The 54956-nt window shown below is 58.1% G+C and carries 59 protein-coding genes, 1 tRNA gene and 1 pseudogene (1 of these 61 running past the window's edge); 27 read left to right on the top strand and 34 right to left on the bottom strand.

Annotation, left to right across the window (positions count from 1 at the left end; genetic code table 11):
* Window positions 1-861 carry the 3' portion of a tyrosine-type recombinase/integrase gene (locus GHN92_RS04825; protein ID WP_153379475.1) on the top strand. Its footprint begins 318 nt before the window's first position, so the window shows 861 of its 1179 coding nt (coding positions 319-1179); the start codon falls outside the window, past its left edge; it ends in the stop codon at window positions 859-861.
* 69 nt (window positions 862-930) lie between these two features.
* Here GHN92_RS04825 and GHN92_RS04820 read toward each other — a convergent pair.
* The 9 genes from GHN92_RS04820 to thrS form a co-directional block, all read right to left on the bottom strand.
* Window positions 931-1007 (bottom strand) — tRNA-Pro (locus GHN92_RS04820).
* Between the two features lie 79 nt (window positions 1008-1086).
* Window positions 1087-1443: a MerR family transcriptional regulator gene (locus GHN92_RS04815; RefSeq protein WP_095001969.1), complete on the bottom strand. Its 357-nt coding sequence runs from the start codon at window positions 1441-1443 to the stop codon at window positions 1087-1089.
* Window positions 1424-1726 (bottom strand): integration host factor subunit alpha, encoded by a 303-nt coding sequence (gene ihfA, locus GHN92_RS04810; RefSeq protein ID WP_002553164.1) that lies wholly within the window; start codon window positions 1724-1726, stop codon window positions 1424-1426. Before ihfA ends, GHN92_RS04815 begins: the two co-directional genes overlap by 20 nt.
* A gap of 3 nt (window positions 1727-1729) precedes the next feature.
* Entirely contained in the window at window positions 1730-4108 is a 2379-nt protein-coding gene (pheT, locus tag GHN92_RS04805) for a phenylalanine--tRNA ligase subunit beta (protein WP_095001970.1), read from the bottom strand.
* Window positions 4109-4134: 26 nt separating this feature from the next.
* The gene (pheS, locus tag GHN92_RS04800; protein ID WP_095001971.1) at window positions 4135-5151 is read right to left on the bottom strand and encodes a phenylalanine--tRNA ligase subunit alpha; all 1017 of its coding nucleotides are present in this window, start codon (window positions 5149-5151) and stop codon (window positions 4135-4137) included.
* 109 nt (window positions 5152-5260) lie between these two features.
* Window positions 5261-5617, bottom strand: a complete 357-nt coding sequence (rplT, locus tag GHN92_RS04795) for a 50S ribosomal protein L20 (RefSeq protein WP_003442184.1) — start codon at window positions 5615-5617, stop codon at window positions 5261-5263.
* 29 nt (window positions 5618-5646) lie between these two features.
* The gene (gene rpmI, locus GHN92_RS04790) at window positions 5647-5841 is read right to left on the bottom strand and encodes a 50S ribosomal protein L35 (RefSeq protein WP_002553160.1); all 195 of its coding nucleotides are present in this window, start codon (window positions 5839-5841) and stop codon (window positions 5647-5649) included.
* Between the two features lie 60 nt (window positions 5842-5901).
* Window positions 5902-6453: a translation initiation factor IF-3 gene (gene infC, locus GHN92_RS04785; protein ID WP_169916631.1), complete on the bottom strand. Its 552-nt coding sequence runs from the start codon at window positions 6451-6453 to the stop codon at window positions 5902-5904.
* Window positions 6453-8375 carry a threonine--tRNA ligase gene (gene thrS, locus GHN92_RS04780; RefSeq protein ID WP_095001972.1) on the bottom strand — a complete coding sequence of 641 codons (1923 nt, stop codon included), beginning with the start codon at window positions 8373-8375 and terminating at the stop codon, window positions 6453-6455. Before thrS ends, infC begins: the two co-directional genes overlap by 1 nt.
* Window positions 8376-8737: 362 nt before the next feature.
* Here thrS and GHN92_RS04775 point away from each other — a divergent pair, with 362 nt between their 5' ends.
* Both GHN92_RS04775 and GHN92_RS04770 read left to right on the top strand, forming a co-directional pair.
* Window positions 8738-9040, top strand: coding sequence for a hypothetical protein (locus GHN92_RS04775; RefSeq protein WP_095001973.1), 303 nt, complete (start codon window positions 8738-8740; stop codon window positions 9038-9040).
* A gap of 294 nt (window positions 9041-9334) precedes the next feature.
* Entirely contained in the window at window positions 9335-9547 is a 213-nt protein-coding gene (locus GHN92_RS04770) for a cold-shock protein (RefSeq protein WP_003179963.1), read from the top strand.
* A 70-nt stretch (window positions 9548-9617) separates the two neighbouring features.
* Here GHN92_RS04770 and GHN92_RS04765 read toward each other — a convergent pair whose 3' ends face one another.
* Both GHN92_RS04765 and GHN92_RS04760 read right to left on the bottom strand, forming a co-directional pair.
* On the bottom strand, window positions 9618-9926 hold the full coding sequence (locus GHN92_RS04765) for an I78 family peptidase inhibitor (protein WP_095001974.1): 309 nt from the start codon (window positions 9924-9926) through the stop codon (window positions 9618-9620).
* A gap of 159 nt (window positions 9927-10085) precedes the next feature.
* Entirely contained in the window at window positions 10086-10391 is a 306-nt protein-coding gene (locus tag GHN92_RS04760) for a hypothetical protein (protein WP_095001975.1), read from the bottom strand.
* 158 nt (window positions 10392-10549) lie between these two features.
* Here GHN92_RS04760 and GHN92_RS04755 point away from each other — a divergent pair, with 158 nt between their 5' ends.
* Entirely contained in the window at window positions 10550-10750 is a 201-nt protein-coding gene (locus GHN92_RS04755) for a hypothetical protein (protein ID WP_095001976.1), read from the top strand.
* A gap of 17 nt (window positions 10751-10767) precedes the next feature.
* Here the strand turns inward: GHN92_RS04755 and GHN92_RS04750 are convergent, their stop codons facing one another.
* From GHN92_RS04750 to GHN92_RS04720, 7 genes are read right to left on the bottom strand one after another with little or no spacing between them, the layout of a single operon-like run.
* On the bottom strand, window positions 10768-11796 hold the full coding sequence (locus tag GHN92_RS04750; protein ID WP_095023610.1) for a nucleoside hydrolase: 1029 nt from the start codon (window positions 11794-11796) through the stop codon (window positions 10768-10770).
* Window positions 11797-11816: 20 nt separating this feature from the next.
* Window positions 11817-12221, bottom strand: coding sequence for a D-ribose pyranase (rbsD, locus tag GHN92_RS04745; RefSeq protein WP_095001978.1), 405 nt, complete (start codon window positions 12219-12221; stop codon window positions 11817-11819).
* Window positions 12218-13138 carry a ribokinase gene (gene rbsK, locus GHN92_RS04740; RefSeq protein ID WP_095018576.1) on the bottom strand — a complete coding sequence of 307 codons (921 nt, stop codon included), beginning with the start codon at window positions 13136-13138 and terminating at the stop codon, window positions 12218-12220. The genes rbsD and rbsK overlap by 4 nt, the downstream gene beginning before the upstream one ends.
* Window positions 13139-13148: 10 nt before the next feature.
* Window positions 13149-14183, bottom strand: a complete 1035-nt coding sequence (locus GHN92_RS04735) for a LacI family DNA-binding transcriptional regulator (RefSeq protein WP_153379473.1) — start codon at window positions 14181-14183, stop codon at window positions 13149-13151.
* 3 nt (window positions 14184-14186) lie between these two features.
* Window positions 14187-15164, bottom strand: coding sequence for an ABC transporter permease (locus GHN92_RS04730; RefSeq protein WP_153379471.1), 978 nt, complete (start codon window positions 15162-15164; stop codon window positions 14187-14189).
* Window positions 15161-16717, bottom strand: a complete 1557-nt coding sequence (locus tag GHN92_RS04725; RefSeq protein ID WP_095018574.1) for a sugar ABC transporter ATP-binding protein — start codon at window positions 16715-16717, stop codon at window positions 15161-15163. The genes GHN92_RS04730 and GHN92_RS04725 overlap by 4 nt, the downstream gene beginning before the upstream one ends.
* A gap of 55 nt (window positions 16718-16772) precedes the next feature.
* Entirely contained in the window at window positions 16773-17726 is a 954-nt protein-coding gene (locus tag GHN92_RS04720) for a sugar ABC transporter substrate-binding protein (protein ID WP_095001983.1), read from the bottom strand.
* Between the two features lie 438 nt (window positions 17727-18164).
* On the opposite strand from GHN92_RS04720, the gene GHN92_RS04715 reads away from it, so the two are divergent.
* From GHN92_RS04715 to lpxO, 8 genes are all read left to right on the top strand, one after another.
* A complete protein-coding gene (locus GHN92_RS04715; protein WP_153379469.1) occupies window positions 18165-19244 on the top strand; it encodes an asparaginase in 1080 nt (359 codons plus the stop codon).
* A 173-nt stretch (window positions 19245-19417) separates the two neighbouring features.
* Entirely contained in the window at window positions 19418-19669 is a 252-nt protein-coding gene (locus GHN92_RS04710; protein WP_095001985.1) for a DUF1654 domain-containing protein, read from the top strand.
* Window positions 19670-19673: 4 nt separating this feature from the next.
* The gene (locus GHN92_RS04705; protein ID WP_095020767.1) at window positions 19674-20363 is read left to right on the top strand and encodes an endonuclease; all 690 of its coding nucleotides are present in this window, start codon (window positions 19674-19676) and stop codon (window positions 20361-20363) included.
* Window positions 20364-20519: 156 nt separating this feature from the next.
* Complete coding sequence (locus GHN92_RS04700; RefSeq protein WP_095018572.1) at window positions 20520-21233, top strand: GntR family transcriptional regulator; 714 nt, start codon at window positions 20520-20522, stop codon at window positions 21231-21233.
* On the top strand, window positions 21230-22234 hold the full coding sequence (locus GHN92_RS04695) for an ADP-ribosylglycohydrolase family protein (protein ID WP_153379467.1): 1005 nt from the start codon (window positions 21230-21232) through the stop codon (window positions 22232-22234). Before GHN92_RS04700 ends, GHN92_RS04695 begins: the two co-directional genes overlap by 4 nt.
* A gap of 97 nt (window positions 22235-22331) precedes the next feature.
* On the top strand, window positions 22332-23795 hold the full coding sequence (locus tag GHN92_RS04690) for a cytosine permease (protein ID WP_095001989.1): 1464 nt from the start codon (window positions 22332-22334) through the stop codon (window positions 23793-23795).
* Window positions 23788-24717 carry a PfkB family carbohydrate kinase gene (locus tag GHN92_RS04685; RefSeq protein ID WP_095020769.1) on the top strand — a complete coding sequence of 310 codons (930 nt, stop codon included), beginning with the start codon at window positions 23788-23790 and terminating at the stop codon, window positions 24715-24717. The genes GHN92_RS04690 and GHN92_RS04685 overlap by 8 nt, the downstream gene beginning before the upstream one ends.
* 234 nt (window positions 24718-24951) lie before the next feature.
* Window positions 24952-25851 carry a lipid A hydroxylase LpxO gene (lpxO, locus tag GHN92_RS04680; RefSeq protein ID WP_095001991.1) on the top strand — a complete coding sequence of 300 codons (900 nt, stop codon included), beginning with the start codon at window positions 24952-24954 and terminating at the stop codon, window positions 25849-25851.
* 102 nt (window positions 25852-25953) lie between these two features.
* On the opposite strand, the gene copD is transcribed toward lpxO, so the two are convergent.
* Both copD and copC read right to left on the bottom strand, forming a co-directional pair.
* On the bottom strand, window positions 25954-26802 hold the full coding sequence (gene copD / locus GHN92_RS04675; protein WP_095018569.1) for a copper homeostasis membrane protein CopD: 849 nt from the start codon (window positions 26800-26802) through the stop codon (window positions 25954-25956).
* Window positions 26803-26806: 4 nt separating this feature from the next.
* Window positions 26807-27181 carry a copper homeostasis periplasmic binding protein CopC gene (copC, locus tag GHN92_RS04670; protein WP_153379465.1) on the bottom strand — a complete coding sequence of 125 codons (375 nt, stop codon included), beginning with the start codon at window positions 27179-27181 and terminating at the stop codon, window positions 26807-26809.
* Window positions 27182-27290: 109 nt separating this feature from the next.
* Here copC and GHN92_RS04665 point away from each other — a divergent pair, with 109 nt between their 5' ends.
* Entirely contained in the window at window positions 27291-27836 is a 546-nt protein-coding gene (locus tag GHN92_RS04665) for a histidine phosphatase family protein (RefSeq protein ID WP_153379463.1), read from the top strand.
* Window position 27837: 1 nt separating this feature from the next.
* Here the strand turns inward: GHN92_RS04665 and bkdR are convergent, their stop codons facing one another.
* Entirely contained in the window at window positions 27838-28326 is a 489-nt protein-coding gene (gene bkdR / locus GHN92_RS04660; RefSeq protein WP_016781430.1) for a Bkd operon transcriptional regulator BkdR, read from the bottom strand.
* Between the two features lie 205 nt (window positions 28327-28531).
* Here bkdR and GHN92_RS04655 point away from each other — a divergent pair, with 205 nt between their 5' ends.
* The 7 genes from GHN92_RS04655 to GHN92_RS04625 all read left to right on the top strand — a co-directional run bounded on the left by GHN92_RS04655 (window position 28532) and on the right by GHN92_RS04625 (window position 35769).
* Window positions 28532-29764 (top strand): 3-methyl-2-oxobutanoate dehydrogenase (2-methylpropanoyl-transferring) subunit alpha, encoded by a 1233-nt coding sequence (locus GHN92_RS04655; protein WP_153379461.1) that lies wholly within the window; start codon window positions 28532-28534, stop codon window positions 29762-29764.
* A gap of 4 nt (window positions 29765-29768) precedes the next feature.
* Window positions 29769-30824, top strand: a complete 1056-nt coding sequence (locus tag GHN92_RS04650; RefSeq protein WP_016781432.1) for an alpha-ketoacid dehydrogenase subunit beta — start codon at window positions 29769-29771, stop codon at window positions 30822-30824.
* The gene (locus tag GHN92_RS04645; RefSeq protein ID WP_095023602.1) at window positions 30825-32105 is read left to right on the top strand and encodes a dihydrolipoamide acetyltransferase family protein; all 1281 of its coding nucleotides are present in this window, start codon (window positions 30825-30827) and stop codon (window positions 32103-32105) included.
* A gap of 2 nt (window positions 32106-32107) precedes the next feature.
* Complete coding sequence (gene lpdA / locus GHN92_RS04640; protein ID WP_095001997.1) at window positions 32108-33496, top strand: dihydrolipoyl dehydrogenase; 1389 nt, start codon at window positions 32108-32110, stop codon at window positions 33494-33496.
* Window positions 33497-33679: 183 nt separating this feature from the next.
* Window positions 33680-35065, top strand: coding sequence for a nucleobase:cation symporter-2 family protein (locus GHN92_RS04635; protein WP_153379459.1), 1386 nt, complete (start codon window positions 33680-33682; stop codon window positions 35063-35065).
* 142 nt (window positions 35066-35207) lie between these two features.
* Window positions 35208-35471, top strand: coding sequence for a helix-turn-helix domain-containing protein (locus GHN92_RS04630; protein WP_095018565.1), 264 nt, complete (start codon window positions 35208-35210; stop codon window positions 35469-35471).
* Window positions 35434-35769 carry a DUF6388 family protein gene (locus GHN92_RS04625; protein ID WP_095002000.1) on the top strand — a complete coding sequence of 112 codons (336 nt, stop codon included), beginning with the start codon at window positions 35434-35436 and terminating at the stop codon, window positions 35767-35769. The genes GHN92_RS04630 and GHN92_RS04625 overlap by 38 nt, the downstream gene beginning before the upstream one ends.
* Window positions 35770-35783: 14 nt before the next feature.
* Here GHN92_RS04625 and GHN92_RS04620 read toward each other — a convergent pair whose 3' ends face one another.
* Genes GHN92_RS04620 through GHN92_RS04600 form a run of 5 tightly spaced genes read right to left on the bottom strand, consistent with a single transcriptional unit; the run spans window position 35784 to window position 40506 of the window.
* Window positions 35784-36371, bottom strand: coding sequence for an ATP-binding cassette domain-containing protein (locus GHN92_RS04620; RefSeq protein WP_095002001.1), 588 nt, complete (start codon window positions 36369-36371; stop codon window positions 35784-35786).
* A complete protein-coding gene (locus GHN92_RS04615; protein WP_095002002.1) occupies window positions 36364-37155 on the bottom strand; it encodes an ATP-binding cassette domain-containing protein in 792 nt (263 codons plus the stop codon). The genes GHN92_RS04620 and GHN92_RS04615 overlap by 8 nt, the downstream gene beginning before the upstream one ends.
* Complete coding sequence (locus GHN92_RS04610) at window positions 37155-37961, bottom strand: ABC transporter permease (RefSeq protein WP_095002003.1); 807 nt, start codon at window positions 37959-37961, stop codon at window positions 37155-37157. The genes GHN92_RS04615 and GHN92_RS04610 overlap by 1 nt, the downstream gene beginning before the upstream one ends.
* The gene (locus GHN92_RS04605; RefSeq protein WP_232527677.1) at window positions 37958-38929 is read right to left on the bottom strand and encodes an ABC transporter permease; all 972 of its coding nucleotides are present in this window, start codon (window positions 38927-38929) and stop codon (window positions 37958-37960) included. The genes GHN92_RS04610 and GHN92_RS04605 overlap by 4 nt, the downstream gene beginning before the upstream one ends.
* Complete coding sequence (locus tag GHN92_RS04600; protein WP_150628895.1) at window positions 38926-40506, bottom strand: ABC transporter substrate-binding protein; 1581 nt, start codon at window positions 40504-40506, stop codon at window positions 38926-38928. Before GHN92_RS04600 ends, GHN92_RS04605 begins: the two co-directional genes overlap by 4 nt.
* A gap of 241 nt (window positions 40507-40747) precedes the next feature.
* Here GHN92_RS04600 and GHN92_RS04595 point away from each other — a divergent pair, with 241 nt between their 5' ends.
* On the top strand, window positions 40748-41239 hold the full coding sequence (locus tag GHN92_RS04595) for a hypothetical protein (protein ID WP_095002005.1): 492 nt from the start codon (window positions 40748-40750) through the stop codon (window positions 41237-41239).
* Window positions 41240-41302: 63 nt separating this feature from the next.
* Here the strand turns inward: GHN92_RS04595 and GHN92_RS04590 are convergent, their stop codons facing one another.
* Entirely contained in the window at window positions 41303-42199 is an 897-nt protein-coding gene (locus tag GHN92_RS04590) for a DMT family transporter (protein ID WP_133144982.1), read from the bottom strand.
* A 130-nt stretch (window positions 42200-42329) separates the two neighbouring features.
* On the opposite strand from GHN92_RS04590, the gene GHN92_RS04585 reads away from it, so the two are divergent.
* Complete coding sequence (locus GHN92_RS04585) at window positions 42330-42767, top strand: Lrp/AsnC family transcriptional regulator (protein ID WP_095002007.1); 438 nt, start codon at window positions 42330-42332, stop codon at window positions 42765-42767.
* Window positions 42768-42779: 12 nt separating this feature from the next.
* On the opposite strand, the gene GHN92_RS04580 is transcribed toward GHN92_RS04585, so the two are convergent.
* Window positions 42780-44111, bottom strand: coding sequence for a PLP-dependent aminotransferase family protein (locus tag GHN92_RS04580; protein ID WP_095019512.1), 1332 nt, complete (start codon window positions 44109-44111; stop codon window positions 42780-42782).
* A 98-nt stretch (window positions 44112-44209) separates the two neighbouring features.
* On the opposite strand from GHN92_RS04580, the gene GHN92_RS04575 reads away from it, so the two are divergent.
* The gene (locus GHN92_RS04575) at window positions 44210-45106 is read left to right on the top strand and encodes a DMT family transporter (protein ID WP_153379455.1); all 897 of its coding nucleotides are present in this window, start codon (window positions 44210-44212) and stop codon (window positions 45104-45106) included.
* A 125-nt stretch (window positions 45107-45231) separates the two neighbouring features.
* Entirely contained in the window at window positions 45232-46569 is a 1338-nt protein-coding gene (locus tag GHN92_RS04570) for an MFS transporter (RefSeq protein WP_095002010.1), read from the top strand.
* Window positions 46570-46623: 54 nt separating this feature from the next.
* Here GHN92_RS04570 and GHN92_RS04565 read toward each other — a convergent pair whose 3' ends face one another.
* Window positions 46624-47979, bottom strand: a complete 1356-nt coding sequence (locus tag GHN92_RS04565) for a cell wall metabolism sensor histidine kinase WalK (RefSeq protein ID WP_095027264.1) — start codon at window positions 47977-47979, stop codon at window positions 46624-46626.
* Window positions 47976-48686: a response regulator gene (locus GHN92_RS04560; RefSeq protein ID WP_095002098.1), complete on the bottom strand. Its 711-nt coding sequence runs from the start codon at window positions 48684-48686 to the stop codon at window positions 47976-47978. The genes GHN92_RS04565 and GHN92_RS04560 overlap by 4 nt, the downstream gene beginning before the upstream one ends.
* Before the next feature lie 171 nt (window positions 48687-48857).
* Here GHN92_RS04560 and GHN92_RS04555 point away from each other — a divergent pair, with 171 nt between their 5' ends.
* A complete protein-coding gene (locus tag GHN92_RS04555; protein WP_095002012.1) occupies window positions 48858-49115 on the top strand; it encodes a hypothetical protein in 258 nt (85 codons plus the stop codon).
* A 66-nt stretch (window positions 49116-49181) separates the two neighbouring features.
* Entirely contained in the window at window positions 49182-49745 is a 564-nt protein-coding gene (locus GHN92_RS04550) for a cysteine hydrolase family protein (RefSeq protein WP_153379448.1), read from the top strand.
* A 39-nt stretch (window positions 49746-49784) separates the two neighbouring features.
* Here GHN92_RS04550 and GHN92_RS04545 read toward each other — a convergent pair whose 3' ends face one another.
* Complete coding sequence (locus GHN92_RS04545) at window positions 49785-50873, bottom strand: hypothetical protein (protein WP_095002014.1); 1089 nt, start codon at window positions 50871-50873, stop codon at window positions 49785-49787.
* Window positions 50874-51483: 610 nt separating this feature from the next.
* Between GHN92_RS04545 and GHN92_RS04540 the strand changes: the two genes are divergently transcribed.
* Window positions 51484-51876 (top strand): cupin domain-containing protein, encoded by a 393-nt coding sequence (locus GHN92_RS04540; protein ID WP_095025816.1) that lies wholly within the window; start codon window positions 51484-51486, stop codon window positions 51874-51876.
* A gap of 153 nt (window positions 51877-52029) precedes the next feature.
* Here the strand turns inward: GHN92_RS04540 and GHN92_RS04535 are convergent, their stop codons facing one another.
* The 3 genes and pseudogenes from GHN92_RS04535 to GHN92_RS04525 all read right to left on the bottom strand — a co-directional run.
* Entirely contained in the window at window positions 52030-52389 is a 360-nt protein-coding gene (locus GHN92_RS04535; protein WP_095019516.1) for a hypothetical protein, read from the bottom strand.
* Window positions 52390-52666: 277 nt separating this feature from the next.
* A complete protein-coding gene (locus tag GHN92_RS04530) occupies window positions 52667-54268 on the bottom strand; it encodes an ABC transporter substrate-binding protein (protein ID WP_095002017.1) in 1602 nt (533 codons plus the stop codon).
* Between the two features lie 163 nt (window positions 54269-54431).
* A pseudogene (locus GHN92_RS04525) lies at window positions 54432-54887 on the bottom strand (IS5-like element ISPa41 family transposase); the annotation flags it as partial.
* Window positions 54888-54956: the final 69 nt, after the last annotated feature.

Below are 54956 nucleotides of genomic sequence, written 5' to 3'. Positions count from 1 at the left end.
ACGCTGGCGCAGTACATCAAGGACAGGCAAACGCCGGGCCTGACAAAGACCGGCAGGGTTAAACCCGGCGTATCAAACAGGACGGTCAACATTGCCCTGCAACGAGTCGTCAGGGTGCTGAACTTGTGTGCAAGGAAATGGCGGGACGCTGAGAAAAGGCCCTGGCTTGAGTCAGTGCCGATGATCAGCATGCTGGACGAGAAGACAGATAGCCGGAAGCCCTACCCTCTGTCTTGGGAAGAGCAATCAGTGTTGTTTGCTGAGCTGCCAGCTCACTTGCAGCACATGGCCATGTTCAAGGTGAACACAGGGTGTCGCGAGCAAGAGGTCTGCAAGCTGCGTTGGGATTGGGAGATTTGCGTGCCCGAGTTGGATACCAGCGTGTTTCTGATTCCAGCAGGCTTTGGCGGGAGACGGGAAACCTCAGGCGTGAAAAACGGCGAGGATCGTCTTGTCGTTCTGAACGGGGTGGCCAAGTCAGTTATCGAGAAGCAACGCGGCCTGAGTAAGGAATGGGTTTTCCCTTATGACGGTACCGGGATGCATCGGATGAACGATTCGGCCTGGAAGAAAGCGCGGGTACGCGCAGCGAAGATATGGCAGGAGAAATACCTGCGCCCTGCTTTGCCGGGTTTCGCATCGATCCGGGTTCACGACCTGAAGCACACCTTTGGCAGAAGGCTACGTGCAGCAGGCGTGACACTGGAAGATCGAAAGGCATTGCTTGGGCATAAGAACGGAAGCATTACGAGCCACTATTCTACCGCAGAGCTTGGGCAACTGATCGAAGCGGCAAACAAAGCATCGTCAACTGATTCGCGGGGGCCCGCACTGACGATCTTGAGGAGGAAAACTGGATGATCCCCCGCAAAAGTCCCTGAGCATGAAAAAGCCCAACTCGCGAAAGTTGGGCTAAGTCATTGAAAAATATGGTCGGGACGGAGTGATTCGAACACTCGACCCCTAGCACCCCATGCTAGTGCGCTACCGGACTGCGCTACGCCCCGACTAGGCGTTACAACTTGCTAGAACGTTGAGAAATATACCTTAAGCTTTTGAAATACGAAAGTATTTTAAATGCCTCGGTTATTTCTTCAGTACCAGCAAGACATCCTCCAATTCGGAGATCGTTTGGCGGATCAGCTGCTTGTATTGCGTGGTGTCATCTTTGGCTTCATCACCGGAAAGCCGCAAGCGCGCACCTCCAATGGTGAAACCCTGGTCATAAAGCAGCGCACGAATCTGCCGGATCATCAGCACATCCTGACGCTGATAATACCGGCGGTTTCCGCGACGTTTTACGGGGTTGAGCTGAGGGAATTCTTGCTCCCAGTAGCGCAGCACATGCGGCTTTACACCGCACAGCTCGCTGACTTCGCCTATGGCGAAGTAGCGTTTGCCAGGGATCGGCGGGAGCTCGTCGTTATGACTTGGTTCCAGCATAAGCCTCTACTCGGGCCTTCAACTTCTGCCCTGGACGAAAAGTGACTACACGGCGAGCCGTGATCGGGATTTCTTCTCCCGTTTTCGGATTGCGGCCAGGCCGCTGTCGCTTGTCACGCAGATCAAAATTGCCAAAACCTGACAGTTTGACCTGCTCGTTGTCTTCAAGAGCGTGCCTGATTTCTTCAAAAAACAGCTCGACCAATTCTTTGGCCTCGCGTTTATTCAGGCCCAACTCTTCGTAAAGACGTTCCGCCATCTCAGCTTTTGTCAGAGCCCCCATACGTCACTTCCTTAGCGTGGCGTTCAACCTTTGTTCAAGCGAGGTGAGGATATTTTGCGTTGCGGCGTTCACCTCATCGTCATTAAGAGTGCGCGATGGATGCTGCCAGGTCAAGCCAACTGCAAGGCTTTTTCTATGCGGATCAATGCCTTTACCCTGGTAAACATCAAATAACCTTAGGTCTGTCAGCCATTCGCCTGCATTTTCACGAATTACATCCAGCACAGCACTGGCTGCAACGTCACGATCGGCCAACAACGCCAGGTCACGACGCACTTCAGGAAAGCGCGATAACTCATGGAATTTCGGCATTTTACCTGCCGCCACTTCTGCCAGAACCAGTTCAAAAACAAACACTGGACGGTCAAGACCAAGGTTTTTTGAAAGCTCAGGGTGGATGGCACCGACATAGCCAACTTCGCGACCGTCACGCTCGATACGTGCAGTCTGGCCCGGATGCAGAGCAGGATGTTTGCCCGGCACGAAGGTAAACGCGTCCAGGGCACCGGCAAAACCCAGCACCGCTTCTACATCAGCCTTGACGTCGAAGAAGTCGACAACATCACGACCTTGAGCCCAGCCTTCAGGCAGACGACTGCCGCAAACAACACCCGCCAGCATCGGCTCTTGTTTCAGACCCTCAAGCTGGCCAACAAAACGCAGGCCGCTTTCAAACAGGCGAACGCGATCTTGCTGACGGTTCAGGTTGTGCTGCAACGACTTGACCAGGCCGGGCCACAACGAGGCACGCATGGCAGCCATGTCGTTGGAAATCGGATTGGCCAGCAACAGCGGTTCAACACCCGGGCTAAACAGTTCGAACTGTTTCGGGTCGATAAAGCTGTAGGTGATTGCTTCCTGATAACCACGAGCGACCAGCAAACGACGCAACTCCGGCAGGTCGCTACGCGCCTCTGCTTTGGCTTGCGGTGCCAGACGGGCCTGCGGGTAACGGACCGGCAGGCGGTTGTAGCCGTACAGGCGCGCCAGTTCTTCGATCAGGTCAACTTCCAGGCTGATATCGAAGCGATGGCTTGGCACTTCTACGCGCCATTGCCCTGCCCCTTCAGCGGTTATGGTCAGGCCCAGGGCGCTGAGCAGACGCTCAACTTCCGCCGCGTCCATTTCCATGCCGAGCATCTGGCTGATACGCGCTGCACGCAAGGTGATCGGTGCAATCGACGGCAGATACTGCTCGCTGACGGTTTCAACGATCGGGCCAGCTTCGCCGCCAGTGATTTCCAGCAGCAGACCAGTGGCGCGCTCCATGGCTTCACGGGCCAGTTTCCAGTCCACGCCACGCTCGTAGCGGTGCGAAGCGTCGGTGTGCAGGCCGTAGGAGCGGGCCTTGCCAGCAACGGCGATCTGATCAAAGAAAGCGCTTTCAAGGAATATGTCGCGGGTCTTGTCGGTCACACCGCTGTGCTCGCCACCCATTACGCCGGCAATGGCCAAAGCGCGGGTATGGTCTGCAATCACCAGCGTGTCGCTGCGCAAGGTGACTTCCTGGCCGTCGAGCAGTACCAGCTTCTCGCCTTCTTCAGCCATGCGTACACGAATGCCGCCATTGATCTCGGCAAGGTCGAACGCGTGCAACGGCTGACCCAGTTCCAGCATGACATAGTTGGTAATGTCGACAGCGGCATCGATGCTGCGCACGTCAGCGCGACGCAGGCGCTCAACCATCCACAGCGGCGTTGGCCGGGACAGGTCAACATTGCGGATCACACGGCCCAGGTAGCGCGGGCAAGCAGCAGGTGCCAGCACTTCAACCGGACGCACTTCCTCGTGTACCGCAGCAACTGGCGCAACCACCGGGCGAGTCACCTGGGCGTTATACAGAGCGCCCACTTCACGCGCCAGACCTGCCAGCGACAGGCAGTCGCCACGGTTCGGCGTAAGGTCGACTTCAATGCTGGCGTCTTCAAGACCCAGATAGACGCGGATGTCCTCGCCCACCGGTGCATCGGCCGGCAACTCCATCAGGCCGTCATTGCCCTCGCCCACTTGCAGTTCTGCTTGCGAGCACAGCATGCCGTTGGACTCAACGCCACGCAGCTTGGCCTTTTTGATTTTGAAGTCACCCGGCAGTTCGGCACCGATCATGGCGAACGGGATTTTCAAGCCAGGGCGCACGTTGGGCGCACCACACACTACCTGAAAAGTCTCGGCACCATTGCTGACCTGGCAAACACGAAGCTTGTCAGCATCAGGGTGTTGCTCGGTGCTCAGCACCTCGCCCACAACCACGCCACTGAATACACCGGCGGCCGGCGTAACGCTGTCGACCTCAAGACCGGCCATCGACAGACGAGCAACCAGCTCGTCGCGACCTACCTGCGGGTTTACCCAACCACGCAGCCATTGTTCACTGAATTTCATCCTGCTCTCCTAAGAATTCGTTACGACTAGCGAAATTGCGCGAGGAACCGCAAGTCGTTGTCGAAGAACAGACGCAAGTCGTTCACGCCGTAACGCAGCATGGCCAGACGCTCAACGCCCATGCCGAAGGCAAAGCCCGAGAACTCTTCCGGGTCGATCCCGGACATGCGCAGCACGTTCGGATGAACCATGCCGCAGCCCATGACTTCCAGCCATCCAGTCTGCTTGCAGACACGACAGCCTTTACCGCTGCACATCACGCATTCCATATCCACTTCAGCGGAAGGCTCGGTGAACGGGAAGTAGGACGGGCGGAAACGCACGGCCAGTTCTTTTTCGAAGAACACCCGCAGGAACTCTTCGATGGTCCCTTTCAGGTCAGCGAAGTTGATATCGCGATCGATCAGCAGGCCTTCGACCTGGTGAAACATCGGCGAATGGGTGATATCCGAGTCGCTACGGTACACACGGCCCGGGCAGACAATGCGGATCGGCGGCTGCTTGGATTCCATGGTGCGGACCTGTACCGGCGAGGTATGGGTGCGCAACAACATGTTGGCATTGAAATAGAAGGTGTCATGCATCGACCGGGCCGGGTGATGGCCTGGGATGTTGAGCGCTTCGAAGTTGTGATAGTCGTCTTCAACCTCAGGGCCTTCGGCGATGCCGTAGCCAATATGGGTAAAGAACTGTTCGATACGTTCCAGAGTCCGGGTCACCGGATGCAGACCGCCAGAGGTCTGGCCACGGCCAGGCAGGGTCACGTCAATGGACTCGGCAGACAGTTTGGCGGCCAGTTCGGCCTCTTCAAACAACGCCTTGCGCGCATTGAGAACCTCTGTGACACGCTCCTTGGCAACGTTGATGAGGGCACCGACTTGCGGACGCTCTTCTGCTGGCAAATTGCCCAGGGTCTTCATCACCTGAGTCAATTCACCCTTTTTGCCAAGGTATTGAACCCGGATTTGCTCCAGGGCATTGATATCTTCAGCGCTTTGCACAGCCTCTAGTGCTTGAGAGACCAGCGCATCCAGGTTTTCCATGTACAGACTCCAGATACAAAATAGGGGAAGAGCTTGAAGGCTCTTCCCCTATTTATGACGTTTAGCACCCGGGCTTACACAGGCAAGCCCAAGTGACTGTCGGGGGTACTTAAGCCAGAGTGGCTTTAGCTTTCTCGACAATCGCAGCAAACGCCGCTTTTTCGTTCACTGCCAGATCAGACAGAACCTTACGGTCGATCTCGATGGAAGCTTTTTTCAGGCCGGCGATGAAACGGCTGTAAGACAGACCGTTGATACGAGCACCAGCGTTGATACGAGCGATCCACAGAGCGCGGAACTGACGTTTTTTCTGACGACGGTCACGGTAGGCGTATTGGCCTGCCTTGATTACCGCTTGCTTGGCAACACGGAATACGCGTGAGCGTGCGCCGTAGTAGCCTTTAGCCAGTTTCAGAATTTTTTTGTGACGTTTACGGGCGACAACGCCACGCTTTACACGAGCCATGAGTTACTTCCTCTAGTCTTAACCAAAAATTAACGAAGGCGCAGCATGCGCTCGACTTTTGCCACGTCAGACGGATGCAGCAAGCTGCTACCGCGCAGTTGACGCTTACGCTTGGTCGACATTTTGGTCAGGATGTGGCTCTTGAAAGCGTGCTTGTGCTTGATACCGTTAGCAGTTTTCAGAAACCGCTTAGCAGCACCACTTTTAGTCTTCATCTTTGGCATGTTCGGATACTCCGCATTCAGTTGATAAACATAATCAGAAGGCCTGCCGTGCCCAATTGATTACTTCTTCTTTTTCGGGGCGATGACCATGATCAGCTGGCGTCCTTCCATCTTAGGATGCTGTTCGACGGTACCGTATTCCGCAAGGTCAGCTTCAACCCGCTTCAACAGTTCCATACCCAGCTCCTGGTGGGCCATCTCACGGCCGCGGAATCGTAACGATACCTTGGCCCTGTCCCCATCACTCAGGAAACGTACCAGGTTGCGCAGTTTTACCTGGTAATCCCCTTCCTCCGTCCCTGGACGAAACTTGATTTCTTTAACCTGAATCTGTTTCTGGTTTTTCTTTGCAGCAGCAACCTGTTTCTTCTTTTCGAAGATAGATTTGCCGTAGTCCATCAGCTTGCAAACTGGGGGTACTGCATCAGCGGAAATTTCCACCAAGTCCAGTTTGGCCTCTTCAGCTTTAAGAAGCGCGTCTTCAATTGACACAATCCCAAGCTGCTCGCCTTCAGCCCCAATTAACCGAACCTCGCGTGCCGAGATATTCTCGTTGATCGGGGCTTTCGGTGCAGCTCGTTTATCTTGTCTCATTTCACGCTTAATAATAATTACTCCGAATCATGGCGACCACGCCGGGAAACCGCTTGTGCGAGGAATTCAGCGAATTGCGCGACGGGCATCGAGCCCAGGTCAGCACCTTCACGTGTACGCACAGCGACAGTCTGCATCTCGACTTCCCGATCTCCGATAACCAAGAGATAAGGAACCTTGAGCAAAGTATGCTCGCGGATTTTAAAGCCGATCTTTTCATTTCTCAAGTCAGACTTGGCACGAAATCCGCTCTGATTGAGAGTTTTTTCAACTTCAGCAGCAAAATCTGCCTGTTTGTCAGTGATATTCATGATCACTGCCTGGGTTGGAGCCAGCCAAGCAGGGAATGCGCCTTCGTAATGTTCGATCAGGATACCGACAAAACGTTCGAACGATCCAAGGATCGCGCGGTGCAGCATAACCGGGTGCTTACGGCTGTTGTCTTCGGACACATATTCTGCGCCAAGACGGATCGGCAGGTTGAAATCGAGCTGCAGGGTACCACATTGCCAGACACGACCCAGACAATCTTTCAGAGAAAATTCAATCTTGGGACCGTAGAAGGCACCTTCGCCCGGTTGCAAATCGTACGCCAGGCCAGCGCTATCAAGGGCTGAAGCCAATGCGCTTTCGGCGCGATCCCACAGCTCATCCGAACCCACACGCTTTTCAGGACGCGTCGACAGCTTGAGCTCAATGTCCTTGAAACCGAAGTCAGCGTAGACATCCAGCGTCAGCTTGATAAAAGCTGCCGACTCGGCCTGCATCTGCTCTTCAGTACAGAAGATGTGGGCATCGTCCTGGGTAAAGCCACGCACACGCATGATGCCGTGCAGGGCGCCCGACGGCTCGTTACGGTGACAGGCACCGAATTCGGCCAGACGCAGCGGCAGCTCGCGGTAGCTTTTCAGGCCCTGGTTGAACACTTGCACATGGCAAGGGCAGTTCATCGGCTTGATCGCGTAGTCGCGGCTTTCAGACTGGGTAGTGAACATGTTCTCGGCGTAGTTGGCCCAGTGCCCGGACTTTTCCCAGAGGCTGCGATCAACGACCTGAGGAGTCTTGATCTCCAGGTAGCCATTGTCGCGCTGTACTTTGCGCATGTACTGCTCAAGTACCTGGTACAGGGTCCAGCCATTCGGGTGCCAGAACACCATGCCCGGGGCTTCTTCCTGGGTGTGGAACAAGCCAAGGCGCTTGCCGATTTTACGGTGATCGCGCTTTTCGGCTTCTTCGATACGCAGGACGTAGGCCGCCAGCTGCTTTTTGTCAGCCCAGGCCGTGCCATAGATACGCTGCAACTGCTCGTTCTTGGCATCGCCACGCCAGTAGGCGCCCGACAGCTTGGTCAGCTTGAACGATTTGAGGAAACGCGTGTTCGGCACGTGAGGACCGCGGCACATGTCGACGTATTCTTCATGGAAGTACAAGCCCATGGCCTGCTCGTCCGGCATGTCTTCGATCAGGCGCAGCTTGTAGTCTTCACCACGGGCAGCAAACAGTTCGATCACTTCGGCACGCGGCGTCACTTTCTTGATGACGTCGTAGTCTTTTTCGATCAGTTGCTGCATGCGCTGTTCGATAGCAGCCATGTCATCCGGGGTGAACGGACGCTCATAGGCGATATCGTAGTAAAAGCCTTCGTCGATGACCGGCCCGATGACCATTTTGGCCGTCGGGAACAGCTGCTTCACCGCATGACCGACCAAGTGGGCGCAAGAGTGACGAATGATCTCCAGCCCCTCTTCATCCTTGGGCGTGATGATTTGCAAGGTGGCATCGTTTTCAATCAGATCACAGGCATCCACGAGCTTGCCGTTGACCTTGCCGGCCACGGTGGCTTTAGCCAGGCCGGCGCCAATTGAAGCGGCAACCTCGGCTACAGAAACTGGATGATCGAAAGAGCGTTGACTGCCGTCGGGAAGAGTAATAGTTGGCATGGCGCCTCCTCTCCTAGTGGTGACCCCTACCAAAGGTCACGTGGGTTGGGATGAGCCAGTACGCGATTCGGTGGTATGCCTGCCTCACAGTGGCAGGAGCCTTGCGGCGAACCTAAAACCGAACCAGAGTGACTGGAGTTCAAATCAAAAAGGTTAATGGCACTGCATGACGGTTCAAGGAACACGCGAATGCAGGAAATAGCCAGGGCGGCATGCTAGCACAGATGGATACGCCTGTTGCGCACCCCTCCCCGCATCCGCGAGAAAACGGGGTTTTTTACAAAAGGGTGAACTTGAGCTCCACTTACCTTTCACATACTCAGTGATACACACTTGGTCTTAATGCCTACAAGGAGCATCTTATGCGCACGATCCGCTTACTCGCCTTCGCAGCCCCCCTGGCGCTGCTGCTACCCCTGAGCGCCCAGGCCGATAACTGGCCTGCAGGCGCCAAAAAAGACTACATGAAGGACTGCGTAGCGGCAGCCAGCCAAAGTGTTGACGCAAAAACGGCCCAACAGCATTGCGCATGCGGTGCGGACAAGCTGTCCGAGAAGTTTACAAGCGCCGAAATCACACAGCTGATGAGCAAGACAACCCAGCCTAGCGCAGAGCTTCGCACCCGGGCTCTGGACGCCATCCAGGCTTGCCGGGCCAAGAAATAACCACCCTCCTCACGGCTCGAATTGAGCCGTGAGGAGAGCAAAAACAGTCAAAAACGCTCTTGCACGTAAAAAATATTGATTCTCGACTGCTTTTTTTCTAACAGCCTTTAGCCCTCAACCCCCCGTAAACCGGGGGTCTTGAGCATTTCAAAGAGCAGACGAGGGTTAACATTGCAGCAATCTGTAGCTCAGGGGGGCTCCCAAAGCGCACATTTCGACTATGATACCTCGGTGTGCCCAGTTGGCCTGAGCAGCACAGTACTACTGAAAATATAAGTTTCTTGGAGATACACCATGTCTAATCGCCAAACCGGCACCGTAAAATGGTTCAACGATGAAAAAGGCTTCGGCTTCATCACTCCTCAAGGTGGCGGTGACGACCTGTTCGTACACTTCAAAGCTATCGAAAGCGACGGTTTCAAAAGCCTGAAAGAAGGCCAGACCGTTTCCTTCGTGGCTGAGAAAGGCCAAAAGGGTATGCAAGCTGCACAGGTTCGTCCGGAGTAAATCTCCCGCGAACAAAAAAACCCCGTCCATGTGACGGGGTTTTTTATGCCTGACGCAATGTCAGGCCAGGTTAGCCGCAGTTAACCCGGGTAATGATGCCAGCGTCGTCCGCATTGAGATTGAGACGGTCCGAGCGGTACTCAAGCGTCATCACGTCATGCGGCATCAAAATACGCGCGTTCTGCGCACCAGCCTTGATACGGGCCTGCTCCAGAAGCTGCGCCGAAGCCTTTTGACCGACTGCAAATGCTGCTGATTTAGCATCGCAACGGCTATGCCCCGCCTCGGCGACAGGCTCCTTGACCGAACTTGCGGTGCTGCATCCGGACAGTGCCAAGACCGCCAACAACGAACCCAATGACACTAGCTTCCAAGACATGAAGCCTCCTTAAGATAAATAGTCTGAACCCTTGCGACAGCTTTTTCGCACATAGGTTGCATGACGCCTCTCAGCGCCTTCTGATTTGCCAGCACCGGCAAGTGTGCCCGAGCCGACTTTTACCGTGCACCCCTAATCATTGCCAAATATGTTCAGGTGTCAGTACACATCAATGTAATCGAACGGCGGATTAGGCCAGTTGTCCTTGAGGGCATTGAATATCTGCATGACCCAGACCTCATCGCTTGCTGCAACTTTTCCGACATAGCCAGAACCTGCCGCCCAGGTCTCCAGCCTGAAAAGCAGACCGTCGATATCGACACCGCCCACCACACCCGAAGAAATATAAGCGATACCCGTCTTGGTCACGCGCAACTGTGTATGGGCATCATCACTGGCCGAGGCCAGCAACTGACGCACAGCGCCAAGAGTAAAGCCCTCAGGGTTGTTTAGATCAATTTGCATGGCCTGCACCGCTCCCAAAAAGTGCAAGTGTGGCACGCAGTGCGGGGGTCATGGGCTGTTGAGGGTGCAAAAACCAATATTTACTTTGGTCTATTCATAGCGAAATGACGACTTTTTGCTAAAATCGCCTTTTCACGCCCCCTTCCCATGAGCACCCCATGACAACAGTCAGCATCGATGCAGATATCAAGGCCAAGTGGCATCAAGGACAGTGCTCATACAGCCCTGGCAGCCCTGAAGAGCTGGCCATTATCGGCATCGACCTTTTGGTTAAAGAGCTCGGCACGGAAGCTGCCCGAGCGTTCGTCAGTCAGGTGTTCGAAAAGTACAAACCGGCCGAGCCCGTCAGGCTGACCTGACGGCGCGCAACCTCACTTCACTTGAGCCGGCCCAGACGCGCGGTAAGCAAGTCAAAAAAGCCCTGCGCGTCACCGCTCTCGACCCAAAAGGCGTTTTTGGGCTGGTTCAAGGTGTTGTACCAGTCCGGGATAGTCTGGCCAAAGGTCGGCCCCTCGCGAGTATCCACGACCAGGTTGACTTCACGCCCGGAGAACAGCGCAGGATTGAGCAGGTAGGCAATGACACTGGCATCGTGAACAGGCCCGCCAGGCAGTCCGTAGTGCACCATGTCGCCTTTCACATATTCATTGAGAATATCGCCCACCAGTTTGCCGGCCGTATTGCCCAGTGCAGCGATCTGCTTCAGTCGCGCCTCGCTGGTAAGGATCTTGTGTGTCACATCCAGCGGTACATAGGTCAGTTTCACCCCGCTCTTCAACACCACGTCTGCCGCATGCGGATCGGCATAAAGGTTGAACTCGGCAACCGGGGTGATATTACCGCCATTGAAATGGGCGCCGCCCATGACCACGACTTCCTTGATTCCCTGCGTGATTTCCGGGGCCTGGATCAAGGCCAGGGCCAGGTTTGTCTGCGGGCCGAGCATGGCAATGGTCACGCTGCCTGGCTTGGCTGCACGCAAGGTATCAACCAGGTAATTGACCGCATTGGCCTTTTCGAGACCTTTGGCCGGCTCATGCACAGGCACACCGGTGACGCCTTCCTGGCCGTGAATGTTCTCGGCGTAAATCGGCGTACGCACCAGGGGTTTAGGGGCCCCGGCATACACCGGCACGTCTTCGCGCCCTGCCCACTCCCGGGCCAGCCGGGCATTGCGCGAGGTCTTGTCGAGCCGTACGTTGCCCGCCACGGTGGTAATGGCCCGCACCTGTAACTGCTCCGGTGAAGCCAGTGCCAGCAGCAGAGCGACCACATCATCGGCGCCGGGGTCCGTGTCGATGATCAAATCGATCTTGTCTGCGGCTTGAACACTCGACATCGTGATGGCGGACACGAACAAGACACTCCTGATCAATGGCTGAAAAATCCGGGTAAAACGTGGCATCACAACTCCCTGGTTATTTGTCAAAAAGTCACGCCAGAGACCAAGGCAATATTGCAGTACGGGCGACACTCTCCAGTACGAACAATCACCTTTGCCTGCAGGCATAGTTCCTTGAAAGCATTATGGGTGAGCAGGCTCCTTGAGCCCAACTCCCCCTTGCCTGCATATTCGTCGATACATGACAGCGCCGGGCATGGCGCCTGCAACAACTCAGTGGCGAGCACATGGCTTTGCACCTGCATCTCACTGAGCAGGGCGCGCAACGTGCTGGCAACATCAGGCACGCCTTGAGTCAGGGCCAGATCAATCAGTTCGATACCCTTGGGCACCGGCAAACCGGCATCGGCAATCACTACGATGTCGCCATGCCCCAGCGAGGCAACCAGCCGCGACAAGGCGATATTCAGCAGCGGTGTTTTTTTCATGGTGCTTTAAAGCCCTGAACATCACGCAACAATGGAATCGAAGGCTGAGCCCCCGCCCGAGTGACCGATAACGCGGCGGCGACCTGCGCAAAGCGTATCGCGTCGTCCTCTTCCATACCCGCCGCCAGCGCGGCAGAGAAGCCGCCGACAAAGGTATCGCCCGCCGCCGTGGCATCCACCGCCTCGACCTTGGGCGCAGTAAAGTGCATCACTCGGTGGGCACTGACAAACAAGGCCCCCAGCGCGCCCAGGGTGACAATCACCTTGCCCGCGCCCAGCTCGACCAACCGCCGGGCAGCCCGCCCGGCCGACTCAAGGGAATCAACCGGCACACCGCTAAGCGCCCAGGCCTCGCTCTCATTCGGGATCAGGTAGTCGATGGCGCCATACCAGTGCCCCGGCAACGGAGCACTGACCGGGGCGGGATTGAGGATCACCACTTTGCCCAGTTCACGTCCACGCGCCAGCACGCATCCGACTGTTTCCATCGGCACTTCAAGCTGGCAAACAAGCACTTGCGCACCTTGCAAGACGTGATCAAAGGCGCGGATATCTTCCGCGGCCAGGCAGCCATTGGCACCCGGCACCACCACAATGGTGTTCTGGCTGCAGGCATCCACCGTGATAAGGGCCACGCCGCTGGCACAGTCAGGCACGGTGCGCACTGCCACACAATCAACCCGGTCAGCCAGCAAGCCGTCGCGCAACTGCACGCCATAGGCGTCACCGCCGACACAGCCGAGCATTGCCACCCGGGCACCCAGGCGCGACGCTGCTACCGCCTGGTTCGCGCCCTTGCCACCGTGCACGGTGGTAAAGGATTGCCCGAACACCGTTTCCCCCGGGCGCGGCAATCTCTCGGTACGCGTGACCAGATCCATATTCAGACTGCCTGCAACCACAACATTCGCTTGCATGTATCGACACTCATCCAGTGATTGTAGGGGGGGATTTCAACGGTGCTTGCGCATAAGCCCGGGTGGACTCGCGCAGCACAATGTCGGGCTTGACGATCCGCTGCTCCACCGCCCGCCCGGGTACGGCAATGCGGCGCAACAATAACTGGGCAGCGATCTCGCCCAGTTGCAGGATCGACTGCCCGACAGTTGTCAGCGACGGATAGACATAACGGCTCATCTGTACATCATCAAAGCCAATCACCGACAACTGCTGGGGTACCCGAATATTGCGCTCGGCCGCCGCTCGCAATACGCCGATGCCCATCATGTCGTTGCAGGCAAAAATGGCCGAGAGCGGGTTGTGCTGCAGCAAGCTGACCGCCGCGTTGTAGCCCCCGACACTGCTGAAGTCACTCTCGACCATCCACTGCCCCTGAGGCGTTATACCCGCCTCCAGCAGCGCGCGCCGATACCCGGCCATACGCAACTGCGCGACACGGGTGGCGGCGGGCCCGCCAATGCAGGCAATGGCACGATGCCCCAGATCGAGCAAGTGCCGCGTAGCCAGATAAGCCCCCAGTTCGTGGTCGATGCACACCAGGTCAGCCTCAACCCCCTCAAAGCTGCGATCGACAATCACCATCGGCGTGCGTACGCCGACCAACCCGCTGGCCATCCCCAGGTCGCCTGTGGACGAAGCGACCACCAGCCCGTCCACACGCTTTTCCAGCAGCACCCGCAGGTAATTGCGCTGCTTGACCGGGTCATCATCACAGTTGCACAGGATCACGCAGTAATTGTTGCGCTCACAGTAATCCTCGATACCTCGCGCCAACTCGGCAAAGTACGGGTTCAGGCTATTGGCCACCAGCAGGCCGATGGTCGCTGTGGTCTTGGCCTTGAGCGAGCGTGCTACCGCGCTGGGTACATACTCCAGGTGTGCAATGGCTTGCTCAACCTTCAAGCGCACAGGTTCACTGACAGGGCGGGTTTTATTCAAAACATGAGAAACCGTCGTGTACGAAATGCCTGCCATTGCCGCGACATCTTTAATCGTTGCCATTGCTCAATTCCGTCGCTGTGCGCGTTGACTGCGGTAAGTGTCCAATACCACTGCTATCACAATGACAGCACCGGTAATAATACGCTTGCTGGGTTCCGTCGCGCCGATTTGAGCCAGCCCTGCGGCCAATACTGAAATAATCAGCACACCAAAAAACGTACTGATCACCGAACCGCGCCCGCCCATCAAGCTCGTGCCACCGATCACCACGGCCGCAATCACCTGCAGTTCAAGGCCCGAACCGGCATTGGGGTCTGCCGCCTCGAGGCGGGATATCTGAAACAGCGCCGCCACTCCTGCCAACAACCCCATCAGGCTAAAGACCAAAATCTTGTAGGGCTTTGGATTGATACCGGCCAGGCGAACGGCTTCTTCGTTGGTGCCAATGCCAATCAGATAGCGCCCAAACACCGTGCGCGTCAGCACCGCCTGGGCGATGACAATAATCAGCAACGCAATAATGAACGCGGGCGAGATGCCAAAGGCAACCGGATTGGCAAGCCAGGCGAACGCGTCGCCGATATACGCCGTGCGCGATCCTGTAAGCTGGTAGGCCCCGCCCCGGGCCATTTCCAGCACCCCCAGCGAGACAATAAAAGACGGGATTTTCCAGGCCACCGTGATCGACCCCGTAAGGGTCCCCGCCAGGGCCGCACAGCCCATGCCCAGCAAAGCGGCAGGCAATACACTCCAGCCCCAGCCCAGAATCGCAACGCTGACCGCCGACGCTGCCAGGGCCAACACCGAGCCGACCGACAGGTCGATGCCGCCGATGATCAGCACAAAGGTCATGCCGACCGACAACACCATCAAGTCGGGGATCTGGTTGGCCAGCGTACTGAGCGTGTCATAGGAGAAAAAATGTTCACTCAGGCTGGAAAACAGAATGATCATGGCCAGCAAGGCGCCCGCCAACCCGAGGTAGGTGCCCATTCCGTAGTAGTTATGTGCACTTTTATGCGGCACGCGGGTAGGGTTCATGAGGCTTCCTTTGGCGTGGCTTCAGCAAGCAACGCATCTCGTTTTTGATAACCGGCAAAAGCTGCCGCCAGTAACTGTTCCTGACTCCAGCTGTCACGTTCAAAGGTATCGATCAGCCGGCCCGCAGACAGCACGCCAATGCGGTCACAAATCAGCATCAACTCGCGAAGATCGCTCGACACCACCACCAGCGCCTTGCCCTTGCGCGTCAGCTCGCCCAGCAGCCGGTAAATATCGAACTTGGCGCCAATATCGATACCGCGCGTAGGCTCATCGAACAGCAGAACCGAACAGTCGCGCTCCAGCCAGCGGCCAATGACGACCTTCTGCTGGTTGCCACCGGACAGTTGCGACACCACTTGTTCCGGACCGCTGCTGCGGATGCCCATGGCGTCTATCTGACGCCGGGCCAATGCGGCCTCCTGCTCCCGGTTGACCAAGCCACTGCTTGAAATCCGATCCATATTGCCCAGGCCGATGTTGGCACTGATCGACTGGGTCAGCAGCAAGCCTTCACCCTTGCGGTCCTCGGTAATCAGTGCGATGCCCTGCCGGACAGCATCTGCCGGCGAATGGATGGTCACTACCTGCACAGGAGTACCCACTGCAACCGTGCCGCTGTCGGCCACATCGGCACCATAGATCAGTCGCAGCAGTTCGGTGCGCCCTGCCCCGATCAGTCCGGAAATCCCGAAAATCTCGCCTTTTCTGACTTTAAACGATACATCTCGTACCTTGTCCGAGCGGCTGATACCACAGACTTCAAGTGCCGTTTCACCCAAGCTACGTTCGCCCAAATCCAGCTGGTCACCCAACTCGCGGCCCACCATCAAGTTGACCAGTTGTTCGCTGTTGTAATCGGCAATGGGCTCGACGCACACCAGGCAACCGTCGCGCAGTACGGCAATCCGCTGCGCCACCTGTGCCAGCTCTTCAAGTCGATGGGAGATATACACAATCGCCACGCCACGGGCCTGCAGCCGTTCGATTTGCACAAAAAGCATTTCAACTTCACGGGCGGTGAGCATGGCCGTGGGCTCATCGAGGATGAGCACATGGCAATCGCCGATCAGGTTGCGCGCAATCTCGACCATCTGCTGATGGCCAATGCCCAGCTCCCCGACCAGGGTGTCCGGGTCAATCGCCTCCAGACCCACCTGGCTCATGGCCTCAATGGCCGCTTTGCGCAACTGCTTGCGGCTGATCCAGCCCAGGTGGCCGGGCAATTTGTCCAGAAACAGATTTTCCGCCACCGTCAGCGTGGGCAGCAGGTTCAGTTCCTGCATGACCATGCGCACACCCAATTGCTCGGCCTGCGCACGACTGCCCGGGGCATAGGCCTGGCCATTGAATTGCATGTGCCCGAGAGTCGGCACCTCCAGGCCACCCATGATCTTCGATAGTGTGCTTTTGCCAGCGCCATTCTCACCCGTCAGGGCCAGAACTTCGCCGCGATGCAACGACAGCTCGATAGCAGCCAGTACCGGCTGCTGAGTGTAGGTTTTACCAATCCCGCTGACCGTGAGGACCACGCTGGCATCAGGAGCAGACATGACATTTCTCCGGGCACCTGCCCGACCGGGCAAGTGCCTGCGACAGCGAGTGGGATTACTTGTTGATGACCAGTTCGACAGGGGTATCGATGACACCGTCCTTGAGGTTTTCAACCGGTTCTTTTTTGACCAGCTTGAGCGCCGTTTCGATGCCATAAACCGCCTGTTTGGCGGCAGCCTGATCGGCCGTTGCCAGCACGCGGCCATCCTTGAGCATGGGTTTTATCGCATCGATGTTGTCATAGCCGACCACTTGCACCTTGCCGACCTTGCCTGCAGCCCGGATAGCCGACACCGCGCCCAGCGCCATGCTGTCATTGCCCGCCAGGATGGCCTTGAGGTTCGGATACTCGCTGAGCATGCCCGCCGCAACCTTGTTGCCACCGTCGATTTCCCAGTTGCCCGACTGCACCGGCACAATCTTCATCCCGGCAGCGTTCATCGCATCCGTGAAACCCGCTGTGCGCATTTGCGCATTGGTCGTGGTCGATACACCCTCGATGATCCCGACCTCATCACCGGCCTTGAGCCTGGTGGCCAGGTACTCGCCGACCTCACGAGCCCCCTGCCTGTTGTTGGGCCCCACAAAGGGTACTTCGAGCCCTTTGCTTTTCAGCACCTGGGGGTCGAGCTGGTTGTCGATATTGACCACCACAATGCCACGGTCACTGGCCTTTTTGATGGCCGACACCAGCGCCTTGGAGTCTGCGGGCGCAATCACCAGCGCATCGACCTTGGCGATGATCATCTGATTGATGATGTCGATCTGGCCCGCAGTGTCCGTTTCATTTTTGATCCCGTTGGAAATCAGGTCGAAACTGGCGGCATTGGCCTTTTGATAATCCTCGCCACCCTTTTGCATGGTGACAAAGAACTCGTTTGCCAAGGACTTCATGACCAGGCCGACTTTGGGTTTTTGTGGCGTATCGGCATTGGCGACAGGGAGGGTAAGGGATGCCGCAGCCAGCATGGCGACAGCAAGAAGGCGTCCAGCAAATGGCAGCTTCATGGGGGCAACTCCGATCTTATGATTATTGTGAGCAACGTCCTGCTCGCACACGCCTGAGCGCCAAAAGCTGGGTGACTGGCATCAGGTCCTGCCTGACTGCCAGAAATACAGACTCAAGAAAACGGCGCAAACGTTTGCTAGGCCCTCACTATGGAAAGCCACCTGTTATTTGTCAATGTGAAAAAAAACGCGATCAGACACATCGATATTCGACTCTCCGAACAAAAAAAACGCTTCTGTTCGGAAAACCGTCCGGTTTCTTTTCCAGAAAGCGGATCGTGGAAATAAAGACCCATAAATCAATACGTTGTGTGCTCCCCGAGAAACTTCGCTTAGTGGCACAAATAGTGCTTTCCAGTCTCTATGCATGGTCAATAAATGGCACATGCCGAGCAAAGTGTGCAGTCATCGGCATACTCACTAATAAGAGAAAAAACAATGAAAAATGCTGTTTTGAAAACTTTTGTTCCGGGCGCACTGGCCCTGCTGCTGGCACTGCCGACCGCTCAAGCGCAAGAGGCTGTCACCAAGCCCAACGTCATCATCCTCGCCACTGGCGGCACTATCGCCGGTGCAGGTGCCAGCGCTGCCAACAGCGCCACTTACACGGCCGCTAAAGTCGGTATCGACAAATTGATCGCCGGCGTCCCCGAGCTAAGCCAACTGGCCAATGTGCGTGGCGAGCAAGTGATGCAAATTGCATCCGAGAGCATCACCAACGAAAACCTGCTGCAATTGGGCCGCCGGGTCGCCGAACTGGCTGACAGCAACGACGTTGATGGCATCGTTATCACCCACGGTACCGACACCCTCGAAGAAACCGCCTATTTCCTGAACCTGGTCGAAAAAACCGACAAGCCCATCGTGGTGGTCGGCTCCATGCGTCCGGGCACCGCCATGTCGGCTGACGGCATGCTGAACCTGTACAACGCCGTTGCCGTTGCCGGCAGCAAAGATGCGCGCGGCAAAGGCGTGCTGGTCACCATGAACGACGAAATCCAGTCGGGCCGTGATGTCAGCAAAATGATCAACATCAAGACCGAAGCCTTCAAAAGCCCGTGGGGTCCGCTGGGCATGGTCGTTGAAGGCAAGTCCTACTGGTTCCGCTTGCCAGCCAAGCGCCACACCATGGACTCCGAGTTCGACATCAAGAACATCAAGAACCTGCCAAACGTTGGCATCGCCTACTCCTACGGCAATGTGGACGACACCGCCTATAAAGCGCTGGCCCAATCCGGTGCCAAAGCCATCATCCACGCGGGTACCGGCAACGGTTCAGTGTCCTCCAGCGTGGTGCCGACCTTGCAAGCCCTGCGTAAGGATGGCGTACAAATCATTCGTTCTTCCCACGTAAACAGCGGCGGTTTCGTACTGCGTAACGCAGAACAGCCTGACGACAAAAACGACTGGGTTGTTGCCCATGACCTGAACCCGCAGAAAGCCCGCATCCTGGCCATGGTCGCCCTGACCAAGACCCAGGACAGCAAAGAGCTGCAGCGCATCTTCTGGGAATACTGAGTGCTTGCTTGACGCCTTGGCGCGCTGAATAAGCAAGGCCGCCTCCCCTGTGGGAGGCGGCCTTTTTATTGGTCGGACAAAAGCTGCGGCACCACCGGCAGTTGCACCAAACAGTTGCCAAATGTGGCGCAGTTAAATACTGTATGCGCATACAGCACACCAAGGATTGCATCATGGCTAAAAAAGCAGCAAAAGAGCCGACTCCGCCAAGCCCCTATGAAATTTTCGGCACACGTATACAAAAAATCATCAGCTCGCCAAAAGCTCAAAAAGACAAAATGGCGGTGCTTGAGCGACTCGAAGGCGATAACCCTGAGTTCTGGGAACGCCTGCTGGAAGAAATTTCTGAAAACGATAACGTCACTGTCGCCCACCGCGATGATGGCGGCGTGAATGTTTTCTGGACCGTGCTTGAGGAAGACTGAGTCAATGAGGGTTTGTTTACTGGTACTGCTCGGTCTTTTCACCGTTGCAAGCGCACAGGCCGCGGCCCCGAATACCTTCAGCGAAGCCAAGAAGGTTGCCTGGAAGCTCTACGCGCCGCAGTCCACCGAGTTCTACTGCGGTTGCAAATACACCGGCAACCGCGTCGATCTGAAAGCCTGCGGTTATATCCCGCGCAAAAATGCCAACCGTGCCGCACGCATCGAGTGGGAACATATCGTTCCCGCCTGGCAGATCGGCCATCAGCGCCAATGCTGGCAAAGTGGCGGGCGAAAAAACTGCACCCGCAATGACCCGGTGTTCAAAGTTGCTGAAGCCGACTTGCACAACCTGGTACCCAGCATCGGCGAGGTCAACGGGGACCGCAGCAATTTCAGTTTTGGCTGGTTGCCCGAGCAAAAAGGCCAATATGGTTCGTGCCTGACACAAGTCGATTTCAAATCCAAAAAGGTCATGCCCCGCCCCTCCATTCGCGGGATGATCGCGCGCACCTACTTTTACATGAGCAAGCAATACAACTTGCGTCTGTCCAGGCAGGACCGCCAGCTTTACGAAGCCTGGAACAAAACCTACCCGGTTCAAGCCTGGGAGCGCCAGCGCAATCAGGCGGTAGCCTGCGTGATGGGCCGTGGCAACGAATTCGTCGGCCCGGTCAACCTCAAAGCCTGCAGTTGAAATCCCCCCTGCCTGCACCCGCCTTGAGCCGTGGTTAAAACTGCGGTTCAAGGTGCTGTCCCTGCCCTTCGACGTTCGCTTTCGGCCAATCATTGTCCGACTGGATTCCGAGGGCGAATGTTGCCGAACCGACAATGCTGAGCTATTACTTTCGGCATGATCAAACAGGTTCGATTCAATAAAAAACAACGGGTGGTAGACGAACTCGTCCACCGTATCGAAAGCGGGCTTCTGGCAGACGGTCACCTGCTGCCGGAAGCAGACCAATTGGCTCAAGAACTGCGTGTCAGCCACAGTACGTTGCGAGCAGCACTGGCCGAACTGGAAAAGCGAAAATACATTGCCAAACGCACCGAGGGCGGCGCCATCGTCACCTACGACGGTATTACGCTCGACCAAAACAACGGCTGGACACAGGCCCTGGCCAACACCGGCGCCCGTATCCACACCGAGCTGCTGCGACTCGAGGCCATAGAGCGTGCGGACCTCCTGCATCGTTTCGGCTTGAGCCAGTTCGTGATCCTTGAGCGCCGCCGTCGCCGCGATGATGGCACTGCGATTTCTCTGGAACGCTCGTTCGTGCCCGCAACAGGTGGCCTGGAAGGTCTGCCACGTATAGGGCTGATTGACGACTCGCTCACCATTACGCTGGCGGCCTATGGCTTTGTCGGTGATCGTGGCGACCAATGGATTGGCGCCGAGCCGCTCGATGAAGAAGACGCACTATTGCTCGGCCGCCCCGCCGGCACGGTTTTTCTCAAAGCCCTGCGCACCACCTACGACCGCCAAGGACGCTTTATGGAAATGGTCGAGAGCTGGCTGGATCCTGTGCACTTTCGCATGTACCACTCATTTGGCACGCCAACATGACGCAGGCGGATCTCGCCCTTGGCGCACTGTACGGCCTGGCCCTGGGTGATGCGCTGGGCATGCCGACCCAATCGTTCAGTCGCGGACAGATCCAGGCCCGCTTCGGGCGCATTACAACCCTTGAGAATGCCCCGGCCGATCAACCCATTGCGCCAAATATGCCCGCGGGCTCAATCACCGACGATACCGAGCAGGCAATACTGGTCGGCCAACTGCTCGTTGAAGGCAAAGGCAATATTGACCCCCACCAGCTTGCCCGGCGCCTGATCAGTTGGGAGTCCGGCATGCGGGCCAAGGGTTCCCAGGACCTTCTGGGGCCATCAACCAAGCGCGCAATCGAGATGATCCTCGCTGGCCACAGCCCCACCGAATCGGGCCGCTACGGCACCACCAACGGCGCGGCCATGCGCATTGCTCCGGTAGGTATCGCCAGCGATATCAACCAGCCGGAACGCTTCATCCATTGTGTGGTTCAGGCGTGCCAGGTGACGCATAACACCAGCCTGGGGATTGCCAGCGCAGCCGCAGTGGCCGCCGTCATCTCCAGCGGCATAAACGGTAAAAAACTTGAGCACGCCCTCAATGCTGGCACTGAAATGGCCTTTATCGCCGAACACCAGGGTCACTGGGTTGCCGGGGGCCGCATCGGCCCGCGTATTCGCTGGGCCAGACAGGCCAGCTGCGAGTGCAACCCCGACAATTTTGGCGACCTGCTCTATGACGTGATTGGCACTTCGGTCGCTTCCCAGGAGTCCGTAGTAGTCGCCTTTGCCCTTGCCCAACGCGTGGCCAGCGCAGGGCTGAACCGTTTCGATGCCCTGTGCATGGCCGCCAGCATCGGTGGCGACACCGACACCATTGCCGCCATCCTCGGTGCCATGCTTGGTGCCTGTGGAGGAATGCAACAGTGGCCCGCGACACTGATCGAACAGATCACAAGGGTCAACGACCTGCATCTGCAGCCTCTGGCACGCGATCTGTTAGCCCTGCGCCTTGCGTAAAAACCTGCCATGGACAGCAACACGACGGGCCTGGCACAAAGTCAGCGCCACACACAGCCTGCGACAACGATAACAAGCGCATCAGGAGCCATACGCCATGACTTCCCCTGACCCCGGGCACAGTGCCGGGCAACTGGAAACACGCGGCATCGAGCCGGTTCCCGAAAACGAGTGCAACGGCAACCCCGGGCAGCTGTTCTGGGTATGGTTTGCTGCCAATATCAGCATCCTCGGCCTGCCACTGGGCGCCACGCTGGTGGCCTTCCATCAACTGGCCATCTGGCAGGTGGTCATCGTCGCCTTGATCGGGGCTGGCGGCTCGTTCGCCCTGGTCGGCGTCATCTCCATCGCCGGTCGACGGGGCCGAGCACCAAGCCTGACCCTATCGCGAGCCATATTCGGCGTACGGGGCAACATAGGTCCTACGCTGGTTTCACTGATTTCCCGTGTCGGCTGGGAAACCGTAAACACCACCACCGCGGCATTTGTGCTGCTGGCCTTGTCTTCAATCCTGTTCAATACCCCCACCGAAGCCAAAAGCGCACCGGTGCTCACCCTGGTGTTTATCGCCCTCTTCACCCTGCTGACCCTTGCGGTTTCCGGCCTGGGCCACGCCACGCTGCTGCTGATCCAGAAGTGGGCAACTTATGTGTTCGGCGCGCTCAACCTGCTGGTCGGCGGTTTTCTGTGCGCCACCATCGACTGGCCAGGCGTCTTCAGCGCCAGCCCGGCACCCGTCAGCGCCGTGATTATCGGGATTGGCATCATGGCCGCGGGCACCGGTATCGGTTGGGCCAACGCCGGGGCTGACATGTCGCGCTACCAAAAATCCAGCGTCAGCGCCGCGCAACTGGTGGCCAGCGCAGCCTGGGGCGCAGGGATTCCACTGGTTCTGCTGATTACTCTGGGGGGGTTGCTGACGGTCGGCAACCACGCGCTGGCATCCGCAACCGACCCCATTGCAGCAATCCGCAGCCTGCTGCCCTCCTGGATGGCGGTTCCCTACCTGGTCAGCGCCTTTGGCGGCCTGTTGCTGTCCAATCATCTGTCCGTCTATTCGGCCGGTCTCACTACCCTGACCCTGGGTGTAAGGATCAAGCGGGTGCAGGCCGTCGTCGTGGATATCGTGGCGATTTTCTGTGGTTCGATTTACTTCATGCTATTTGCCGACAGCTTTTACGGCCCTTTCATCACTTTTATTTCACTCACTGCCATCCCGATTACCGCCTGGGTAGCGATTTTTGTCGTCGACCTGCTGCACCGTCACTGCTACAGCGCCAACGACTTGCTCAACGTCAGCCCCAGCAGCGCCTACTGGTACAGCGGCGGCATCGAATGGCGGGCCTTGAGTGCCTGGGCCGTGGCCCTGCTGCTGGGGTTATGCTTTACCCGGGTTGGCAGCAACGATGCCGACTGGTTTACCGGCCCGCTCGCCGATTCCTGGCTGGGCCACAACGGCCTCGGCTGGGTCGTGACTTTCATCGTGGCTGGCGGCCTGTATGCGCTGCTGGGCGGCGCCAGAGACCGCCGCCTGCCAGCACAGGACAGCGCCCATGCCTAGATTGCTGCACACAGGCCAGGTGATCATCGATCTGGCCATGAGCCTGGACACACTGCCCGCCTCCGGCGGCGACGCGCTGGCCCACAGCGCCAGCTTTCACGCCGGTGGCGGGTTCAACGTAATGGCCGCTGCCCAGCGCAACGGCCTGCAGAGTGTGTACCTGGGGCGTCATGGTCAGGGACAGTTCGGTGACATGGCTCGCCAGGCCATGCACGCCGAGGGCATACACATGACCCTGCCAGTAGACCCGCATAAAGACACCGGGCTGTGCGTCGCACTCACCGAAGCCAGCGCCGAGCGTACTTTTATTTCCTGCATTGGTGCCGAAGGCGGGTTGTCTGCCCACGACCTCGCGCACGTCAGCGTGCAGCCCGACGACCATCTCTATGTCAGCGGTTACAGCCTGCTCCATGTCGGCAAGGCGAGGCCGCTTTTGCAGTGGATACAGGGCCTGGCGCAGAGTGTCCAGGTGACCTTCGATCCCGGCCCGTTACTGACCGATATTGACCCGCAACTGCTCGACGCCCTGCTCCCGCGCCTGAACCTGTGGACCGGCAACACTGCCGAAGCGCTGAGTTTTACCCATGCCCCCACACTGACCGACGCCCTGCCTGCCCTGAGCGCACGCCTGCCCACACACTGCCTTGCGGTTGTGCGCGACGGCCCGCAAGGCTGCTGGATCAGTGACCGCCACGGTCAGCAACACATCGCCGGGTTCAAGGTGCAGTGCATCGACAGCAATGGTGCCGGGGATGCTCATACAGGCGTGCTGATTGCCGTATTGGCGGCCGGGCATCCCGCACCGCAAGCGGCGCAACGGGCCAATGCAGCAGCGGCAATCGCCGTGACCCGTCGGGGGCCTGCCACAGCGCCGGGCGCTGGCGAAATTGATCGTTTATTGGGCGAAAATGGTTTTCATTGATCGAAAAAGAATTCCCCTACATGCAAATACGACTATAGGCCTGCCCACAACAGGACTAAAGACTGTAAAAAACATCTGCAAAAACATGATGAAACGTTAGAAAATATTCAAAATACTGTTTTAACCCTAACCAGGCTCACGGAATGCAACTCCAGCGCCCGATAACTCTTCTAGAGGTCGGGCCATTTGTGCGTGTTTGCAGGGCTGCGTTTCTCCTGAATTGTGAAGATACTCTTGAAACTCATCATTATTGCTGTCTACGTCTTGTCCATCGCCTATGTCCACCTGCGGGGCAAGGTTCGCCATAAGCTCGGGCGTCAACTGACCGATCACTCCTCCTTCCTGGCTCCGATCAACTGCTTTTTGTATCTGTTTTCCAAAGTGCCCGGCCAGCCCTACCTCAAACCTGCCGATTTCCCGGAACTGCAACCCTTGCAGGATCACTGGCAGGAAATCCGTGAAGAAGCGCGAAACCTGATGCAGGCGGGCGAGATCAAGCGTTCCGAGCAACCCAACGATGTCGGCTTCAACTCGTTTTTCAAAAGTGGCTGGAAGCGCTTTTACCTGAAGTGGTATGGCGACAACCACCCTTCGGCGGTCGAACTGTGCCCGCGCACCATTGAGCTGCTCAACAGCATCGGTACGGTCAAGGCCGCCATGTTTGCCGAATTGCCCCCTGGCTCCAAACTGGTGCGTCACCGCGACCCCTACGCCGGATCGCTGCGTTTTCACCTGGGCCTGGACACCCCGAATGATCCAGGCTGCTATATCAACGTTGACGGCCAGAACTACGCCTGGCGTGACGGCGAGGCGGTGATGTTTGACGAAACCTTTATCCATTACGCCGAAAACACTACCGATAAAAATCGCATCATCCTGTTCTGCGATGTCGAGCGTCCGATGCAGTATCGCTGGGCCAGTGCCTTCAATCAGTGGTTCAGCCGCACAGTGATGGCATCCGCCAGTTCGCCTAACGATGCCAGTGACAAAACCGGCGCCCTGAACCGCGCATTTACCCGGTTATACAAGATTCGCCTGCGCGGCAAAGAGCTGAAAAAGCGCAATCGCACGCGTTACTACGTAGAAAAATGGTTGGTGTTCGGCGGGTTGCTGGGTGTGTTTTTGTTGGTCTAGCCTTGTAGCCGCTACGAGGCACGAAGCTGCGAAGGGCTGCGTAGCGGGCCCGCACTTTTAAACTCCTGTGGCCCTTAATGCAGCCTCGCACCTCGTCAGCCGCTACACCACCAGCGGCGGCAAGGTGCCCAGCAATGACACGGCGGCGACTGCCGCCAAGCCAAACAGCCATTCCAATGCAACGCTTCTGCGCAGCAGGGTGAAGCGGCCCGCACGACTCATCAGCAGATTGAACAGCGCCAGCAGCAACATCACCCCCACCAGGGTCACCTTGATCAACAGAATCAGGGCGAAGCCTTCAAACAAAGGTGAAGGCCAGAGCGCACCGGTCAGCACGCGGGTATTGATCAGCCCGGTAAGAATAATCCCGGCGACCAACATAAACCCCAGATTGCTGAAGCGCTGCAACACAGCGCCCACGTCCTGACCGACAGGCCGCACAAGGATAAGCTGCAACCCCAACAGACCACCGATCCAGGCCCCCACACACGCCAGATGCACCCACTGGTTAAGCATCAGCAATTGCCCACGCCAGCCATCCAGCATCGCGCCGTGACCCACCGGAGCCAACGTGCCCAACAACAGAAAACCCAGCAACCAGATAAGGTTAAATCCGCTACGGGCATACAAGGCGAGCAACAACAGCACGCAAAACAGCAGATGAAAAGCCCACACCTGGCCGAAAAAGGTACTGCCCAACACCAGCCACAACGTCGCCGGGGCCAGGGTTTCAGGCCAGCTTCCTGCCATCGAGTGGGTGGTCAACAGTAACCAGGCAAGGCCGCTGGCCAGCGCCACCCAGGCCAGCACCCGATTGACCTTAAGCAATTGGCCATCAATGTCGAAGGATGGCCATGCCCCGCGCAACAGAGGCCTGAATGCACAGGCTCCGAAGATCAGCAACACCACACTGAAATGCACAAACCGGCAGATCACCATTGCACTGAGCATCAACTCAGTTGCTCACCGTAAAGCTGTAATCGCCGGCACTTTTGTGGGTATCGACAGACACGGCGTTCCATTTGACGTTATAGCTACCCGCCGGCAACGGCTGTGCCGGTGTCACAATCAGGGTTTTCTTGTTGCCGGGTTCGGTCTTGATGCTGCTCACCGGCACCGGCGCCTGGTCATGGCTGATCACAACCTGGGTAAACGCCTGCTCCACGCCTTCACTGAACACCAGGCGCAGTTCGTTGACGCTGCTCACCGTGCTGTCGGCGGCGGGGGTCGCCTGCTCCAGATGGGCATGGGCAAACGCAGCGCCGGCCCCGGTCATCAGTGTCAGTAACGCAGCAGTATTGAGAACTTTCTTCAAAAAAGCAGCAGCCATTGCACAGTACCTTGAGAGTGAAATACACGGTCATAATACTCGCCTAAACTGATTTGAAGGGCGAGCGCAGACAACACAAACACAACGTCTCCCCCGCAAGGATTCCGGTATGCCCACCCGCCTCAGCTTTATTTGTCATGCCCGCACAGAAGCCCAGCGTCTGGGCCGCTTTGCAGTGGATGAGGCGGCTGACCCGAAAGGCCTGCTGTTGGCCGCCGAATTGAGTGCCAGGCTGAAGAAGCCGGTACGCATACTCTGTGCGCCCGAAACCCGCACATTGCAAACCGCCCTGGCACTGGGTGGTGAGATTGAAATCGTGCCCGCCCTGGGCGACTACGATATCGGCGACTGGCAGGGCCAGCGACTGTCAGACCTGCAACAAAGCATGCCCCAAGCGCTAGCCAACTGGATCAGCAACCCCGATGCCGCGCCCCATGGCGGTGAGTCGATACAGGCCCTGTGCCTGCGGGTCAGCGCCTGGCTCGACGAGTTTCGCGAAGAGGGTCATTTTGCCGTGGTGACTCATCCTTTTGTGATCCGCGCTGCCATATTGCACGCCCTGGCAGCGAGCACTGCCTCCTTCAACCTGATTGACGTAGAGCCACTGGCGTTGGTCGACCTGCGCTTCAACGAGCGCTGGCGCTTGCGGGTGTAATTCACTCCTCCAGCGTCAGCCCGCCAGGAGGCAATGGCAGCGCAGTTTTGTAGCGCACCTGTTTGAGGGCGAAGCTGGAGCGGATATTGGCCACGCCGGGCACCTTGGTCAAAAAGTCCATCATGAAACGCTCCAGCGCCTGAATGCTGGGCACCAGCACCCGGATCAGGTAATCCGGGTCGCCGGCCATCAAGTAGCACTCCATGACTTCATGGCGATCGGATATCGCCGCTTCAAAATGCTGCAGGGCTTCCTCGACCTGTTTTTCCAGGCTCACATGGATAAACACATTGACATGCAGCCCCAGCATATCGGCGTCAAGCAGGGTCACCTGCTCGCGGATCAGGCCGCGCTCTTCCATGGCCTTGACCCGGTTGAAACAGGGCGTCGGCGACAGGTTGACCGATCGCGCAAGGTCCGCATTGGTGATGCGCGCATTCTGCTGAAGGCTATTGAGAATCCCGATATCAGTTCGATCTAGCTTGCGCATGAGACAAAAGCACCTGTTTTTTATGTTTATGCAGAATTCTTATCCTTAAACGCTGCAAAGCACAATGAACTACAGAGAAATATTCTTCGGCGTCAGGAATATGATTGTTGTAGGACAAGATCTTGGTTTTTATCAGACAGATCTTCGACAGTACTACCTAGCTCCCGCGCCTATAAACACGACAAGATCGAGCGTAGAGAAAGCCATGAATGAATATGCACCGCTGCGCCTGCACGTTCCCGAACCGTCCGGCCGCCCAGGCTGCAAGACCGACTTCAGCTACCTGCGCCTGACCGATGCCGGTCTGGTGCGCAAACCCCCGATCGATGTGGAACCTGCCGACACCGCAGACTTGGCCAAAGGCCTGATCCGTGTACTCGACGACAAGGGCCAGGCCCTTGGCCCGTGGGCCGAAGGCGTATCGAGCGAAGTGTTGCGCGAAGGCATGCGCGCCATGCTCAAGACGCGCATTTTCGACACGCGCATGGTGGTCGCCCAGCGCCAGAAAAAAATGTCGTTCTATATGCAAAGCCTGGGCGAAGAAGCCATCGGCAGCGCCCAGGCCCTGGCCTTGAACATCGACGACATGTGCTTCCCCACCTACCGCCAGCAAAGCATCCTGATGGCTCGTGATGTGCCGCTGGTCGACCTGATCTGCCAATTGCTGTCCAACGAACGCGACCCGCTTAAGGGTCGGCAATTGCCGATCATGTACTCGGTGCGCGACTACGGCTTTTTCAGTATTTCCGGCAACCTCGCCACCCAATTCGTACAGGCGGTTGGTTGGGGCATGGCCTCGGCCATCAAGGGCGACACCAAAATCGCCTCGGCCTGGATCGGTGACGGCGCCACCGCCGAATCGGACTTCCACACTGCCCTCACCTTTGCCCACGTTTACCGCGCCCCGGTGATCCTCAACGTGGTCAACAACCAATGGGCCATTTCGACCTTCCAGGCCATTGCCGGTGGCGAGTCCACCACCTTTGCCGGACGCGGCGTGGGCTGCGGCATTGCTTCGCTGCGGGTCGACGGCAACGACTTTATCGCCGTTTACGCCGCCTCGGCCTGGGCCGCAGAGCGCGCGCGCCGCAACCTGGGGCCGACCCTGATCGAATGGGTCACTTATCGTGCTGGCCCGCACTCCACCTCCGACGACCCGTCCAAGTATCGTCCGGCCGATGACTGGAGCCACTTCCCGCTGGGCGATCCGATTCTTCGTCTCAAGCAGCACCTGATTGCCACCGGCAACTGGTCGGAAGAAGAGCACGCAGCCGTCAGTGCCGAGCTGGAAGCGGAAATCATTGGCGCGCAAAAGGAATCCGAGCGTTTCGGCACCCTGGCAGGCGGGCAGATACCCAGTGCCGCGAGCATGTTCGAAGACGTGTACAAGGAAATGCCCGAGCATTTGCGCCGGCAACGCCAGGAATTGGGGTTATAACCAGATGAACGACAATAATAAAATTCAGATGGAGAACGCCGTGAGTACCAGCACCATGACGATGATCCAGGCCCTGCGCTCGGCCATGGATGTGATGCTCGAGCGCGACGATAACGTGGTGGTGTTTGGCCAGGACGTGGGCTACTTCGGCGGTGTGTTCCGCTGCACCGAAGGCCTGCAGGCCAAGTACGGCAGTTCGCGGGTGTTCGACGCACCGATCTCGGAAAGTGGCATCGTCGGTACCGCCGTGGGCATGGGCGCCTATGGCCTGCGCCCGGTGGCCGAAATCCAGTTTGCCGACTATTTCTACCCGGCGTCCGACCAGATTGTTTCTGAAGCGGCGCGCCTGCGTTACCGCTCTGCCGGCGAGTTTATCGCGCCAATGACCATCCGCATGCCCTGCGGCGGCGGGATTTACGGTGGCCAGACCCACAGCCAGAGCCCCGAGGCCATGTTTACCCAGGTCTGCGGCCTGCGTACCGTGATGCCATCCAACCCCTACGACGCCAAGGGCCTGCTGATTGCCGCCATCGAGAACGATGACCCGGTGATCTTCCTCGAGCCAAAACGCCTGTACAACGGCCCGTTCGACGGCCACCACGACCGTCCGGTAACCCCCTGGATGAAGCACCCGGCCAGCGCCGTGCCCGACGGTTACTACACCGTCCCGCTGGACTGCGCCGCCATTGTGCGGCCCGGTACTGAAGTCACCATCCTGACCTACGGCACCACCGTTTATGTGGCCCAGGCCGCCGCCGAAGAAACCGGCATCGACGCTGAAGTAATCGACTTGCGCAGCCTCTGGCCGCTGGACCTGGACGCCATTGTCACCTCTGTAAAAAAGACCCGCCGTTGCGTTGTTGTTCACGAAGCCACCCGTACCTGCGGGTTTGGCGCCGAGCTGATCGCACTGGTTCAAGAGCACTGCTTCCACTACCTGGAAGCGCCGATCGAGCGCGTAACCGGCTGGGATACCCCCTATCCCCATGCCCAGGAGTGGGCCTATTTCCCCGGCCCGGCGCGAGTGGGTGCTGCACTACAACGGGTTATGGAGGTCTGAATGGGTACGCACGTTATCAAGATGCCGGACATTGGCGAAGGCATTGCGCAAGTAGAACTGGTGGAATGGTTTGTCAAAGTCGGTGACATGGTCAGCGAAGACCAGGTGGTCGCCGATGTGATGACCGACAAGGCCACGGTAGACATCCCCTCCCCCGTGGCCGGCAGGGTCCTGGCCCTGGGTGGCCAGCCTGGCGAAGTCATGGCCGTGGGCAGCGAACTGATCCGCATCGAAGTCGAAGGCGCCGGCAACCTGCGTGAAAGTGCGCAAGCTGGCCCTGCAGCGGAACCTGTGGTCGCCGCAGTAAAAGCCGCCCCTCAAGCTCGCGTAGAAGTAGCCGTGGTGGCCGCCCCACCGATCAAGGCGGCACCGGCACAACGATCGGCGCCTGTGGCCCGTGAAGCCAACGAGCGCCCGCTGGCCTCCCCGGCCGTGCGCAAGCGCGCCTGGGATAGCGGTATCGAGTTGCGCTTTGTGGTTGGCAGCGGCCCGGCGGGCCGTGTCCTGCATGACGACCTGGATGCGTACCTGGCTCGCGACACCGAAACCAGCGTGGCACCGGCCAGCGGTTATGCCCTGCGCAACGACGAGCAACAGATCCCGGTGATCGGCCTGCGCCGCAAGATCGCCCAACGCATGCAGGACGCCAAGCGCCGTGCCGCACACTTCAGCTATGTCGAGGAAGTGGACGTCACCGCCCTGGAAGAACTGCGTGCCCAGCTCAACCAAAAATGGGGGGACAGCCGCGGCAAACTGACCCTGTTGCCGTTTCTACTGCGGGCCATGGTCGTGGCCTTGCGGGACTTCCCGCAGATCAACGTGCGCTACGACGACGAAGCGCAAATCATCACCCGCTTTGGCGCCGCCCATATCGGCGTCGCCGCGCAAAGCGACGGTGGTTTGATGGTGCCTGTGGTGCGCCATGCCGAGACCCTCAACCTGTGGGGCGCCGCCGATGAAATCGCCCGCCTGGCCAACGCCGTACGCACCGGCAAGGCTACCCGCGAGGAACTCACCGGCTCGACCATCACCCTGACCAGCCTGGGAGCCTTGGGCGGAATTGTCAGCACACCGGTGGTCAACCTGCCCGAAGTGGCGATCATTGGCGTCAACCGCATCGTCGAGCGCCCGGTGGTGGTCAAAGGCCAGATCGTGGTGCGCAAAATGATGAACCTCTCCAGCTCCTTCGACCATCGTGTGGTCGACGGCATGGACGCGGCGCAATTTATCCAGGCCATGCGTGGCTTGCTCGAACAACCTGCCACCCTGTTTGTGGAGTGAACATGCAGCCAACCCAACACACCACGCTGCTGATTATCGGCGGCGGCCCCGGCGGCTATGTGGCAGCGATCCGCGCCGGCCAGCTGGGCATTCCGACGGTCCTGATCGAAGGCCAGTCGCTGGGCGGTACCTGCCTGAACGTCGGCTGCATCCCGTCCAAGGCCCTGATCCACGTTGCCGAACAGTTCCATGCCACCCAGCGCTACAGCACCGGTACTTCACCGCTGGGGATCAAGACCCAGGCCCCGACCCTGGACATCGGCCAGAGCGTGCAATGGAAAAACACCATTGTTGATCGCCTGACCAGCGGCGTCGGCGCTCTGCTGAAAAAGAACAACGTCAAGGTCATTCACGGCTGGGCCAAAATCCTCGACGGCAAGGCGGTTGAAGTCGGCGGCCAGCGCATCGAATGCGAACATCTGTTGCTGGCCACCGGCTCGCAAACGGTCGACCTGCCGATCCTGCCCATTGGCGGGGCGATCATTTCGTCCACCGAAGCCCTGCAGCCCACCACCATTCCCCGACGCCTGACCGTGGTTGGCGCTGGCTATATCGGCCTGGAACTGGGGATCGCCTACCGCAAGCTGGGGGCCGAAGTCACGGTGGTTGAAGCCCGTGACCGTATCCTGCCAACTTACGACAAGGACCTGACCTTGCCCGTGGCAGAATCCCTCAAGGCACTGGGGATTACCCTGTATCTGGAGCACAGCGTCGAAGGTTTCCAGGCCAGCAGCAAAACCCTGTCGATGCGTGACCGCATGGGCCAGAGCCAGACCCTGGAAACCGATCAGGTGCTGGTGGCGGTGGGTCGTCGGCCGCGTACACAAGGCTTCAACCTTGAAGCGCTGGCGCTGACCATGAACGGCCCGGCGATTCGCGTCGACAACCGTTGCCACACCAGCATGCGCAATGTCTGGGCGATTGGTGACCTGACCGGCGAGCCGATGCTGGCCCACCGGGCCATGGCCCAGGGTGAGATGGTTGCTGAAATCATTGCCGGCAAACAGCGCGAGTTCAGCCCTGCTGCGATTGCCGCGGTGTGTTTTACCGATCCCGAAATCGTCGTGGTGGGCAAAACCCCGGTTGAGGCGCAAGAGGCCGGTCTGGACTGCATCAGCGCCAGCTTTCCGTTCTCTGCCAATGGCCGGGCCATGACCCTGGAAGCCAAAACCGGCTTTGTGCGGGTTGTGGCGCGCCGGGACAATCACCTGATTGTCGGTTGGCAAGCCGTGGGGGTCGGTGTTTCGGAGTTGTCGACGGCCTTTGCCCAGTCATTGGAAATGGGCGCCTGCCTGGAAGACATCGCCGGCACCATCCACGCGCACCCGACCCTGGGCGAAGCCGTCCAGGAAGCCGCGTTGCGCGCGCTGGGGCATGCGTTGCACCTGTAATCCCCCCCTTACTGTGAGAGCGGGCTTGCTCGCGATGCAGGCGACGCGGTTTATCTGATAGACCGAGTGGCTGCTATCGCGAGCAAGCCCGCTCCCACAGCAAGTCAGGCCCTGCGCAATCCAGCACTGGGCGTAATGGCTCAACACCAGTAGAATCGCGCTCTTTTTTCCAGGGCGCTCGCCATGACCTCTCTTAAAACCCCGCTCGAAACCGAGTCCCAAACCAGCGAGCTGGTCTTAGGTCTTGAAGACCGTCCCAAGCCGTGGATCGCCTTTCTGGCCGCCCTGCAGCACCTGCTGGCCATTATTGTGCCGATCGTCACCCCCGGCCTGCTGATCTGCCAGGCCCTGGGTGTGTCCAGCCGTGATACCAACCTGATTGTCTCCATGTCGCTGGTGATCTCCGGTATCGCTACCTTTGTTCAGTGCAAACGCTTTGGCCCCTTTGGCGCCGGGCTGCTGATCGTCCAGGGCACCAGTTTCAACTTTGTCGGCCCGCTGATTGCCGGCGGCGCACTGATGGTCAAGCAAGGCACGCCGGTTGAAGGCGTGATGGCGGCGATCTTTGGCGTGGTGATTGCCGGCTCGTTTGTCGAAATGGGTATCTCGCGCATCCTGCCTTTTGTAAAACGCATGATCACCCCGCTGGTCACCGGCATCGTGGTGCTGATGATCGGCCTGACCCTGATCAAGGTCGGCCTGATCAGCATGGGCGGCGGCTTCACGGCCATGGGCAACGGTACCTTCGCCAACGGCGAAAACCTGATGCTCTCGGGTGTGGTGCTGGCCATTATCGTGATCCTTAACCGCATCCCGCTGGTGTGGATGCGCAGTTGCGCCATTGTTATCGCCCTGGCCGTGGGCTACGCCCTGGCAGGCTACCTGGGCCGCCTGGACTTCACCGGCATGCACCAGGCCGAGCTGTTCCAGGTGCCAATGCCCTTGCATTTCGGCCTGGGGTTTTCCTGGGCGCTGTTTATTCCCATGCTGGTGATCTACCTGGTCACGTCGCTGGAAGCCATCGGTGACGTCACAGCCACCAGCAAGGTGTCGCGCCAGCCGGTCGAAGGCCCGGTGTGGATGCAGCGCATCAAGGGCGGCGTGCTGGTCAACGGCGCCAACTCGTTTCTGGCGGGTATCTTCAACACCTTCCCGAGTTCGGTATTTGCCCAGAACAACGGTGTCATCCAGCTCACCGGTATCGCCAGCCGCCATATCGGTGTGTGGATTGCCAGCATGCTGATCCTGCTGGGCCTGTTCCCCAGCGTTGCCGGTGCGATTCAGGCAGTGCCTGAGCCGGTACTGGGCGGTGCGGCCATGGTGATGTTCGGCGCCGTTGCCGCTTCGGGCATCAATATTCTGGCCAGCATTACCCTGGACCGCCGCGCCCTGCTGATCATTGCCGTGTCCCTGGCGCTGGGCCTGGGCGTATCGCAAGTGCCTGAGTTCCTGGCGCATATGCCTGCAGCTCTGCGTAACGTACTGGAGTCAGGTGTGGCTACAGGCGGTATCTGTGCCCTGCTGTTGAACTGGTTCCTGCCGGAAACAGAGAAAAAACCGACGTTGTAAGCGACGCAGCCAGGCAGGAGTGCCTTTTGCCCTCCTGCTTGTGCTTACAAAAACGGGTCGTTATTCACCGCCCATCTTTCCCAATTTCTTCATTTGGCCTACTATTTTTTCAAACCCTTTATGCCTGACATAGGCGATGTTTATGAACACATACGGTGAGCGACTCAAACATGAGCGTTTGCGCCTGAAACTGACACAGGCACAACTGGCGGATGCGGGGGGTATAGGGCGCCATGCACAAAGCTACTATGAGCGCGATATCACCTTGCCCCGCGCCGACTATCTGGCGGCCATTACTCTGCTCGGTATTGATGTGGTGTTCATCATCACTGGCAAACACACCCTGCCTGTTTACGAGGAAATCAGTTGTGACCGAACCCGGCACCCGGCATCAAAAAGCACTTGATCGCTTTCTCAGTGACCACCCTGAACTGGTCGTGGCGCTTGAGACATTGAACCCATTGGCCGCCCGCGCTATCGGCCAATCGATAAAGGAATATCGCCAGGAACGCTTGAACGAAGCCTTTGAGGCCGAGGCTGAGCGTCTGGGTTTTTTCGCCTGGGAGCTGACCCTGCAATTGACCAGCGCAAGCCCGCAAGAATTCGAGGCCCAGCGCCTTGAAGTGCATCGCGAAGTGGCGCAAATGGCCGGCATGGAATGGGTTGAATACTGCGAACTGCATGGTCCGCTCCGTAGCAGTTGACGAGCCGTGCGAGGCTAGGGCAGCCAGATACTCGAACATACCTTCTGCAACAACGCCTTGTTGTGACTGAACACAATCATCCCCAGCTCCCGACGCCTGGTCTCTTCGAGCAAGACTTGCCACACCTGCGCCTGTACATGCGCATCCAGTTGCGCCGTCACTTCATCGGCAATCAGGTAGCGGGTGCGCGGATCCAGCGCCCTGAGCAAAGCGATACGCGCCAGTTCTCCGCCAGACAATTCGTCCGGGCGACGGGCCAACCACCCGGGGTTCACCGCCAGGCGTGCCAGCCAGGCGGCATCTGGCGACCAGGCATCACGCAGGCTCTCGCCCGTTGTGCGATAAGGGTTGAAGGTCTGTTCAGGATGCTGCGGCACCAGCTGCACCGGGCAATAGCCCTTTTTCGCAAGCGCTTTGCCATCCACGGTGATGCTGCCCGAGGTTGCTGACTGCCATTGCGCCAGCACCCGGCCCAGGGTGGTTTTGCCATAACCGCTGGGCGCCGAGATGCCCTGACGCTCCCCCGGCCGCACCTGAAACGACACACAGTCCCAGAGCTGCCGGCCATCCTGGACAATGCTTAATTGCTGGACCTCAAGCATATTCCGGCACCCGCCGGGCAAAAAACTGTTGTTCCGGCAAGGCTGCCCACAACGACTGCAACCAGGGGCTGCCGCCGTTTTCGCGCAGTTCCAGGGCACTCAGGGTTTCGTGCAGCTCGCCCTGATGCAACACAGCGATCCTGTCGGCAAAGCGCGCCGCCAGGGCCAGATCATGGGTCACCCACAAAATCCCCCGACCTTGCAGGCAAAAGCCCTTGAGATGGGTCAACAGTTGGCAGGCATGTTCGTCATCCAGCCATGAGGTGATCTCGTCAGCGAGGATATAACGCGCAGGAGTCAAGGCCGCGCAACTGGCCAGAACGCGCTTGGCCATGCCCCCTGACAACATGCGCGGGAATTCGTCCACCAGTTCTGGCTTGAGGTTGTAGTGCGTGAGCTGCTCGGCCACATCGCCAAGCCCCAGCCTGACCCCGCTCAAGTGCGCAGCACGCTGCAATTGCGGCCCGACCTTGATCAGCGGGTTCAGGGCGTTGACACCCTGGGGTACATAGCACAGGGCTTTGCCCCGCTGATTGACCTTGCCTGCCTCCCCCAGCACCTGCCCGTCGAGCACTATTTCGCCGCGACAGCGCATATTTTCCGGGAGCAAGCCCAAGGCACTTTGCAGCAGCAGGCTTTTGCCTTCGCCGCTGGAGCCCACCAGCGCCGTCAATTCTCCGGGGCGTACTTCAAGGGAGATATTGCTCAGCAGCGGATGCCAGGTTTTATGGCCCAACCAATGATAGTGCGCAACGTCGATCGCAAACCGGTCGAATTTCAGCATCAGGTAATCCTTATCCAGAGCTGCTGCAATGCCCGTGCAAACTGGTCAAAAACCAGTACCAGGCCCACCAGAATCAAACCCGGAAAAAACGCCAGCCACCAGGCACCACTGCTCAAGTACCTTAGCGCATCGGCCAGCAACAGGCCCAATGACGGATCATGGGGCGCCAGGCCGAAGCCCAGGAAACTCAACGCCGCCGAATGCAGAACTGCGTGGGGGAACATCAACAGGGTACCGACGATCCACTGCGGCATCAGCAACGGCAACAAGTGATGACGCCAGCGATAGAAGCTGCTGTTGCCCAGGCGATGGGAGAGCATCACAAAATCGGTCTCGCGGATACGCAGGATCTCGCCGCGCAGGATCAGGGCCAGGCGTGGCCAGTGGGTCAGCGCCACGGCCAGGATGACCCCCTGCTTGCCACCGCCCAAGGTGAAGCAAATCAATACCAGCAGCAACAAATGCGGCAACGCCAGCATGCTGTCGATCAGCCCGCGAATCAGGTAATCCAGGGTTTTGTTCAGCGCACACAAACTGGCCGCCAGCATCGCCAGAAAACCGCTGCTGAACGCTGCAGTCAGGCCGATCTGCAGGCTGGTGGTCATCCCCTGAAAACACCGCAGCCACAGATCACGGCCCAGGCTGTCAGTGCCAAACCAGTACTCGGCAGACGGTGGCAGGCGCCGTGCCAGCAGATCCATGGAGACATCAATATTGATGATTGAGATACCGTAGGCGATCAATCCCAGCAGCATCAGCAACGAGAGGCAGAGCCTTAGCAAGGCGCGATTGGGGTTGTAGGTCATACCTGGCGCGCCGCCCCGCGGTTAAGGCGCAGTAACAGCGCGTTGGCAATGCTGTTGCCGGTGAATACCAGCACCGCACAGAACATCACGATCCCCATCAACAATGGAATATCGCCGCGTAATCCGGCATCGATCGTGGCCTGCCCCAGGCCTGGATAAGCGAACACTTTTTCAGCCAGCAACGAACCGCCGATCAACTCCCCCACCGAGGCAAATTGCAGGCACAAGGCCGGGGTGATGGCATGGCGCAGGATATGAAAGTTGATCAGCGGCCAGCCTTTGTCGCCCTGGGCATGGGCGAAACGAATAAATTCGCTGTTCATCACTTCAGCCACCCGCGAGCGGGTATGCAGGGCGATATTGCCCACGCCCAGTACACCCAGGGCCAGCATGGGCAGGATCAAGTGTCGCAACTTGTCGCCCCAGGTTGCGGTTTCGGCATTGCTGCCGGGGGTCCAGGCGCAGCAGATCGGCGCCCAGTTGAGCGTCACGGCAAACAGTGACAGCAACAGCAGGCCAATCCAGAACGTCGGCATGGATGCCAGCACATAGGACAGCGTCGAAATAAGGCGGTCAGGCCAACGGTTCAAATAACGCCCGGCCGTCAGCCCCATGGCCAGGCCGACGATGCCGGAAAACAGCCAGGCCGAAAACAGCAGTGCAAAGGAGGTGGCAAAACGCTCTCCAATCACCTGCGAGACCGGCGCGTTATAGAGCATTGAGTAGCCGAAATCGCCTTGCAGCATTTGCCCGAACCAGCGCAAAAAGCGCTCCCATAACGGCAGATCGAGCCCCCAGCGCGCCGCAATCAATGGATATTGCTCGGGCGGTACATGCAACAGATCGTTACCTATATAGGCCCGGATCGGGTCTACCGGAGAAAAACTGAGCAAGGCAAAGGTGCCCGCTGCCGTTACCAGCAGCAGGCCCAGCAAACGCAGCACAAACAGCGATAGGCCGCGGATCACCGGCAGGTCCACTTCCAGTGATCAACGCTGTTGAGCAGCGACCAGGAACCGTGGATTTCCGGGGCGCCCTTACCCAGATCGATGCACTCATCGGTGAGGTAAGTGTGCTGAACATTGAGCAACCAGGCCCAGGCGGCATCTCCTTTAACGCCGACGCCGGTTTTGCCGTCCCACTCCACTTGCTGCCAGAACGGCACCGCCTGCTGCCAGGTCGGCGCATCGAGGGCTTGCTGCAGATGCTGATCGACAACCGGGTTCTGGTAATAACCGGGGTTGTAGTATTCCACGCCTGCCGCCTTGCTGCTGTAGTGATGGTAAAGCTCCATCGGGTCGAGGCTGCCCCAGCCAAACAGGGTCGGGTTGGCGTGCATGTTGCGCTCAACGGTTTCCCAACTGCCGGACTTCAGGTCTACGTCGATGCCCACGGGCTTGAGCATTGAGCGCACGGCCTGGGCCAGATCCCGGCGAGTGGCATCGCCACTGGCGTACCACAGGGTGATTTTGGCCGGCAGGCCGTTTTTTTCACGGATGCCATGGGCGTTTTCAATCCAGCCTGCGTCTTCCAGTATCTGCCGGGCTTTGTCGGTATCGCCATCCTTGAACAGCGCATCCGGGTTATCCCACGGTAAACCCTGCACGCCGGTGTAGGCCGGGATCGCGTGGCCTTCGAGGATCTGATCGGCAAGCAGTTGGCGATTGATGGCGTAGTTGATGGCTTTGCGGATGGCCACATCAGCCGTCACATCATTGCCAATCGGGTAGCCTTGGGCATCTTTTTTACCGGACGCGAGGGTTGGCATCACGATGCCACGGTTTTCCACACTGGGGCGAACCCACAGTTTCATGCCCGCGGCAGGCGTCACGGCCAGCGCAGGGGCGATGCGCACAATACCCAGCTGCTTGCTTTGGGCGGCAGCGAAAGCGCTGTCTTCATCCAGGAACACAAACACCAGTTTGTTGAAATCGTTCTTCTGCCCTGCGTAGTACGGGTTGGCCTCAACGATCAACTGCTGACCCGGCTGGTAGCTGACCAACCGATAAGGCCCGGCGCCAATCGGCTTTTGCGCGTAGGTTTTGGCGTCGTATTGGTCTGCCGAGACAATCCCCAGCGAACCGAGCACATTGACGAACGTGCTTTGCGGCGCCTTGAGCTCAATACGCACCGTGAGCGGATCAACCGCCTCGGCCTTGAGGAAGTTGCCCATATCGACCTTGCCACCACTGGCCGCCGCATTGTTGTAGGTGTAAGCCACGTCCTTGGCGGTCAGTGGCGAGCCGTCGGAGAACTTGAGGTCGGGCTTGAGCTTGAGGGTCCAGGTCTTGCCATCCGCGCTGGCCTGATAATCGCTGAGGAGAAAACCGCTCCAGGACAAATCATCGTTTTGCTTGAGCAAAGGGCTGTGCAACAGCAGATAACTGCCGTGGCTCCAGCCCAGCATCGGATCAAAGCCTTCGGTCGGCTCATCACCAATGGCCAGTTGCAGGGTGCGGTCCTGCGCTGAGACAACAGGCGCTGCCAACACACTCAACAAGGCCGCAGCCACCAGGGTGTTACGCATCCATGCGGGTTTTGACATCTATCCTCCTGATATGAAATGGCCTTGCCCAAACGGGCCGTACGCAGTTTATCGCGCCCCACAGTAATAGCAGGCTGATTTTAAATAGCCAGTTATGCATCTGATTTTTTAGGGGTTTTCCAGGCGATACGTCTTACCATGTAACAATTGCCACAGGTCAGGTTCCCCGGGCATGACTGTGCTATACCAATGGGTACGCTTATTCAGTCACGCCATACAGACACAGCTGACAGAGGTTCGCATGTTCAAAGGATTAGCCGGTCACCTCACAGAAAAAAACGTTCACTCGATCAACACCTTGCCGTCCAACAATATCGAATTGTTCGACTGCTATGCCGGTTTGATCCTGGGCCACCTGTACCGTAACTTCCCCTTGCCCATCACCCTGACTGCCGAGCGCTTTATCGACTACAAAGGCCTGGCGGACAGCAACCGCGAGGCGCTGGAAAAAGAAGAGAACCTGTTCCTGGCCACGGTCAAATGGCTGGCCGACATTGGCTACATCCACTTCGACGGCATGTCGGGCGTAGCCTTTTACGAAGTGGTTCTGACCAACAGCGGGCTGCTGATCCTGCGCGCTTACCCGGAAGGCACCGACACTGCGCCGACCCTGGGCGAAAAACTGGCGCAGTGCGTCAACAACGAAAACACCGCCGATATGAGAGCGCTGGTAACCCAGGCACTGAGTCTGGGCGTGCGCATGATCAGCCCGATGAGTCGGTCGGGGATTTAAGCCAGGCCCATCAATGCACTTGGCCATGAACGCTCACCGTGACCAAGTGCATTTAAACAGCCATTATCCTCCACTCACTACCCGCCGCCCTCCCACCCGCCACCCCAGCTGAATCCCGGCTGCCGCGATTAAAATCGCCGCCACACCCACCCATTGCAGCGGTTCCAGGCGATGGCCAAAGGCAAACCAGTCCACAAATATCGCTGCAATGGGGTAGATAAAGCTCAGTGCTCCGATCAATGCCGTGGGCAGTTTCTGGATTGCTCCGTAGAGCAGTACATACATCAAGCCGGTATGGACTACGCCAAGCGTCAGTAAGGCGCCCCACGCCTGTGCGCCAGCAGGCAGCTCAGTGACGTTGGCCAGGGTTGCCAGCAGCAGTGCGCCGGTGCTGACCTGGATCAGCGCGATCAGGTGCGGGGGGATCCCGCGCAGGCGTTTGATGATCAGCACGGCCACGGCGTACATCAAGGCCGCACTCAGCGCCAGGGCAATCCCCAGCAAGTACTCACTGCCGCTCTCCCCTTGCCCGTGGTGGGCGCTGACGATCGCCAACATGCCCACAAACGACACCACCAGCCAGGCCAGTTTGTGCAGGGTTATTCTTTCACCCAGGAACAACGCTGCCAGACCGAGCAGGATAAATGGCTGAACGTTGTAGACCGCCGTACCAATGGCGATTGAGGCCCTGGAGTAGGACGCGAACAACAACACCCAGTTGGCAACGATGGCCACGCCGCTCAAAACAACCAGCGCAAAGGTAGTGCGGTTCAGCAGACCGCGGCGTAAAAAACCCATCCGCGCACAGATCAGCAGCAACGTCACCGCGCCAAACACACAGCGCCAGAACACCACATCCAGCACTGCTTGCCCGCTTAGCAGGACAAGCCAGCCAATGGTGCCGGAGATAAGCATGGCTGCGACCATTTCCAGCGAACCGCGTTGCGTGGTTTTGTCCATATTTGCCTCCCTCAAAGTAGGAAACAGTATGGCAATCGCGATTCATGCAGCGCCATAATCCAGAAAAGGCAATTCGTCATTTTTGCCTTTAGTGTTAAGGCATTCTGCCAATTTGGCCTAAGGAGCAAAGATGAGCGACGAGATAGATCAGCTGTTGATCAGCGCACTGATGCAAGACTCACGCAGCTCCCTGAAAACACTGGCCAGCCTCAGCGGCCTGTCGTCACCCAGCGTCGCCGAGCGCATTCGCAAGCTCGAAGAGCGCGAAGTGATCAAGGGTTATACCGTGGAAGTCGATCCCAAAGCCTTTGGCTATCAACTCCAGGCCATCATCCGCATTCGACCGCTACCGGGGCAGTTGCAGGAAGTGGAGCGTCAGATCCAGAACATCCCCCAGTTCACCGAGTGCGACAAGGTGACGGGCGATGACTGTTTTATTGCCCGTCTGCATGTGCGTTCAATCGAGCAATTGGACAGCCTGCTTGATGGCCTCAATGCCTACGCCGAAACCAATACGTCGATCATCAAAAAAAGCCCGGTCAAACGCCGGTTGCCGCCCATGGCCTGAGTACGGCCACCCCTAGGCATGGGCCTGAACCACCCACTTCACTTTCGCCAGGCCCTCACGCAGGGCCGTCATGCCCACCGAGCCCAGCGCCAGCCTTATCGCATGGGGCACATGGGCCGAAGTTGCAAAGGGCTGCGCGGTCGACACCGAGACCTGCTCACGCGCCAACGCCGCAACAACCTGGTCCGCCCGGGCGTCCTCTGACAGAGGCAACCAGACAAAGTAGGACGAAGGATGGCGGATCCTGTGCAACCCCGCCAACTGCTCATCAGCAATGAGCTGCCTTGCCTGTGCGTCTTTGCGCTTTTGCGACTCCAGCCGGGTCACGGTGCCATCGTCGAGCCAGGCACTGGTGATAGCGGTCATCACACCGGGAGCATTCCAGGCAGTCACTCGGATTATCCGCTCAAGGACACTGACCTTTTCTGCGGGCGCGACGATAAAGCCCACGCGTAAACCCGCTGCGACACTTTTGGAAAACCCAGACACGTAAACGGTTCTTTCCGGCGCCAAGTCAGCCAAAGACGTCGGCGGGTTATCGACCAGAAAAGCGTAGGCCGCATCTTCGATGATATGCAGATCATGTGCCCGGGCGATCGCGACCAAGTGTTGGCGCTGCTCCAGGCTCATCACCCACCCCAACGGATTGTGCAACGTCGGCATGCTGTAGACAGCACGCACAGAGCGACGGCGACACAGCCTGGCGAGGGCATCCAGATCCGGCCCGCTTTCCGTGCTCGGGATGGGCAGCAATTCAAGGTGCAGGGCCAGCGCCAGTGCCTTGAAACCCGGGTAGGTCAAGGCGTCCACCGCGATCACGTCACCAGGCTGGAGCAGTGCCATCAGCACCACGCTCAACCCGTGTTGTGCGCCGTTGACGATCAACACCTGTTCGGCGGGCACATTCAACCCGCTCCTGGCCAGGTGCCTCGCGACCGAGGCGCGCTCATGCAGGCGCCCGCCATGGGGCTGGTAGCGCAACAACGATTCCAGATCGCCAGACAACGCCAACTGCCGCAGCGCAGTACGCAACAGTTCGGCCTGGCCCGGCAAGGAGGGATAGTTGTAATTGAGATCCAGCATCCCCGCGATCACGTCGGGCTGGTCTATACCGTGGCCTGGTGGTAGCGAGGTTTCCCGGACAAAAGTGCCACGCCCGGTTTCGCCACTGACCAGCCCCATGGCCTCTAGCTCGGCATACACGCGACTGGCCGTGACCAGCGCCAGCCCTTCGCTGGCTGCGAGCTGGCGATGGGTAGGCAAACGCGTGCCCGGCGGCAAACGGCCTGAGCGGATATCGTCGGCAAACGCGTCTACCAGCAGCTTGTAGCGGGAACGGGACATCGGGCTTTGTATCCATGACAATTTTTTGATTGTCATTAATCATCAGCCATAGGATGGACTGTATGCAATCCCGCGATTGGCCTTGAGCGTGAGACTCGATGGAACGTACTTCCAACTTGCAAATCCCCACCACTGAAAAAAACCTGAGCGGCTGGATAAACGGGTTTATCGGCGTGGTCATTTTCAGCGCTTCATTGCCTGCGACCAAGGTGGCCGTGCTGGAACTTGACCCGGTTTTTCTGACCCTGGCCCGTGCCACCATCGCCGGTGTGCTTGCCCTGGCCATGCTCGGGCTACTCAAGGCACGACGGCCGCAGTTCAGCCAACTGGTGCCCCTGCTGCTGGTGGCAACCGGGGTGGTGGTGGGGTTTCCGCTGCTGACCGCGCTGGCTTTGCAGCATGTGACTTCGGCCCATACCATTGTCTTTCTGGGCCTGCTGCCGCTGTCTACCGCAGCCTTCGCCGTGGTGCGCGGGGGTGAAAGGCCACGGCCAGCGTTCTGGCTGTTCTCGATCCTGGGCAGCGCGTGCGTCGTGGCCTATGCCCTGGCGCAGGGCCTGAGCGCAGCGCCCGAGGGTGACATCCTGATGCTTCTGGCTGTATTGATCTGCGGTCTTGGCTATGCCGAAGGGGCCAGGTTGTCGCGTACGCTGGGCGGCTGGCAGGTCATTTCATGGGCACTGGTGCTGTCACTGCCATTGATGGCTCCGCTGGCATGGTTGTGGGCCCCCGCTTCGTTCAAAGGCATTAGCGTACCTGCCTGGCTCGGCCTGGCTTACATCTCGATCTTCAGCATGCTGATAGGCTTTGTATTCTGGTACCGGGGGCTGGCCCAGGGCGGGATTGCCGCCGTTGGGCAGTTGCAGCTGCTGCAACCATTTTTTGGCCTGGCACTGGCTGCCACCTTGCTGCACGAGACTGTCAGCATGGGCATGTTTGGTGTTACAGCGGCGGTGATCCTGTGCGTTGCCGGGGCCAAAAAGTTCGCCCGGTAGCCTGTAGCCCCCGTGCTTGACCTCTGAGAAGTCGGTACTGACTATGCCGATGACACTTTTGGAGCGAATCGTTTCAGCCGCTGCCTCGATAATCACTCCTTACTGAGGACAGGTCGAGGTGCAGCATGACAAGCGTATCCATAGAGCAGGTCAGCCCTGAAACGCTGAGAAAAGTGATTGTCGCCGCCGCCATCGGTAATTTCGTCGAATGGTTCGACTTCGCCGTCTACGGCTTTCTGGCCACCACCATCGCTCAGCAGTTTTTCCCCAGTGGCGATGCCAGTGCCGCATTGCTCAAGACCTTTGCTGTGTTTGCGGTGGCCTTTGCCTTTCGCCCCCTTGGCGGGATTTTTTTCGGCATGCTGGGGGACAGGATAGGCCGCAAGCGTACCCTTGCCATGACCATTTTGCTGATGGCCGGGGCCACTACCTTGATCGGTATATTGCCCACTTATGCTGCAATCGGGGTTATGGCGCCGATCCTGCTCACCCTGATTCGTTGCGCCCAGGGCTTTTCTGCAGGCGGTGAATACGCCGGGGCCTGTGCCTATTTGATGGAGCACGCCCCCAGCGATAAAAGAGCCTGGTACGGCAGCTTTGTGCCGGTTTCGACATTTTCCGCTTTTGCCGCTGCGGCCGTAGTGGCCTACGCCCTTGAGGCTTCGTTATCCGCTGAAAGCATGGGCAGTTGGGGCTGGCGCCTGCCGTTCCTGATTGCTGCGCCACTGGGCCTGGTAGGGCTTTATTTGCGCTGGAAGCTGGATGAAACCCCGGCCTTCCAGGCCGTGAAGGAGGAGCATGCGGTCGCCCACTCCCCACTCAAGGACACCTTGCGCAACCATGGCGCAGCGATCTGCTGCCTGGGCGCCTTTGTGTCGCTGACGGCACTGTCCTTCTACATGTTCACCACTTACTTCGCGACCTACTTGCAGGTCGCGGGCGGCTTGAGCCGGGCAACCGCTTTGCTGGTGTCGCTGATCGCCCTGCTCTTCGCCGCCGCCATCTGCCCTCTGGCCGGGCTGTATTCGGACCGGGTCGGGCGGCGGGCGACCGTGGTGACCGCGTGCGTTCTACTGATGGTCGCGGTGTATCCGTCGTTCCTGATGGCCAGCTCGGGCGGGTTCGCAGCGTCCATCGTCGGTGTCATGCTGCTGGCAATTGGCGCGGTGTTGTGTGGCGTGGTGACCGCAGCTTTGCTCTCGGAGACGTTTCCGACCCGCACTCGCTATACCGCTTCGGCCATCACCTACAACATGGCTTACACCCTTTTTGGCGGCACCGCACCGCTGGTGGCGACATGGCTGATCAGCACCACCGGCAGCAATATGTCGCCCGCGTTTTATCTGATTGCAGTTGCACTGCTCGCCCTGGCTGGCGGCCTGGCATTGCCTGAGACCTCACGGATTTCCTTGCATGATGTGGCGACACCCGAAAATGCGGCGCAAGCCGTCGCTGCGGTCTGAGGGGCCAAGAGGCTGAGAGTGCCGGGGTGCCCGGCACTCTCTGCAGAAGATCATTCACCCTGCCCCCTTGAGCACCGGCAACACAACCCTCACCGCCAACCCGCCACCCGTGCGGTTGCTCAGGGTTAGCGAGCCGCCGTGTTCCAGCACAATCGCTCTGGCTGCCGACAGTCCGAGCCCCACTCCGCCGGTGCTTTTGTTGCGCGATTCTTCAAGCCGATAAAAAGGCACAAACACCTGCTCATGACTTTGGACAGGAATGCCCGGCCCCCGGTCAAGAACGAAAACAGTGACCTGCTCATCGTCCCGACTCAGCTCGATGGCCGGCTCGCCTGCGTACTTGATAGCGTTATCCAGCAGGTTGGTCATCACCCGTTTCAGGCCAAGCGGCCGGCCCAAATACACCAGGTGCTCAGGACCGTTGAAGGCAATGTCAATGGACTGGTCGCGGTAGTCATCAATCAGGGTTTGCAACAACCCTGCCAGGTCAAATTGCGTGGCCTGCTCGAGCCGGGCATCGTCGCGAAAGAACTCCAGGCTGGAGTTGATCATGGCCTGCATCTCGTCTACATCGCGAAACAGACGCTGTTGTTGGTCCGGGTCGTCAATAAACTCACCGCGCAGTCGCATGCGTGTCAGCGGGGTGCGCAAGTCATGGGAAATGGCCGCGAGCATCTGGGTACGGTCTTTTATGAAGTGTTGCAACTGCGCCTGCATGGCGTTGAACGCAAGAATGGCCTGTCGGATCTCCCGAGGGCCAACCGGCTCAATGGGCGGCGCACGAAAATCGACACCAAAACGCCGGGCGCCCTCGGCGAACTGCTGCAAAGGCCTGGCCAGATGGCGAGTGGCGATCAGCGCCACAAGCACCGTGGACAACAACACCAGCAGGATCAAAATCAGATTGCGCTGCCATTGGCCCAGGCCCCAGCTGCGCGATGCGATGCTGAACATAAGCCATGAGCCATCCTCCAGTTGCACCAGCAGGGCGTAATGCCCGTTGTGCTGTGGCCAGTCGTCGGGCTGATAGGCTTCGAGGCGTCGCTCAGGGCTATTGAACAGCCGCTGCGCCAGCGGCGTGGCAGTGCGACTGGCCGCTTCGGCCACCTGCGGCAAATCCAGGCCGGCACGGCTGGCATGCCAACTGATGCTCAGGGCGCTGTCAGTGGCTGCCGCAGCCAGACGTTGGCGCTGTGGCGCCGGCGAAGCTTCGATCAGCTTGGTCGTCAGGGAAATCTTTTCCAGCAGCCCGATTTCACTCAGCGGCGGGTAAGCCCAAACACCCGCCAACTGAGTAAACAGCGCATTGAATGCCAGCGCCGTAAGCATCGCGACAATGGTGGTCAAGGCAATCCAGCGTGCGATGGTGTTGCGTGAGCGCAGGCGCCAGCCTGAAATCCAGCCCGTCACTGACAGGTCACCCCGGGCGTGAACAGGTAACCGACATTGCGCACGGTGCGAATCATCTCGACCCCTTTGCTGTCGAACTCCAGCTTGCGCCGCAAACGGCTGACCTGTACGTCGATGCTGCGATCGAACGCGTCATGGCCAGCGCCACGAGCCAGATCCAGCAACAGTTCGCGAGTCAGAATGCGCTGGGGATGCTCAACAAACACCAGCAACAAATCGAACTCTCCGGCAGACAAGGGGATCATCACCTGATCCGGTGAGCGCAGTTCGCGACGGGTAAGGTCCAGTTGCCAGCCCGCAAACTTCATCAGTGGCCGCGGCACCTGCCCGACCGAGGGCTGGCCCTGCCCTGCCCGGCGCAACACGGCACGCACCCTGGCCAACAGTTCCCGGGCATCAAACGGTTTGCTCAGATAATCATCGGCACCCATTTCAAGACCGACGACCCGATCACTCAGCTCGCCCATGGCCGTCAGCATGATGACCGGCGTGGGGTATTGCTGACGCAAACGCTGACACAGCATCAGGCCGTTTTCGCCAGGCAGCATCAAGTCGAGAATGATCAGGTCCGGTGGTTGCAGCGCCATCGCCGCCCACAGTGACGTGCCATCGGTGGCCACCTCCACCGAATATCCGTGTTGTACAAAAAACTTCTTCAGAAGCGCGAGGACCTCCAGGTCATCGTCTACGATCAAAAGGCTGCTCACCGGCGCATTCCACTTAAGGTATGTAAAGGCTTCCATCTAAAACTATTCGTCCCGCTGCGTCATATATTTCAACTTGGTAACAAAGTTGCGGCCAGGCAAAAAAGCAGACATATCCAGGCAAACCGCGAATGCGAGGATCAGACCTCTTTCCTGCCAAGAACGCGTGTACCCATGCCTTGCGAAAACCCGGCCATGATCCTGGAACAGCGACTGGTAAAGCGTGCCAACGCCGCCCTGCACTGTCGCGAAACAAGCCTGCGCCTGTCGAGCGATCGCGACACGCTGGTACTCAGCCGCTATATCGAGCATTACAGCCATGAAGGTGTTCAGTGGGTCGAGAGCACCCATACAGTGCCGGTGAGGGCTTTGCTGAAATGGATGATCAGCCACGGCGAACCGCAAACCCTGAGCCAGGATAAAGACCTGTAGCCATCTGGTGACCCCGGCGCAATAGACTTAGCATGGTGCTCCCTATCCCCAGCCAGAGGAACGGCCATGCCCCTGATCAAATCCGATGCGGCACTGATCATCATCGATATGCAAAAAGGGATAAGCCTTCCCGGGCTTGGTCGCAGAAACAACCCGCACACCGAGCTCAACGTACAGCGCCTGCTGGAAACCTGGCGGCATGTACAGCGTCCGGTAGTCCATGTCCGGCATATATCCCGATCGCCTGCCTCGGTATTCTGGCCCGGCCAGCCTGGCTGCGAGTTTCAGGAGGGGCTGGCCCCGCTCGATAGTGAGCACGTGGTTGAAAAGAACGTACCCGATGCATTTACCAACACAGGCCTGGAACGCTGGTTGCGCACGCGCGGGATTGAGCAGTTGGTCATCGTCGGCGTGATCACCAATAATTCCGTAGAGAGCACGGTTCGCTCAGCAGGTTGCCTGGGGTTCAATGTGATTGTGGGATCGGATGCCTGCTATACATTCGATCAGATAGACCTGAATGGACGCCTGTGGCCTGCCGAGGATGTACATGCACTGTCGCTTGCCAGCATGGCAATGGATTACGCCAGGGTCCGGGACGTCAACCAGATACTTGAACAGCAGGGTTAGGAAGGAAGCCGCCGAACTTGCGTTCGGCGGCAGCCGGGGTCAGGAGACCGCGTCCAGCGCGGTTTTTTCCGCCTTGGCCAGCGAGCGACTGCGCAGCCAGCTGAAGCAAATGGCGAGGATCAGCGCAAAGCCTACGTAGCCCAGCAGCGGATACACGGTGCCCACCAACTTGCTGAAACCACCCAGGCTCAAAGCCAGACCGACACAAACGGTCACTGCACTAAACAACTTGAAACGGCCCGATTCCGGCTTGGCAAAGCGTGCACTGAAGGCAAAGAACATCCCAACCGCAGTGCTGTAGACCATGCACACCAGTGCGATGGACATCACCACCGAGAGCAGTGGCGAGATGCGCCCGGCCAGTGCCAGGGACGGCATTTCAATACCCTGCAGCTGGTTGATGTTGGCAAACAGGCCGATGTTCAACAACAGGATCAGGGCGCCCAAACCAAGCCCGCCGAGCACACCGCCGAGAGCGGCCGCCTTGGGTTGTTTGGTCATGCCACCGATCACTGCCAGCATCGGGAAACCTACCGCGATATTGAACGAAGCGTAGAGCAAGGCGCCGACAAACCAGTTGCCAGTGACCGTCTCGTTGTTTTCACGCGCCACAGCATCCAGGGTCTCGATTGGAGCGTTGTAGCTGAAAATCGAGTAGGTCGTGATGATTAGCACCATCGCCAGCAGAAAAGGCATGACCGCGCTGATCAGATCAATGATGCGCTTGACGTTCATGCACAGCGTGGCGATCACCAGCACGGTCATCAATACACCGCCAAACAATGGGGGCAGATCGTACTGCTGGGCAAAAATCGAACCGCTACCGGCCAGCATCACCACACCAACCCCATAGAGGAAGAATGACAGCACCACATCGACGACCCAGCCCAGACGTGCGCCGAACAGGGCGTAGAGTACTTCCTTGTGCGAGTTGGCCTGCATCTTCGAACTCATGCGGGCGATCTGCATACCGAGGAAGGCAAACATCAAACCGCTTACCAGGGTGCCCAGGATACCGATAAGCCCATAGCCGGTGAAAAACTGCAGCACCTCCTGCCCGGAGGCAAAGCCACCACCGATAACTACGGACATGTACGCAAGCGCAATCTGGATCGACTGTTTATTCATTACACTTTTTCTCATTCTTAGACTTATTAGGTGCAGGAAACAAGACGACGCGGACACCACCTCATTTACGCAGGGTGGCTATCGCCATAGCAGTTCGATCACTCATCGTGATTGGCTGAACTGTACAGGTACGTAGACACCGCGGGCAGTATAGGAAGTGTTGCGCAGGTAATTTCACCATATACACAACAAAATTCAGCTAAAACGTCATGCTGGAGAGGTTTTGCCCTATCAATTATCTCGCAAGCGGCATTATTGACCGCAAAACCATCAGAAACATTTAGATACATGCTTGTTTTTATAAATCAGTCACTTAGCTTATTTCTGTGCTGGCCTCTGCGCATTTTTGCACGCCCCCGGGAACAGCCAATGACCACAAGAAAATGATGGAATGAACGAACAACATAATAACGACACACTAAAAAAACATGACACACATTAAATTTCGCACAAATATGAAAAGAAATGAACCACACAAGTAACAGAAAAAAACTACATACCTTAGCGAGCCCAAAAATCTATTGTTTTTACGCGATAAACTTAAAACATGAACACCTACAAACGTCTGACTCGCACAGCCAATCAAGCGTCATAAACCGGAAATCAAATAATGAAAGGCACGCCCCCAGCCATATTTATGTTGAGTGCCGTCCTCTGGGCGGGAGCTGCCATCGCAGACATGCCAACACCCGCAAAGTCTGACGTGTTGCAACGAATCGACATGCCTGATACCCACTATCAAATGGGCTTGCAAAAAGCAGTACTCGCCCCGAACGAAGTCAAGGCTCGCCACATACATACAGGACCAGAAGTCGCCTATGTGCTTGAAGGCGAGGTCATCATTACAATGGATGGGCAGCCTGAAAAGCGAATAAAGGCCGGTGACAGTTTTCAACACCTGGCGCACGAACCCCACATCAGCAAAGCGGGCCCACAGGGCGCTACCGTTCTTGCCACCTGGGTAGTGGAGAAAGGCAAGAGCTTTTCTGTCCCTGCACCCTGATCCAGCGACTGCGCATCACACCGGGCAGCATCTTGCATTGCTAACATGAGGTAAATCATGGGGGAGGATATACTGCTTCTTTTGGCATGGTCACTGAAGACATTACAATGGATCCGTACTCTCATTGATGCCCCCCCTGATGTTTAATCCGTTTCAATCAGCAGGCACAAAGTCCGCGACCTTTAACTTGGAACGCACATCCAAAAACCAACGACTCAGTTGCGAATCGAAACCCTGAGCAATCCGGTCTGCAGCATGGAGTGCCTCATCAGCGCTTCCCCTATTGCCCAGCCCTTGGCAAGCTTTAGACACTTGAAGCAGCAAGAATGCCCTGTCCACCTCCTCCACCCCGTTCGATTCGATAATGACCAGTGCCTTGCCAGCACTATCCAGAGCACTCTGCCACTGCCCGAACCGGTTAAAAGTCAACGCACATAAATAAAGGCTTCGCTCATGGTTCAACCAGGTTCCAAACTGCATCCAGAGCCGCTCACACACAACAGCCGCATCCATGATGACGTTTCGATGGGACAGCTCGTCACCCTGAAGGCGGGGGTTATCCACAGAACCTTGCAAACTTTGTACGCATAGCAAACCAACATGCGCCTTGGCCTCTATTAAAGAAGCGCCTGTAAGTTCGGCATATTCAAATTCGGCAGCAAACGCATTATTTCAGTGCATACCTTGCATAAGACTTTGGCCTATTCACGTCTATAGCGAGGTTATTTCGGTGCCGCGAGCGCACCAAAAACCATCCCGGGCTTCTGGTGCACTCAGTTGGGGCTTGCTGTTACTTATCCAGGCTCACCCCGTAGAACGGTGTCAGCCCAAAGGGGCTGATTTTGAAATCAGTCACTTCCTTGCGCAGGGGCTGGAAAACCGTCGAGTTCGCAATGGGTGTAATCGGAACTTGCTCCTTGAGGATCTTCTGCGCCTCTTGATACAACTTGATGCGTTGTTCGCGGTCGCTGCTGAGCTTGGCTTGCTGCACCAGCTTGTCATAGTCTGGGTTGCACCATTTGGCGTAGTTGCTGCCCTTGACCGCCGCGCAGCTGTAGAGCACGCCGAGCCAGTTATCCGGGTCGCCGTTGTCGCCCGTCCAGCCGTAAATCATCACGTCGTGCTCGCCGTTCTTGGCGCGCTTGATGTACTCGCCCCACTCGTAGCTAACGATATTGGCCTTGATGCCGACCTTGGCCCAATCCTGCTGGATGATTTGTGCCGACATACGCGCGTTCGGGTTGGAGGCACGTTGAACGGTCATCGCCCACAGGTTGATAGTGGTCCCTGGTGCAACCCCTGCTTCTTTTAAAAGCTGCCGGGCCTTGACCGGGTCGTAGGGGGCATCCTTGATTGTCGGGTCATAAGACCACTGCGCAGGTGGCAAGGCGTTCTGCGCCAATTGCCCTGCGCTCTGGTACACGGCCTTGATGATTGCCGGCTTGTCGATGGCCATGTCCAGGGCCTGACGCACCTTGAGTTGGTCCAGCGGCGGATGTGTCACGTTGTAAGCCAGAAACCCCAGGTTGAACCCGGCTTGCTGCAGCACTCGCAAGTTGGGATCCTGCTTCATCACTTCGATATCCGCCGGTCGCGGGTAACCGCTGACCTGGCACTCCCCGGCTTTGAGTTTCTGCAGGCGCGACGCCGCGTCAGGGGTGATGGCAAAAACCAGATTGTCGAGTTTCACATCCTCGGGCTTCCAGTACTGTTTGTTGCCGACGTAACGAATCTGCGAGTCCTTCTGGTAACGCTTGAACACAAACGGCCCGGTGCCCACCGGTTTCTGATTGATCTCTTCAGCCTTGCCCTGCTTGAGCAGTTGGGCTCCGTATTCGGCGGACTGCACCGAGGCGAAGCTCATGGCCAGGTTTTGCACAAAGGCGGCATCAACGTTATTGAGGTTGAAACGCACGGTGCGGTCGTCGAGCTTGTCGACGCTCTTGATCGTGGTGTTCAAGCCCATATCGGTGAAATAGGGCGATTCGGACGGGTAAGCCTTGCGGAACGGACTCTGGGCATCCAGCAGGCGATCGAAAGTAAACAACACGTCATCCGCGTTGAAATTCCGGGTCGGGGTGAAGAAATCGGTGGTATGGAACTTGACGCCATCGCGCAGGTGGAAGGTGTAGGTCAGGCCGTCATTGGAGACATCCCAGCGGGTGGCCAGGCCAGGTTCGACTTCAGTACTACCCCGTTTGAACTGGATCAGGCGGTTGAATACGGTTTCGGCGGAGGCATCAAAATCGGTACCGCTGGTGTACTGGCTGGGGTCAAAGCCGGCGGGGCTGGCTTCGGAGCAGTAAACCAGCGTGCTGGCGGCGTGGGCCATTGGCATGAACGCCAGGAGGCCGGCGACGAGAAGGAGCGGTTTGAAGGCGATTCTATCCATGGAGACCCTTGAAGTTGCAGACATAAATAAGCGCCTAAGGATGCTCCGATCAACTTGTCGTGCAGCCGCGGCAAGTTGCAATTTTCCAGGCACCTACAGCGTCATTGGACGAAAAGTGACCGAAAAATCATGTACGGAGAGCTTTTTCGACCGGTTCTCCGTGTTAAACGCGAACCTCACCCATACCCATGAGCTGTTTTCGAACCCTCCACAGGTTTGCCAGGGCGAACAGCGTGGTCAACTGAGCCGTGTTTTTCATCAGCCCACGAAAACGTACTTTCACGTAACCAAACTGCCGCTTGATCACGCGAAACGGATGCTCGACCTTGGCCCGTGTCTGAGCCTTGCAGAACTCGATCTTGCGCTTGGCTTTGTACAGTACGCTGCGCTGGTTCAGCTTGGAATAGGTGCTGCGACGCGCTGCAATCTGCCAGATCACCCCCCGATTTTCATGCTCTTCGCGCCTTTCGACACCGGTGTAACCGGCATCTGCATACACGGCGTTTTCTTCGCCATGCAGCAGTTCAGCCACCTGCGTGACATCGGCCACATTGGCAGCGGTGCCATGGACGTGATGCACCAGGCCGGACTCGACATCGGCACCGATGTGCGCCTTCAGTCGGGTAAAGCAGGAGTGTTACCACTCCTGCCTCCCCTAAGAACCGTACTTGAGAGTCACCCCTCATAC

Origin of the sequence: Pseudomonas sp. FSL R10-2964, from assembly GCF_009600035.1 — a bacterium.
Classification (GTDB): Bacteria; Pseudomonadota; Gammaproteobacteria; order Pseudomonadales; family Pseudomonadaceae; genus Aquipseudomonas; species Aquipseudomonas bubulae.
This window is presented reverse-complemented; position numbering and strand designations above follow the sequence as displayed.

What these genes read in the sequence shown, in the direction of transcription:
- ihfA (WP_002553164.1), bottom strand. Translation starts at nt 1,726, where the DNA reads ATGGGGGCTCTGACAAAAGCTGAGATGGCGGAACGTCTTTACGAAGAG.
- GHN92_RS04730 (WP_153379471.1), bottom strand. Translation starts at nt 15,164, where the DNA reads ATGAACCCTACCCGCGTGCCGCATAAAAGTGCACATAACTACTACGGA.
- GHN92_RS04765 (WP_095001974.1), bottom strand. Translation starts at nt 9,926, where the DNA reads ATGTCTTGGAAGCTAGTGTCATTGGGTTCGTTGTTGGCGGTCTTGGCA.
- bkdR (WP_016781430.1), bottom strand. Translation starts at nt 28,326, where the DNA reads ATGCGCAAGCTAGATCGAACTGATATCGGGATTCTCAATAGCCTTCAG.
- GHN92_RS04755 (WP_095001976.1), top strand. Translation starts at nt 10,550, where the DNA reads ATGACAACAGTCAGCATCGATGCAGATATCAAGGCCAAGTGGCATCAA.
- rbsD (WP_095001978.1), bottom strand. Translation starts at nt 12,221, where the DNA reads ATGAAAAAAACACCGCTGCTGAATATCGCCTTGTCGCGGCTGGTTGCC.
- GHN92_RS04705 (WP_095020767.1), top strand. Translation starts at nt 19,674, where the DNA reads ATGAGGGTTTGTTTACTGGTACTGCTCGGTCTTTTCACCGTTGCAAGC.
- GHN92_RS04550 (WP_153379448.1), top strand. Translation starts at nt 49,182, where the DNA reads ATGCCCCTGATCAAATCCGATGCGGCACTGATCATCATCGATATGCAA.
- GHN92_RS04590 (WP_133144982.1), bottom strand. Translation starts at nt 42,199, where the DNA reads ATGGACAAAACCACGCAACGCGGTTCGCTGGAAATGGTCGCAGCCATG.
- GHN92_RS04720 (WP_095001983.1), bottom strand. Translation starts at nt 17,726, where the DNA reads ATGAAGCTGCCATTTGCTGGACGCCTTCTTGCTGTCGCCATGCTGGCT.
- rbsK (WP_095018576.1), bottom strand. Translation starts at nt 13,138, where the DNA reads ATGCAAGCGAATGTTGTGGTTGCAGGCAGTCTGAATATGGATCTGGTC.
- GHN92_RS04710 (WP_095001985.1), top strand. Translation starts at nt 19,418, where the DNA reads ATGGCTAAAAAAGCAGCAAAAGAGCCGACTCCGCCAAGCCCCTATGAA.
- GHN92_RS04630 (WP_095018565.1), top strand. Translation starts at nt 35,208, where the DNA reads ATGAACACATACGGTGAGCGACTCAAACATGAGCGTTTGCGCCTGAAA.
- GHN92_RS04735 (WP_153379473.1), bottom strand. Translation starts at nt 14,183, where the DNA reads ATGGCAACGATTAAAGATGTCGCGGCAATGGCAGGCATTTCGTACACG.
- copD (WP_095018569.1), bottom strand. Translation starts at nt 26,802, where the DNA reads ATGCTCAGTGCAATGGTGATCTGCCGGTTTGTGCATTTCAGTGTGGTG.
- GHN92_RS04770 (WP_003179963.1), top strand. Translation starts at nt 9,335, where the DNA reads ATGTCTAATCGCCAAACCGGCACCGTAAAATGGTTCAACGATGAAAAA.
- GHN92_RS04595 (WP_095002005.1), top strand. Translation starts at nt 40,748, where the DNA reads ATGTTCAAAGGATTAGCCGGTCACCTCACAGAAAAAAACGTTCACTCG.
- GHN92_RS04575 (WP_153379455.1), top strand. Translation starts at nt 44,210, where the DNA reads ATGGAACGTACTTCCAACTTGCAAATCCCCACCACTGAAAAAAACCTG.
- lpdA (WP_095001997.1), top strand. Translation starts at nt 32,108, where the DNA reads ATGCAGCCAACCCAACACACCACGCTGCTGATTATCGGCGGCGGCCCC.
- GHN92_RS04555 (WP_095002012.1), top strand. Translation starts at nt 48,858, where the DNA reads ATGCCTTGCGAAAACCCGGCCATGATCCTGGAACAGCGACTGGTAAAG.
- GHN92_RS04570 (WP_095002010.1), top strand. Translation starts at nt 45,232, where the DNA reads ATGACAAGCGTATCCATAGAGCAGGTCAGCCCTGAAACGCTGAGAAAA.
- GHN92_RS04695 (WP_153379467.1), top strand. Translation starts at nt 21,230, where the DNA reads ATGACGCAGGCGGATCTCGCCCTTGGCGCACTGTACGGCCTGGCCCTG.
- pheS (WP_095001971.1), bottom strand. Translation starts at nt 5,151, where the DNA reads ATGGAAAACCTGGATGCGCTGGTCTCTCAAGCACTAGAGGCTGTGCAA.
- GHN92_RS04580 (WP_095019512.1), bottom strand. Translation starts at nt 44,111, where the DNA reads ATGTCCCGTTCCCGCTACAAGCTGCTGGTAGACGCGTTTGCCGACGAT.
- GHN92_RS04615 (WP_095002002.1), bottom strand. Translation starts at nt 37,155, where the DNA reads ATGCTGAAATTCGACCGGTTTGCGATCGACGTTGCGCACTATCATTGG.
- rplT (WP_003442184.1), bottom strand. Translation starts at nt 5,617, where the DNA reads ATGGCTCGTGTAAAGCGTGGCGTTGTCGCCCGTAAACGTCACAAAAAA.
- GHN92_RS04585 (WP_095002007.1), top strand. Translation starts at nt 42,330, where the DNA reads ATGAGCGACGAGATAGATCAGCTGTTGATCAGCGCACTGATGCAAGAC.
- GHN92_RS04725 (WP_095018574.1), bottom strand. Translation starts at nt 16,717, where the DNA reads ATGTCTGCTCCTGATGCCAGCGTGGTCCTCACGGTCAGCGGGATTGGT.
- GHN92_RS04685 (WP_095020769.1), top strand. Translation starts at nt 23,788, where the DNA reads ATGCCTAGATTGCTGCACACAGGCCAGGTGATCATCGATCTGGCCATG.
- GHN92_RS04545 (WP_095002014.1), bottom strand. Translation starts at nt 50,873, where the DNA reads ATGAATAAACAGTCGATCCAGATTGCGCTTGCGTACATGTCCGTAGTT.
- rpmI (WP_002553160.1), bottom strand. Translation starts at nt 5,841, where the DNA reads ATGCCAAAGATGAAGACTAAAAGTGGTGCTGCTAAGCGGTTTCTGAAA.
- GHN92_RS04715 (WP_153379469.1), top strand. Translation starts at nt 18,165, where the DNA reads ATGAAAAATGCTGTTTTGAAAACTTTTGTTCCGGGCGCACTGGCCCTG.
- GHN92_RS04760 (WP_095001975.1), bottom strand. Translation starts at nt 10,391, where the DNA reads ATGCAAATTGATCTAAACAACCCTGAGGGCTTTACTCTTGGCGCTGTG.
- GHN92_RS04665 (WP_153379463.1), top strand. Translation starts at nt 27,291, where the DNA reads ATGCCCACCCGCCTCAGCTTTATTTGTCATGCCCGCACAGAAGCCCAG.
- pheT (WP_095001970.1), bottom strand. Translation starts at nt 4,108, where the DNA reads ATGAAATTCAGTGAACAATGGCTGCGTGGTTGGGTAAACCCGCAGGTA.
- GHN92_RS04600 (WP_150628895.1), bottom strand. Translation starts at nt 40,506, where the DNA reads ATGTCAAAACCCGCATGGATGCGTAACACCCTGGTGGCTGCGGCCTTG.
- GHN92_RS04620 (WP_095002001.1), bottom strand. Translation starts at nt 36,371, where the DNA reads ATGCTTGAGGTCCAGCAATTAAGCATTGTCCAGGATGGCCGGCAGCTC.
- GHN92_RS04775 (WP_095001973.1), top strand. Translation starts at nt 8,738, where the DNA reads ATGCGCACGATCCGCTTACTCGCCTTCGCAGCCCCCCTGGCGCTGCTG.
- GHN92_RS04815 (WP_095001969.1), bottom strand. Translation starts at nt 1,443, where the DNA reads ATGCTGGAACCAAGTCATAACGACGAGCTCCCGCCGATCCCTGGCAAA.
- GHN92_RS04540 (WP_095025816.1), top strand. Translation starts at nt 51,484, where the DNA reads ATGAAAGGCACGCCCCCAGCCATATTTATGTTGAGTGCCGTCCTCTGG.
- GHN92_RS04645 (WP_095023602.1), top strand. Translation starts at nt 30,825, where the DNA reads ATGGGTACGCACGTTATCAAGATGCCGGACATTGGCGAAGGCATTGCG.
- GHN92_RS04655 (WP_153379461.1), top strand. Translation starts at nt 28,532, where the DNA reads ATGAATGAATATGCACCGCTGCGCCTGCACGTTCCCGAACCGTCCGGC.
- GHN92_RS04700 (WP_095018572.1), top strand. Translation starts at nt 20,520, where the DNA reads ATGATCAAACAGGTTCGATTCAATAAAAAACAACGGGTGGTAGACGAA.
- GHN92_RS04690 (WP_095001989.1), top strand. Translation starts at nt 22,332, where the DNA reads ATGACTTCCCCTGACCCCGGGCACAGTGCCGGGCAACTGGAAACACGC.
- GHN92_RS04635 (WP_153379459.1), top strand. Translation starts at nt 33,680, where the DNA reads ATGACCTCTCTTAAAACCCCGCTCGAAACCGAGTCCCAAACCAGCGAG.
- GHN92_RS04750 (WP_095023610.1), bottom strand. Translation starts at nt 11,796, where the DNA reads ATGCCACGTTTTACCCGGATTTTTCAGCCATTGATCAGGAGTGTCTTG.
- GHN92_RS04530 (WP_095002017.1), bottom strand. Translation starts at nt 54,268, where the DNA reads ATGGATAGAATCGCCTTCAAACCGCTCCTTCTCGTCGCCGGCCTCCTG.
- thrS (WP_095001972.1), bottom strand. Translation starts at nt 8,375, where the DNA reads ATGCCAACTATTACTCTTCCCGACGGCAGTCAACGCTCTTTCGATCAT.
- GHN92_RS04650 (WP_016781432.1), top strand. Translation starts at nt 29,769, where the DNA reads ATGAACGACAATAATAAAATTCAGATGGAGAACGCCGTGAGTACCAGC.
- GHN92_RS04535 (WP_095019516.1), bottom strand. Translation starts at nt 52,389, where the DNA reads ATGGATGCGGCTGTTGTGTGTGAGCGGCTCTGGATGCAGTTTGGAACC.
- GHN92_RS04610 (WP_095002003.1), bottom strand. Translation starts at nt 37,961, where the DNA reads ATGACCTACAACCCCAATCGCGCCTTGCTAAGGCTCTGCCTCTCGTTG.
- copC (WP_153379465.1), bottom strand. Translation starts at nt 27,181, where the DNA reads ATGGCTGCTGCTTTTTTGAAGAAAGTTCTCAATACTGCTGCGTTACTG.